The sequence below is a fragment of the Psychrobacter sp. H7-1 genome (assembly GCF_904846585.1).
Lineage (GTDB): Bacteria > Pseudomonadota > Gammaproteobacteria > Pseudomonadales > Moraxellaceae > Psychrobacter > Psychrobacter raelei.
On record NZ_CAJHBH010000002.1, the window covers coordinates 57672 to 115342 of the forward strand.

40 protein-coding genes and 1 pseudogene (1 of these 41 only partly in view) are annotated in these 57671 nt (G+C 45.4%); 21 read left to right on the top strand and 20 right to left on the bottom strand.

What is annotated here, in order from left to right:
- Positions 1-72: 72 nt before the first annotated feature.
- From argC to JMX92_RS01015, 7 genes are all read right to left on the bottom strand, one after another.
- Entirely contained in the window at positions 73-1140 is a 1068-nt protein-coding gene (gene argC, locus JMX92_RS00985; protein WP_201543380.1) for an N-acetyl-gamma-glutamyl-phosphate reductase, read from the bottom strand.
- Between the two features lie 209 nt (positions 1141-1349).
- Positions 1350-2456, bottom strand: coding sequence for a uroporphyrinogen decarboxylase (hemE, locus tag JMX92_RS00990; RefSeq protein WP_011960821.1), 1107 nt, complete (start codon positions 2454-2456; stop codon positions 1350-1352).
- Between the two features lie 143 nt (positions 2457-2599).
- On the bottom strand, positions 2600-3817 hold the full coding sequence (gene proB, locus JMX92_RS00995; RefSeq protein WP_011960822.1) for a glutamate 5-kinase: 1218 nt from the start codon (positions 3815-3817) through the stop codon (positions 2600-2602).
- A gap of 149 nt (positions 3818-3966) precedes the next feature.
- Complete coding sequence (gene obgE, locus JMX92_RS01000) at positions 3967-5175, bottom strand: GTPase ObgE (RefSeq protein WP_011960823.1); 1209 nt, start codon at positions 5173-5175, stop codon at positions 3967-3969.
- A 322-nt stretch (positions 5176-5497) separates the two neighbouring features.
- Complete coding sequence (locus JMX92_RS01005; RefSeq protein ID WP_011960824.1) at positions 5498-6940, bottom strand: glyceraldehyde-3-phosphate dehydrogenase; 1443 nt, start codon at positions 6938-6940, stop codon at positions 5498-5500.
- Positions 6941-7297: 357 nt separating this feature from the next.
- Positions 7298-7924 carry a lipocalin family protein gene (locus JMX92_RS01010; RefSeq protein WP_227675227.1) on the bottom strand — a complete coding sequence of 209 codons (627 nt, stop codon included), beginning with the start codon at positions 7922-7924 and terminating at the stop codon, positions 7298-7300.
- 286 nt (positions 7925-8210) lie between these two features.
- On the bottom strand, positions 8211-9344 hold the full coding sequence (locus tag JMX92_RS01015; protein ID WP_201543382.1) for an NUDIX domain-containing protein: 1134 nt from the start codon (positions 9342-9344) through the stop codon (positions 8211-8213).
- A gap of 217 nt (positions 9345-9561) precedes the next feature.
- Between JMX92_RS01015 and hemP the strand changes: the two genes are divergently transcribed.
- Positions 9562-9726, top strand: coding sequence for a hemin uptake protein HemP (gene hemP / locus JMX92_RS01020; protein ID WP_011960827.1), 165 nt, complete (start codon positions 9562-9564; stop codon positions 9724-9726).
- 128 nt (positions 9727-9854) lie between these two features.
- Here the strand turns inward: hemP and JMX92_RS01025 are convergent, their stop codons facing one another.
- Both JMX92_RS01025 and JMX92_RS01030 read right to left on the bottom strand, forming a co-directional pair.
- Positions 9855-15176, bottom strand: coding sequence for a translocation/assembly module TamB domain-containing protein (locus tag JMX92_RS01025; protein ID WP_201543386.1), 5322 nt, complete (start codon positions 15174-15176; stop codon positions 9855-9857).
- A 311-nt stretch (positions 15177-15487) separates the two neighbouring features.
- Complete coding sequence (locus tag JMX92_RS01030; protein WP_201543390.1) at positions 15488-18829, bottom strand: autotransporter assembly complex protein TamA; 3342 nt, start codon at positions 18827-18829, stop codon at positions 15488-15490.
- Positions 18830-19076: 247 nt separating this feature from the next.
- Between JMX92_RS01030 and JMX92_RS01035 the strand changes: the two genes are divergently transcribed.
- Positions 19077-20396, top strand: coding sequence for an MFS transporter (locus JMX92_RS01035; RefSeq protein WP_011960830.1), 1320 nt, complete (start codon positions 19077-19079; stop codon positions 20394-20396).
- A 134-nt stretch (positions 20397-20530) separates the two neighbouring features.
- Here JMX92_RS01035 and JMX92_RS01040 read toward each other — a convergent pair whose 3' ends face one another.
- A complete protein-coding gene (locus JMX92_RS01040) occupies positions 20531-20722 on the bottom strand; it encodes a hypothetical protein (RefSeq protein WP_201543392.1) in 192 nt (63 codons plus the stop codon).
- Between the two features lie 528 nt (positions 20723-21250).
- Here JMX92_RS01040 and JMX92_RS01045 point away from each other — a divergent pair.
- The 5 genes from JMX92_RS01045 (at position 21251) to JMX92_RS01065 (ending at position 28800) form a co-directional block, all read left to right on the top strand.
- Positions 21251-22891: a DUF389 domain-containing protein gene (locus JMX92_RS01045; protein ID WP_201543394.1), complete on the top strand. Its 1641-nt coding sequence runs from the start codon at positions 21251-21253 to the stop codon at positions 22889-22891.
- A gap of 238 nt (positions 22892-23129) precedes the next feature.
- A complete protein-coding gene (gene alaS, locus JMX92_RS01050) occupies positions 23130-25841 on the top strand; it encodes an alanine--tRNA ligase (protein WP_201543396.1) in 2712 nt (903 codons plus the stop codon).
- Between the two features lie 455 nt (positions 25842-26296).
- Positions 26297-27580 carry an aspartate kinase gene (locus JMX92_RS01055; protein ID WP_011960834.1) on the top strand — a complete coding sequence of 428 codons (1284 nt, stop codon included), beginning with the start codon at positions 26297-26299 and terminating at the stop codon, positions 27578-27580.
- Positions 27581-28050: 470 nt separating this feature from the next.
- Positions 28051-28296 carry a carbon storage regulator CsrA gene (csrA, locus tag JMX92_RS01060; RefSeq protein ID WP_011960835.1) on the top strand — a complete coding sequence of 82 codons (246 nt, stop codon included), beginning with the start codon at positions 28051-28053 and terminating at the stop codon, positions 28294-28296.
- A 129-nt stretch (positions 28297-28425) separates the two neighbouring features.
- Positions 28426-28800, top strand: a complete 375-nt coding sequence (locus JMX92_RS01065; protein ID WP_011960836.1) for a HopJ type III effector protein — start codon at positions 28426-28428, stop codon at positions 28798-28800.
- A gap of 90 nt (positions 28801-28890) precedes the next feature.
- Here JMX92_RS01065 and JMX92_RS01070 read toward each other — a convergent pair whose 3' ends face one another.
- Both JMX92_RS01070 and JMX92_RS01075 read right to left on the bottom strand, forming a co-directional pair.
- Positions 28891-29199, bottom strand: coding sequence for a YeaC family protein (locus JMX92_RS01070; RefSeq protein ID WP_011960837.1), 309 nt, complete (start codon positions 29197-29199; stop codon positions 28891-28893).
- 48 nt (positions 29200-29247) lie between these two features.
- The gene (locus tag JMX92_RS01075; RefSeq protein WP_011960838.1) at positions 29248-30270 is read right to left on the bottom strand and encodes an NAD(+) kinase; all 1023 of its coding nucleotides are present in this window, start codon (positions 30268-30270) and stop codon (positions 29248-29250) included.
- Positions 30271-30808: 538 nt separating this feature from the next.
- On the opposite strand from JMX92_RS01075, the gene JMX92_RS01080 reads away from it, so the two are divergent.
- Positions 30809-31531, top strand: coding sequence for a Bax inhibitor-1/YccA family membrane protein (locus JMX92_RS01080; protein WP_155587028.1), 723 nt, complete (start codon positions 30809-30811; stop codon positions 31529-31531).
- Positions 31532-31656: 125 nt separating this feature from the next.
- On the opposite strand, the gene JMX92_RS01085 is transcribed toward JMX92_RS01080, so the two are convergent.
- Positions 31657-34554 carry a heavy metal translocating P-type ATPase gene (locus tag JMX92_RS01085; RefSeq protein ID WP_201543398.1) on the bottom strand — a complete coding sequence of 966 codons (2898 nt, stop codon included), beginning with the start codon at positions 34552-34554 and terminating at the stop codon, positions 31657-31659.
- Between the two features lie 217 nt (positions 34555-34771).
- Between JMX92_RS01085 and mrcB the strand changes: the two genes are divergently transcribed.
- The 5 genes from mrcB to purH all read left to right on the top strand — a co-directional run bounded on the left by mrcB (position 34772) and on the right by purH (position 41535).
- Complete coding sequence (gene mrcB / locus JMX92_RS01090; RefSeq protein ID WP_201543400.1) at positions 34772-37417, top strand: penicillin-binding protein 1B; 2646 nt, start codon at positions 34772-34774, stop codon at positions 37415-37417.
- Positions 37418-37456: 39 nt separating this feature from the next.
- Positions 37457-38353 (top strand): tetratricopeptide repeat protein, encoded by an 897-nt coding sequence (locus JMX92_RS01095; protein ID WP_201543402.1) that lies wholly within the window; start codon positions 37457-37459, stop codon positions 38351-38353.
- A gap of 70 nt (positions 38354-38423) precedes the next feature.
- A complete protein-coding gene (gene prmA / locus JMX92_RS01100) occupies positions 38424-39347 on the top strand; it encodes a 50S ribosomal protein L11 methyltransferase (protein ID WP_011960843.1) in 924 nt (307 codons plus the stop codon).
- A gap of 102 nt (positions 39348-39449) precedes the next feature.
- Entirely contained in the window at positions 39450-39791 is a 342-nt protein-coding gene (gene fis, locus JMX92_RS13440) for a DNA-binding transcriptional regulator Fis (protein WP_011960844.1), read from the top strand.
- Between the two features lie 169 nt (positions 39792-39960).
- Positions 39961-41535 carry a bifunctional phosphoribosylaminoimidazolecarboxamide formyltransferase/IMP cyclohydrolase gene (gene purH, locus JMX92_RS01110; RefSeq protein ID WP_201543404.1) on the top strand — a complete coding sequence of 525 codons (1575 nt, stop codon included), beginning with the start codon at positions 39961-39963 and terminating at the stop codon, positions 41533-41535.
- A gap of 123 nt (positions 41536-41658) precedes the next feature.
- Here the strand turns inward: purH and JMX92_RS01115 are convergent, their stop codons facing one another.
- Positions 41659-43533, bottom strand: coding sequence for a SurA N-terminal domain-containing protein (locus JMX92_RS01115; RefSeq protein ID WP_201543406.1), 1875 nt, complete (start codon positions 43531-43533; stop codon positions 41659-41661).
- 142 nt (positions 43534-43675) lie between these two features.
- A complete protein-coding gene (locus tag JMX92_RS01120) occupies positions 43676-43948 on the bottom strand; it encodes an HU family DNA-binding protein (protein ID WP_007395246.1) in 273 nt (90 codons plus the stop codon).
- Positions 43949-44519: 571 nt separating this feature from the next.
- On the opposite strand from JMX92_RS01120, the gene JMX92_RS01125 reads away from it, so the two are divergent.
- The 8 genes from JMX92_RS01125 (at position 44520) to fdx (ending at position 51729) form a co-directional block, all read left to right on the top strand.
- Complete coding sequence (locus tag JMX92_RS01125; protein ID WP_011960848.1) at positions 44520-45164, top strand: hypothetical protein; 645 nt, start codon at positions 44520-44522, stop codon at positions 45162-45164.
- Positions 45165-45779: 615 nt separating this feature from the next.
- Positions 45780-46301, top strand: a complete 522-nt coding sequence (locus tag JMX92_RS01130) for an Rrf2 family transcriptional regulator (protein ID WP_201543408.1) — start codon at positions 45780-45782, stop codon at positions 46299-46301.
- Positions 46302-46306: 5 nt separating this feature from the next.
- Positions 46307-47524: an IscS subfamily cysteine desulfurase gene (locus JMX92_RS01135; protein WP_110817356.1), complete on the top strand. Its 1218-nt coding sequence runs from the start codon at positions 46307-46309 to the stop codon at positions 47522-47524.
- Between the two features lie 123 nt (positions 47525-47647).
- Positions 47648-48040: a Fe-S cluster assembly scaffold IscU gene (iscU, locus tag JMX92_RS01140; protein ID WP_011960851.1), complete on the top strand. Its 393-nt coding sequence runs from the start codon at positions 47648-47650 to the stop codon at positions 48038-48040.
- Positions 48041-48179: 139 nt separating this feature from the next.
- Positions 48180-48500 (top strand): iron-sulfur cluster assembly protein IscA, encoded by a 321-nt coding sequence (iscA, locus tag JMX92_RS01145; RefSeq protein WP_011960852.1) that lies wholly within the window; start codon positions 48180-48182, stop codon positions 48498-48500.
- Positions 48501-48698: 198 nt separating this feature from the next.
- Complete coding sequence (gene hscB / locus JMX92_RS01150) at positions 48699-49250, top strand: Fe-S protein assembly co-chaperone HscB (protein ID WP_155587033.1); 552 nt, start codon at positions 48699-48701, stop codon at positions 49248-49250.
- A 104-nt stretch (positions 49251-49354) separates the two neighbouring features.
- Positions 49355-51307: a Fe-S protein assembly chaperone HscA gene (gene hscA, locus JMX92_RS01155; RefSeq protein ID WP_201543410.1), complete on the top strand. Its 1953-nt coding sequence runs from the start codon at positions 49355-49357 to the stop codon at positions 51305-51307.
- A gap of 83 nt (positions 51308-51390) precedes the next feature.
- Positions 51391-51729, top strand: coding sequence for an ISC system 2Fe-2S type ferredoxin (gene fdx, locus JMX92_RS01160; protein WP_011960855.1), 339 nt, complete (start codon positions 51391-51393; stop codon positions 51727-51729).
- A gap of 101 nt (positions 51730-51830) precedes the next feature.
- On the opposite strand, the gene JMX92_RS01165 is transcribed toward fdx, so the two are convergent.
- The 5 genes and pseudogenes from JMX92_RS01165 to rraA all read right to left on the bottom strand — a co-directional run.
- Positions 51831-52265: an HIT domain-containing protein gene (locus tag JMX92_RS01165; protein ID WP_007395256.1), complete on the bottom strand. Its 435-nt coding sequence runs from the start codon at positions 52263-52265 to the stop codon at positions 51831-51833.
- Between the two features lie 433 nt (positions 52266-52698).
- Positions 52699-52839 carry a hypothetical protein gene (locus JMX92_RS01170; RefSeq protein ID WP_201543412.1) on the bottom strand — a complete coding sequence of 47 codons (141 nt, stop codon included), beginning with the start codon at positions 52837-52839 and terminating at the stop codon, positions 52699-52701.
- A gap of 218 nt (positions 52840-53057) precedes the next feature.
- Positions 53058-56783 carry a transcription-repair coupling factor gene (gene mfd, locus JMX92_RS01175; RefSeq protein ID WP_201543414.1) on the bottom strand — a complete coding sequence of 1242 codons (3726 nt, stop codon included), beginning with the start codon at positions 56781-56783 and terminating at the stop codon, positions 53058-53060.
- Between the two features lie 85 nt (positions 56784-56868).
- A pseudogene (locus JMX92_RS13745) lies at positions 56869-57063 on the bottom strand (RNA-guided endonuclease TnpB family protein); the annotation flags it as partial.
- A 132-nt stretch (positions 57064-57195) separates the two neighbouring features.
- Positions 57196-57671, bottom strand: the 3' portion of a protein-coding gene (gene rraA / locus JMX92_RS01180; RefSeq protein WP_041773731.1) for a ribonuclease E activity regulator RraA. It continues 43 nt past the right edge of the window; the window shows 476 of its 519 coding nt (coding positions 44-519); its start codon lies beyond the right edge, outside the window; the stop codon is at positions 57196-57198.

Here is a 57671-nt window from a genome sequence, read left to right on the forward strand (position 1 = left end):
AACAGACCGAATGCTGCAATATCTATTTAAAAAACATACGTTTAAGACAACCCTTATCCTATAAAGTATCACCTAAGGCACGACGGGCACATGATTAAGTCCTAACGACTCCTCGAAGCCAAACATCACGTTCATACACTGAACTGCTTGTCCTGCTGCACCTTTGACCAAGTTATCTTGTACCACTAAAATTGTGGCTTCTTTGTTACTGTTGTTTTGATGTACGGCGATACGTAGACGGTTACTGGCTCTTACGCTACGGGTATCGGGAAATTCACCCGCCGGCAACACATCGATAAAGGGCTCATCTTTATAGGCCTGCTCATAAATTGCTTGCAAATCAAGCTGACAGCCAGCCTCGGTTAATCCCAGATGAATTGTACTAAACATACCACGAATCATAGGCACCAGATGCGGTACAAATCGAATATTTTGAGTGAACTTGCTTTGTAATAACACATGCACGCCCTGCTCAATCTCTGGCAAATGACGATGCCCTGCTACGCCATAGGCACTAAAGTTATCTGTGGTTTCTGCATAATTTAGTGACAGCTTGGCTTGACGGCCAGCCCCTGATACCCCCGATTTGGCATCAATAATAATGCGCGGCTCAATTAAAGCGTTACTCGCTAAGTTTTGGGCCTCGATAACTGGCTTTAGACCCAAAATAGCTGTGGTTGGGTAACAGCCAGGGTTGCCAATCACACTGGCAGACTTGATCGCTTCACGGTTAATTTCAGGCAAACCATAAGCCGCCTGCTTGAGCAAATCTGGGCAAGCATGCTTATGCTTGTACCAGTGCTCGAAGCCTTGTAACGACTGCAACCTAAAGTCAGCTGCCAAGTCAATCACTTTGACCCCAGCCGCTACTAGAGCTTCAGCTTGCTGCATAGCCACACCATGGGGGGTAGCAAAAAACACCACATCACATTGTGTCAGTGCAGATAACGTATCTTCACCCAAATCACTGTAGGTGAGCTCAGAGATGCCTCTTAAGCTTGGAAAAATGCTTGCCACAGGTTTTCCGGCCTCTGATCGTGAAGTTAACCATTTGATGTTCACTTTCGGGTGCGAAGATAACAATCTAATAAGCTCAACGCCGGTATATCCGGTCCCTCCCACTATGGCTATTTGTAACATATCCTATCCTACTGTTTTGAAAGTCAATTAAATAAAATCCATCTTATGCTTAATCAATCTCACTTTGAGATCTATATTTATAAACTAGACGCTGGGCTGTCCCTGTTGGTTTTAGCATAGCCACTGAGTACTGAGTGTAAAATAGGCTTATCTAAGTAAGCCTATTTTTTAGTGTAAATGTTTTAATTTATCACTGTAATGCTGTGATGTTACAGCTTGTACTCATGCACGGCATCCACAAAGACCCCTGCATTTTTTGGGTCTACCCACTGAGTAATGCCATGGCCTAAGTTCGCAATATAGCCTGTCTTCTCACCACCGGCATAAGCATCATCTAGCATGGCATTGACTGACTGTCTGATTAACTCAGGTGAACCGTATAAAGTGGCCGGATCTAGGTTACCTTGGACAGCAATCTTGCGTTTGCCAGTAGCTAAAATAGCACGGGCTTTATCTAGTGGCATACTCCAATCTAAGCCCAAGCAGTCCGCTTCGCTGTCCATCTGAACATCAAGCCATAAGCCGCCGCCCTTGGTGAAGACCACCACAGGCACTTCAGGATGACGCTGTTTTAGCTCGGCCACCACACGCTTATTATACTTATGTGAGAACTCAGCAAATTGACGGTGTGCAAGCGCACCGCCCCAGCTATCGAATAGCTGAACAATTTGGGCACCGGCCACAATTTGGGCGTCTAAATAATCGATAATCGCTGTGGTGATATGGTCTAGAATTTGATGCAAAAACTCAGGTTTGCTGTATAGCAAGCCTTTGGTATAGCGATAATCTTTAGAGCTGCCGCCTTCAATCATGTAAGTGGCCAAGGTCCAAGCACTGCCTGAAAAACCAAACAAAGGCACTTTGCCATTAAGCTCTTTACGAATACTGGTTACCGCATCCATAACATAGCTGAGTGAGTCTGCGGCATTAAAGGCTTCTAACTGATTAAAGTCGGCCTCTGTGCGTAACGTGCGCTTAAACTTCGGTCCCTCACCTGTTTCAAAATATAACCCTAGACCCATAGCATCAGGAATGGTCAAGATATCGCTGAACAAAATGGCGGCATCTAACTCATAACGTCTTAAAGGCTGCATGGTGACTTCTGTGGCACGCGCTGTGTCTTTGCACAAGCTCATGAAGTCGCCGGCTTCCGCTCGCGTGGCTTTATACTCAGGTAAATAACGACCCGCTTGGCGCATCATCCATACTGGCGTGGTGTCGATGGGCTCAAAGCGTAAAGCTTTTAATAAGCGATCGTTTTTTAAAGGAGCAAAATTGTGAGTATTTTCAACAGAATCAGAATTCATTATAGACATTAGTATCTCTTTAAAGTCCTAAATTATAATCAAAATGGCCATGTTAACGGACGTACTGCCTTACAATGGTAGCAGGTTATGCCACCCTCGGCACCTTTTAGGCGCTTTTATTTATTACGCCATGTGTTTTAGCTCATTGGCCACTATTTATTTAATATGGCCATGTCATCGCGATGAATCATAACCACGCGCTCCTCTGAACCCCCTAATATTTTATCAAAGTTATGGGTTCTATTACGCGCCACACGCTGCGCATCCTCTGAGGAGAAATTGACTTGACCCACGGCAATACGCTCTTTGGTCGTCTCATCCACCACAGCCACCACGTCGCCTTCATCAAAGTCGCCTTGGATATCTACCACGCCTACAGGCAATAAGCTCTTGCCTTGTACGGTAATGGCATGTACCGCACCGGCATCGATATACAACGTGCCTGCCATACGCAAATGCGCAGCAAGCCACTGCTTACGGGCAATAATCTTATCAGCCTGATTGGTTTTTAATAAAGTGCCCACCGACTCACCCTCAACCACTCGGGTAATGACTTTATCGATACTGCCATTGGCAATCACAGTCGGGCAACCGCCCATCGCAGCCAATCGACCCGCCCGAATTTTGGTGAGCATACCACCACTACCGAGTTTGCCGCCCTCTCCTGCAATGTCAAACAAGTAATCTGCCATTGCTCGCTCTTGACGAATCATTTTGGCATCGGGATTTTCGCGTGGATTATCGGTAAACACCCCATCTTGATCGGTTAAGATGATGTACAAATCGGCGCTGACCATAGCCGCTGCCATAGCGCCTAGGGTATCATTATCACCAAACTTAATTTCATCGACAGTAATGGTGTCATTTTCGTTAATAACAGGGATCACTCGCCAAGACAGCAGCTTATCTAAAGTATTGGCGGTATTTAGATAACGCTGCCGGTTGGATAAATCATCATGGGTCAATAGAATTTGAGCACTACGCACCCCACTTTGAATCAAGGCTGAAGACCAAGTTTCAATCAGCCCCATTTGACCAATAGCAGCACATGCTTGTAGCGCCTCAAGCTTTTTGGGACGCTCATCAAGACCCATTCTTACCAAACCTTCTGCCACAGCACCCGAGGAAACCAAAATTACCTCTTTGCCTTGATTGTGTAGCTTGGCAATTTGACTGGCCCACTCATAAATGGCGGTGCGGTCAAGTCCTTTACCATTATTGGTAAGCAGTGAAGAGCCAATTTTTACAATAATCCGCTGCAAATCAAATGATCGATCTTCTGTAGCAAACCGGTCGTCATCTAAAGCGGTGGGCTTAGGGATACTTGGCTTTACGGTGTGTAAATTTTTCGGTTTCTTCTTAGCACTCATAATTCTTCCCAAAATTGATGAATAGAATAGTTATATGCTGGTTAACACAGTGATCTATCATTGATTGATGGTCGATACGATATCCTTGGTGTTGGCGATACTAAGCAAGGCTTTATAGGCGCAAGCTTAGCTCACCACTAAAGGATTTATTAAGGCGCGTATACCACTTCCACGCCATCGTCATCATCGTCATCTAGCTCATTATTAAAGGCCGCTTCACGCGCTGCACGACGCGCAGCTCGATAAGCCTCTTTTTGTTCTTCTGTGTTGAGGCGAACTTCCGCTTCTAGACGCTCAAATCTCTCTTTTTGGGCTTGAGCAAACATCGGATCTTCTTCTTCACGCTCTTGCTCACGCTCAATTTCATTCATTAAGTGATATTTGACATCATCGACGCCTGCACCGGTTAAGGTAGAGGTTCTAAATACCGCGCCTGTCCAGCCAAGTTCAGCGACAATATGCAGACACAGCTCATTTAACTCATCTGCGTCCGGCACCTGATCGATCTTATTTAAAATCAAGATTTGCGGTAAGTTAGCAAGCTCAGGTGAGAAGCGCTCAAGCTCATTAAGAATAACTCTACCATTCTCAACCGGGTCACTACCATCAATGGGCTTGATATCTAAAATGTGCAGTAAGCGGCGGGTACGTGCCACATGCTTTAAGAAGCGAATTCCTAAGCCGGCCCCTTCTGAGGCACCCTCAATAAGACCTGGAATGTCCGCCATCACAAATGAGCGGTGCACACCCACATCCACCACCCCTAAGTTCGGTACTAAGGTGGTAAAGGGATAATCGGCTACTTTTGGCTTGGCTGAGGAGACTTGACGGATAAAAGTAGATTTACCAGCGTTGGGTAGGCCGATTAGGCCGACATCTGCCACAACTTTTAGCTCAAACTTTAGCTCTTTTAGCTCACCCTCGAAGCCAGAGGTGGCCTTACGAGGTGCTTGGTTGGTTGAGCTTTTAAAATGGGTGTTACCCAGACCGCCATCACCGCCTTTAGCAATTAGCAGCTCTTGACCGATTTCTGTTAAGTCACCGATCACCTCACCGGTCTCATTATTCACAATGGTAGTACCAATAGGCACCCGCAGATAGATATTATCCGCCCCCTTACCAGAGCAGTTTTTGCTGTGACCATTTTCACCACGGCCTGCATCATAGCGGCGGGTGTAACGATAATCTACTAAGGTATTGGTGTTGTCATCGGCCACAACAAATACGTCGCCGCCTTTACCACCGTCACCGCCATCTGGCCCGCCGCGGGGTACATATTTCTCCCGGCGAAAGCTCACAATGCCGTTACCACCATCCCCTGCTTTGACAGTAACAATTGCTTCATCAATAAATCGCATTGGTCTTGCTCCCTTAACTTCTCTTAAATTGGTGTATCTTAATGGACTAACAACAGGCCGCTTAACTTAGTTTGACGTCGCGTCAAAATATGTCAATGGCCTGCTTAGCAGAATAATAATATCTTATAGAACGGTTTTCTAAAAAATAAAGTTGAAAATCATAACGCCGTATTCTACAGCATTATCAATCAAAACGAATAATAAAAAAGATACCCGATAACCTTAACGATTATCGGGTACCGTTGCAAATCGTGCCAGTCACTAGTTTAGTTGACTTTTATACATCCAATGCTTTACAACAAACTTAACAGATACTAGGCCATTAAGCGCTGATGTTGGTGTAATGCACGCCTGCCATCTGTGCGGCTACTCTTAATACTTGAGTGCTGTAGCCTACTTCGTTGTCATACCAGATATATACTGTGGCATGGTTGTCGGTCACGATAGTGGCTTGCGCATCAACAATACCCACCTGCTTGGTGCCCACAAAATCTGAAGACACGGCTTCAGTTGAGTCGGTATAAGCAATTTGAGACTGCCAAGCATCGCTTTGAGAAACTTGCTTGAAGAAAGCATTTAATGCTTCAGCGCTCTCTGGTGCTTTTTCTAAGTTTAGGTTTAAAATAGCCATACTTACGTTTGGCGTTGGCACACGGATAGCATTACCTGTCAGCTTACCGTTTAACTCAGGTAGTGCTTTACCTACTGCCTTGGCCGCACCTGTACTGGTGATAACCATGTTTAATACCGCACTGCGGCCACGGCGATCGGCTTTGTGGTAGTTATCAATTAGGTTTTGATCGTTAGTAAAGGCGTGGATAGTTTCTACGTGACCATTTACGATACCATACTCATCGTTAAGTACTTTTAGTGATGGGGTAATCGCGTTGGTGGTACAACTGGCGGCACTGACGATAGTGTCATCGCCAATCGTGTTGTTGTTGACACCATAGACGACGTTTTTGATATCGCCTTTTGAAGGGGCCGTTAGCAATACTTTTTTCACGCCTTTGGCCTGAAGATGCTTACCAAGACCTGCTTCATCTTTCCAGATACCGGTGTTGTCAATTACGATAGCGTCGTTGATACCATAGCTGGTGTAATCAATTTCGCTTGGATCATTGGCATAGATAACCTGTACAAAACGGCCATTAACGATAAGGCCTTGGTTGGCTTCATCTACTACCACTGAGCCTGCGAAAGTGCCGTGTACTGAGTCGCGCTCAAGTAATGAGGCACGCTTCGCTAAGTCACCCTCTTTACCAGGACGTACAACGAAAGCTTTTAGCTGTAAGCCTTTATCAGTTGCGGCCTCTTCAAGCAATAAGCGAGTTAGGATACGACCAATACGGCCAAAGCCATATAACACAACGTCAGTAGCTTCACTGGCAGCAGGGGTCGATTTGTCCGCTTTTGCAAAGGCATCGGCCACACTGACTTTATTTTTTACCAATTGACCAGCATCAACTACTGCCGTCGTAATGTCTTGACTGTCTGCCACTTCTTTTACAGTAGTAACGATGTCATCAATACTAAGCGCAGTACCGTCATTGCGGGTAGCGGTCTGTTGAACTTTAGTTAATAAGTCCGCTGTTGATAAACCGTTAAGTGTTTCACCAAATAAATTAACTTTTACATCTTTATTAATATAAAGGTTATGTAATTGTTGGGCCAGCTCATAAGCTTGAGTTTGTTGTTGTTGGTAGGTGGCTAAATGAACTTGGTGTAACTCACGGCGCGTATTAGCATTACTCACAATAGTCATCCTTTGGGTAAATGAAGTGAAGGGGTAAATGAAGTGAAAATGGGTACTTATCGATCTGCGCTGCTCGCCATTTTAAGTTACGACTTAGCCTCAGAGCTTAGTAACCAAATATAAGATTTTGATGGCTTTGTCTGAGTCTTAACGACAAATATCCTTAAAATGAGCAGCAGCTTTATTATTCTGGGTAATTTTAAATCATCTTGCCGATTTTAGCCAGTCAGATACCGTCAATTCATACCGGCTTAGTAAGATTTGCAGGGGCTTTTAGCCACAAGCAGGGTGTTGATGACAACATGAGGAGTAGCCAATAGCTTAGCACAAGGCCATCACTGACAGCAGCAATGGCCAAAAAGAGGACTACTGCGTTACCGTTTGCGCCGCTCCACTGTGTGAGGTAATTTCAAGTTTACTAACATCATAACCTTGGATTTTTGCCGTATTTACATACTTATCATAAGTGCTTTGCGATAAGGTGGGTGTACGTGACAAGATCCACAGATACTTATTATCTGGCGTGCCCACTAACGCACTCTTATAATCTTCATCAAGTGCTAATACCCAATAATCCGCTTTACCCACCGGCAGCCATCTAAGCCAGCTGGGTAAAAAAGTCACCTTGAGCTGACTACCCGATTCATTGGCTGGCTTAGCAATACCCGTAGCGCTCATCATTGAGCCATCTGCTTTTTTACACTGATTAATCACATCCACAGACTCAATCTTGCCAGCGTCTGTTTGATTAAGATTATAAGTGGCGGTCACATCTGAGGCACAGTTACGCTGAAAATACATAGGCAGGCGTGCAATCTCATACCACTGACCTGCGTATTTATTTAAATCGACACTGGGCACAGAGTGCGGGGTGGTCGCGGCCGTCGCTGGCGTGACCATATTGCCTGTTTCGGCATGTGAAAACGTAGAATAGGCCGCTAAGGGAACCAACAATGCCAAAGCTATACCTGTATGCTTGAGTAACGCCTTCATAAAGGCTCTTTCTGAGACGTCATGATGATATTTATTCATAAGGGTATCTGTTATCTATTAATTTGAAAAATGAGGGTTTTTGACTTAAAAATGTCATAATAATCTTCTATTATTTTGGCAAGCCATCCACTGTTTTTACGTTTAACTTGTCTTTTACTTGGCTGATTTATTCATATTTATCTACAGTGCCGCTCTTTGCCATAACAACATTCTAGGGTTGCCCCTTGCGCTTTACTATCCCCAAAATGTAGTAATACGCTACGGTTTGTAAACTGCCTATACTGTTTTAAATCTTTTGGTGTTCTTGCGTTAAAAATTGGCGTATTCCTGCTACTTTATCTCCATTATTGCGCCTTACTGTCGCCAAATCTTGGGGCGCCAGTCCGCCTAGAGCAATCACAGGTACTTCACAGTGCTCAGCCAATATTGCAAACTGCTCCCAGCCCAAACAGGGTTGCTCTGGGTGGGTCTGTGTGGGCTGAACAGGAGATAAATACGCACCTATCACAGGCGCCAGCTTATGATTGAGCTGATATTGCGCCAGTGTATTGACTGCCTGTATCTGATACTGACTGTGACAGCTTACGGTGATGGGTAAGCTTAGCTGTGATATCGAGGTGTTTTTGCCGTGCTGTAGTTGCTGTAGTTGGTGCTCTAGCATGGCTTGTGTTAGGTGCTGGGCGATAACTTGCACAGGCAGCTTATTGGTCTGTGATAGATAATCTGCTAAAGGCTGCTGGATGATTACGTTTAAGTCTGTACGCCTAGCACACAGCTTAAGTAAAACACGTGCCTGCTGCTTTAAGCTGCTGGACGCCAAACGCACATAGACCGTCGCTGACTGCGGTAGGCTTTGATGGTGATACTCAAGCCACTGTACTAGGCTTTGTTCGGTGACTGCATCTAACCCTTGGGTGTCATTAAAGGATAACTGATTGGTAATACAGATCACATCATCTAGGCGTAACCACTGCAAGATACTTTGATTGGCTTCAGGTAACACATACTGATTGTCCAGTAGACGTTGTTTACTGACCCAGTGCAAGCGCTGTCCCTCACAGCCTTGTGTTTTGTCCCTAAAGACAGCGAATTGATCAGGGCTAAGCTGTACTCGAAACACATGCAGGCATACCGTTTTTGAACGATCAGTATCTGATATATCCAGATACTCATGACGCAGTACCCCAAGCGGATTGATACAGCCATCGCTTGTAATATCAAGACCAATCTCTTCATACACCTCACGTATCAGTGCTTGCTTAGGTTGTTCACTGGCTTCTATTTTACCCCCCACAAATTCATAGCGATCCCCTTGGTGCTGATGGCTGCCGCGATAGCCCAGCAAATACTTGTCTTGATAATGGATGACGGCCACGGCCACATCGATATACTTCATGCGCTCTCCGGATGCTGTTGACACATTACTTGTCACTCAATAATTTTAAATAAAAAAGTGCTTGCAATGACGTTTATAATAAATAATAATGAAGTTAATGATAATCATTATCAAATAGACGTTTGATCTATTTTTTTTGATGATGATTTTACACCGTACCTCAAAACTTAATTTAGGTATCATTTTGTTAAGTGTTATTTAAAATGCAATTTTTGTTAACCATAATATAAAGGATGACCCCATGGCTACTATTATCTCTCGTGCACTACGCCTTCGTGACAACCAGCTGCCTATGCTGCAATCAGAGCATCTATTTGCACTCACCAAAGAGGTGCGAATTCAACATGAGGGTGAAGAATACCGTTTACGACTTACCCGCAATAATCGCTTGATTTTAACCAAATAATTTATTCCATTAAGCCCCTGCATAGGGGCTTAGCTCATAATGAGAGTATCGTCTAATATTGGCACAAGACAGGTGAGAAAAAAGAAGGGACAAATCAATTGTCCCTTCTTTTTTTGTCTGTGATTTATTTAAAACCTAAAGCTATACACCACATCCACTGCATTTTCTAATGCGGAGGTCGCCTCTACATAAATACGCCGCGTCAACTGATAACGCAGCGACAAGCTGCTTTGTGCATTAAATACGCCTACCCCATATCGGATATATAAGTCTGGGGTAATATAGCCGGTTACGTTAACGTTGGTGTCGCTATCGGTGCCTGAAGCATCGATGGTCAAGCGCTCAAAGCCAAAGGCATCGCCTATGGTATTGGTCAGGCTACGGGTACCGCTTAAGCCTAAGCTTAACCCGGCGGCGGCTAAGTTATTGGTTACCTCCGACTTAAAGCCCTCTTCACTAATCTGAGTGGCGCCTGAGTTTGAAATACGGCCAGTCACCAGTGCATTCATTGCTTGCTGCTGCGTTAAGCCGGCATCGTTAAATACCACAATGTTTGGATCAGAGACACGTCCCTTGACACGCACACCCACAGTGCTGCTCTCGATATCTTTGGCCGCCTCGATGCTCAAGCGTGGATTGGTCACATCGCCATTAAAGCGTATTTGGGCATAGTTAAGCTCGAGATTTTGACCGAAGGCATCAATGGTACTACGGCGACTCACCTGCACCACACCCAGCGCATTCATCACCCCTTGACCTTGCTGGGTGATATGTACTGCGCCTGCCAGCGGTAGAACGGCGCCAAAGCCGCGGAAGTTAACATTGCTGCCTAAGTCTACCCCTATATCAGCATTAATAGACCACGGCTTAGAGATGGCCAGTACCTCATCGATATTGCCGATAAGCTGACGATCTAACACCACCACATCTTCTGATTTGGTCACCACTTCTTGGTTGGCCTCAGGCGGTCTGATGGTGGCTGTGGGTACTGAGACTGCACCCACAATATTAACGTATTGCTGCTGCGGCTTAATGATGATATTAAAGTCAGGATTAACCTCAGCGAATAATAACGGCGGCTGAGTAAGCACCAACCGCTCACCGGTAACTCGAATTTTAGCTTGTAACTCTTGCTGCCAATCTATGGTACCGCTTAAGTCGCCCTGACCTTCACCACTCATAAAGGTGCCATTTAAAGTGGCGCTTTGGCCGCGTATTTTTGCTTTGGCATTAATATTGGTGAGGTTCACCGGCAAATCAAGCATGGCAACCGTGGCATCTTTTAAGTTGACGTCACCATAAAAGACTGGGCTAGATAAAGTACCACCCAAACCACCTGCCAGCGTTATATTGCCGCCAAGCTTACGCATGCCTGGAAAGAAAGGTTTTAAAATCGCTAAATTAAACTCGTTTAATACCAAGGCACCCGATAATGGCTTGCCCTCTTTATACGGGTCTACCACCACGTCCGCATAACCTTTAGCACCATTACCACTATCGATATCGGTACGTACCTTTAAGCCCTCCTCAAAGGAGCGAACAATTAACGATATGCGCTTATAAGGCAAGGTAATGGGGTCGCTATAGCCATCTTGTATCATGCCTATGTTGCCATTGTCTGAGTACAATGTGGCATTGATGGTGGGCTTAACGCCTTTGCCCCATTCCATCACTGCTTTACCATTTAAAGCGGCGTTCCAACTTAAATCTTTGGGTAAAAAAGGCGCAAATAAAGTGGTGTCAATTTGCTGTATGGCTAAATTGACCTGACCTTGTTCACTAGAGGCCACCAAATTCTCCCGCAGACACACCTTACCTGACTCATCGGTAGCAGCCCAGCAGTGCGCTGCCAGTTGTATCTTAGGAGTACTACCGCCAAATGAGGCAATCAGCTGTGCCGGCTGGCTTTGTGCCAAGGTCACGTATTCGGTTGAAACCTCACCGTTACCGACCACACCGCGCCAGCCCATATTTTTACGATCAAAGGCACCTTTTATTGTGGCAGCAATGCTTACCTCATTATTGGCACGACTGGTCTGTGCTTTAAGCGTCAAGGTATGATCAAGCTCGGTACCATTAAATACCGCATAGATATTTTCAAACTGACTGCCGGAGGCTTGAAGACCATCGGCAAGGATCACCAGATTACTGGGACTCTTAGCGAAATCGACAATCTTGCCTTTAATAACGCCTTTTTGTAACAATATCCCCGGTAAAGCCAGCTTCTCCCCACTCAAATCCACATAAATGGTGGGCAGTGCCTGACCTGCAGACTGCACAAGGGTTAATCCACCAATCACACTACCGGCGAAGTCTCTGCTGATTTGACTTAAGTTGCGAATATTGACTTTGGCATCTAAGTTTTGTGCATCGCCATTAGCAACAACTTGGTTATCCCCCCACTGCACCATGAGATTATCAGCGTTGAGCGTCTCAATCACACTTTTGACTTTTTGGAGCTGGGTATTGCTATCGGCAGCTTTGAGCACTTGCAAATATTGAGCCATATCTTTGGGCAAATGCAAGGTGCTATTTAAGCTGCCTTGCGCCAATAACGGTTCACCATTAATTTGGCCACGTAGCGCCATCTGGCTGATATTGATACGCTGTACGGTATCTTTCCAAAGCCCAGTGCTAGAGATGCGTCCGGTAATATTGCTGGGCACATCTTTAACAAAGTAGCCTAAATTGAAGTCCTCCATTGCCGCATTGATATTCCAAGCGACACCATTTTTGACATCCACGCTACCTTTAGCAATCAAGCTACCTGCTTCGCCCACATGGCTTAGGTTTTTAATATTAATGACCTGAGCATTACCATTGGCATCAAGCTGTAAGCGCCCTTTGGGCAACTGCGGCGTATCGATAAAGCCACCGAATTTAACATCAAAAGCACGCAGGTCGCCAAGCTTAGTCTGGTTATCACGCCATTGACCGGAGGTGACCAAATCGCCTGAGACAATCCCTTCGGTTTGCGGCGCAAAAAAGCCAACATTGAAGTTCTCGGTATGCGCTTTGATATCCCATTTAATGCCATCGCTTAGGCCTACATTACCTGTCGCATTGATACTGCCTGCTTCACCCACATGGCTTAGGTTTCTGATGGTAATGGCCTTAGCATTACCAAAAGCATCCAGCTTAAGCCGACCTTTGGGCAATTGCGGCGTATCAATAGAGCCATCAAACTTGACATCTAACGCGCGTAAATCCCCGAATTTAGTGTTGTTATCTCGCCACTGACCGGAGGTGACCAGACTGCCTGAGACGACGCCCTCGGTTTGTGGTGTGAATGAGCCAAAATTAAAGTTCTGAGTGTTGGCTTTTACATCCCACTTAATACCATCTGCTAAGTTGACATTTCCGGCAGCACTGATGCTGCCCGCCTCACCCTTGTGACTAAAAGATTTAATATTGATATTAGTGGGTGTGCCATTGGCATCAACGATAAGGTTGCCTTGAGGCAGCCCTTGGGTGGTGAGTTGGCCGTTAAAGCGCGCATCAAACTGCTGCAAATCGCCTGCAATCAGCTCTACTGACCCATCGCCCTTGCCTTGGATGGCCACATGGCGATTTTCAGTAATGGTTTTTTGAGTTGCAGGATCAGTGCGGGTAACTTGTGCGGTTAATAGTGAGTCTAAGTCACTAGAATTGATAGTAAAGACATGGCGCTGACCGGTCACCAGCTTGCCATTGACACGGCGACGTATGTCGATCATTTTTCCTGACGCATTGATGCTACCCACAAGATTGCTGACCGGTAAGCTGTCATTAAACACTTTCGGTTTAAGCTGCTGGGTTTTGGCATTAATCGCCCAGGTTAACGGATTGTTTTGGTTGGCCAGTACAATACTGCCATTACCCACCAAATCACCCATCACCCCATCATAATCAAAGGCATTGATATTAATGCGATCGCCCAGTTTATCGAGCTTGACTTTGTAATCGCCCGCAGGTGCGGCATTTAATTTATTAATCTGGGCATCGGCATCAACCCACAGATGCTCATCACGCAGCTGCACATTGGCCTTACCAATAGGACTGTCAATATCGCCCACTTGAGGCACATTACGGCGGCGTAAATGTTGCCAATTGGCATCCACATACCAAGGCGCAGCGAATCTTGGGTTCTTAGGTGTGGCGCCTTGTACGACTTTGGCTTTTATAATCTCGCCGTCACGTTGACGCAGGCTGGCATTAATTTGCATTAAGCCGTCTTTATTTTTTAGATTATATACCACAGCCAATCGGCCATCTAAGCGCTCAGGTGCGTAAGGTGCTGCCGCTTTGGGTAATAAAGCACGTACTTTATAATTACTACTGTAAATTAAAGCTTGGGTGGTGAAACTGTCTTCCCAGTCAAGCACGCCTTTGGCCAATAAGTCACCTTCTGGCGTCTTAGCGGTAAGCTGATGGACATGCATCTGTTTGGTGTCTATGATATTGGCACGCGCTTGATAGCGACCACTTGGGATGTCCTTAGCTGACAATTGGCTGTTAATACGCAGCTCAATATCTGATAACACCCCTGAAGCGATGGCCAAACCTGCCTGTAATTTAATATTTTGGCCTTCAGCATAAGGCAAGGTAATCTCATCCCAAGTCAGCTTAGCATCGAAGGGGGCATTGTCATCTAAACCTTGAACCGTAAAGTTACCTTTGACATTGCTGTCATTATATTTACTGCGTAAGGTGCCATAAGTACGCTTTAAGCTGCCTGTGGCATCAACATAAATCGGATCCACATAAATTTTTTGTAAACTATTCACCGTCACTTGAGCGGACAGATCTAGCGGATAGTTGCCCGTTAGATCCACAAAGCCATTTAAATTGGCAATGTGCACCACATCACTGTACTGCAAAGCGGCTTTGTCCACGGCAAGATGCGTGTCTACCCACTTTAAGTCGGAGGCACTAATATCAGTCACTTGAATAGGATCTTTGCCAGCTTGATTGTAAATGATGCTCTTGATGTGCGCTTTATCAAAGCGTAAGTCGACAGGCAGCTCAAAGGTTCTATAGTCAAAAGGCTCACCGGTGGCCGGCTTGCGGTTTTCTATCACAATAGATTCGATATCGGCATCACGCAGGTGCACTTCTCTGGCAAACATGGCGCGCCAGCCAATTTTGACATAGGTATTTACGAAGTGAACATCAACATCTTCAGACGCTTTCATGCTGATGTCTTTGACCAACATGCCATCGCGCAAGTTGCCCTCAGCATACTGCAGCTTTACGCCAGTTTCTGAGACAATCTTCTCTAATATAAACTTAGTGCCTCGCTCAGTACCCGCCATGACATACAAAATGATGCACATCATTAAGAACAGCACCAACAACAGCGCCAATAGCTTTAATAAAAAAGACAGCGGATAGTGGTATTTGAGCCGCGCAGCATCACGCTGGGCAGGATCTTGCTCTTGATTAGGTGGCGGGGTTTGCGAAGTGGTCATGAGTTAAGTAATTTTGTTAGAAATAACACAAGCTTTGGTGCCCCAAGGCGGCGAATAATCGCCTTTGACAGCCATCACGCTTGTGCCATTTACGGTTAAAATGGCCTGTTTTCACAAGATAATCAAAATGCTGTCATAGTAAATGATATTCACTATCACAGCAACCTTCATAGCAGGCTAATGAAAGCCTTAACGAAAACCTTATAGCAGGCACCGAGTGCTTGGTAATGACACTGCAGTGACGTTGATCATTTCGATCACAGCTAAGCGCCATAACGGCTGCCTGGTAACTGCTTTATATTCAATAGCCACTACTGCAAAGGCGACCCAATAAAGAAGTGCAATCGAATAGGCACACTGTGCTCTAACACGCCTGCTGCTAAGTCTAAGCGTACCATGCCCACAGGTGAAGCCCAGCGGACACCAAAGCCAACCCCAAGCTTGGTTTCAGTCTCAAAATTGGTGTCATAAGCATTACCAAAGTCGGCAAATACCGCGCCACGCAGACCCGGTTTAAATTCATAGTTGTACTCTGTACTACCCACTGCCAAGACTTGCCCGCCCACCAGATAGCCTTTTTCTAGTGTCGATAAGCTGTTGTAGTCATAACCTCGAATACTGCGGTCACCCCCAGCAAAAAATCTGAGCTTATAAGGCACGTTTTCAAATTCATCCGCCCAGATGTACCCCCCATCTAAGCTGGCCACGACCTGATGCTTATTCATCTCACCAAAACTATAGACACCACTTACCCCCGCCCGCGCAATGGCCATATTGGTATCGGTCAATGCACTATCTGACCCAGCTTCTATAGAATAGTATTGACGCCAGCCCTTACTTGGATTGGTGACACTGTCGGTTTTGGTTTTATCCAGTTGATAACCCAGCAGCAGCGCCTCTTGGTCAAATTGAGCGCCTTCGCGGTTAAAGGGCACCGGTAAGTTCTCACGATCAGTGCCAGTCACCCCACTTTCTAGCTCATCCAAGCGATATCTTAAAGAGTACGTACGATTCCAGCCCTCATCACGACGAATGTTACGCGCGATACCAGCTTTAATGGTATTGGTCTCTAGATCTAAGTTACCATCACCTTGGTTGATGTTTTCTTGCTCATAGCTGATATTGGCGCTTAGAGTATCATTTAAAGGGTGCTTCCACGGGCGGCTTGCGTGCAGATTAATGGACTTGTTAATTTTTGAGGCGCCCACACTGATGCCCGCCTGATAGCCATCTCGGTTGATGAGGTTATTCTCAAGACGTGCCACTGCGCGCACGCCGGTATCGGTACCATATCCAATACCTAAATCCACATCTTTTGGTTTATCCGCCGTCACAAACACATACAAAGGTACCGACTTGGTTTCAGCCACTTGCTGCGGCGTTTTGCGATTCGCCAAGAAGGTTTTACCCAAGTCACTGGGTAATGAGTCGGTATCGGCCAAAGGGTCTTCCTCATCGGGAAATATCTTTTTGACTGTGCCACTAATGGCATTGGAGATTTTACCCAATAAGCTTTTGGCCTGCTCTTCGGTTTCATCTAGCACTCGGTCATCAGGTAGTCTGGATAATCGCTGTGCTTTGGCGGTGATTTCTTGTAGCTTCTCAGTGGTTTCTTGATCCACAGAATATTCAAGGGGCTTAAAGGCATCATTGGCACCGTTTTCGGCCGTTTTATCTGAGTTATTATCAGCCAGTAGATTGCCTTGCTCATCATATAAGACATCCGTATTGTTCTCGGCCGTATCTTGCTCTTGAGCAGCTCGCTCAGATGAATTATCAAAACCTAAAGTGCCCGTGCTGCGGCTAGGACGTATGGTCTCAACGTTGACTGAGTTGAAGTAACGGGTGGCAGACAAGTCATTGGTAAACTTAGTCACTTCCGGCGCATAAAAATTATCTCCGGCTCTAAATTCATGTAACTGATGCAGCAATTCAGGCTTAACAGGCAGCTTATCTGGATCTGTGGTAAGCTCACCTGTGTCTTTGTCAATGGTAAAGAAAATCACCTCATCAAAATGATAGCGCTGACCTGTGTCATAGATTAAATCTACATCTGCGGTATTATCAGGCAAAATCACATCCACGGATTTGTTCAGCCACTGCCCATCAAAAAAGCCAAATTGCTCTTTGGTGGTCTCAATCTGACTTTTGGCAGTTTTATACACCCCATGGTTAAAGATATCGCCCTCTAAGGGTGCTGTTTTTTCAGCAATTTGTTGAAACTCTGGCAACTGTGATCCCTCACCGCGAATATCAACAATGCGGCTGCTCACTTTTACAGGCTCACCAAGATGCTCAATAATCACCGCAATCTCATCTGAGGCAACCCGCTTAAAGCTCAGCTTAATATCGTAATAACCTACCGCTTGCGCCGCATCGATGGCCTCTTGATGCAGCCTAGGCGTCACGGCCACGAAGTCTGAAATGGACTCGACGGTGATGTTCTCCATAGCCGCTTTGATGTTGGCAGCCGGCTGGGTGTCTTTGTCTGCCTTAACAAGCTGAGGCGGGGCATTTTTTTTGCCTGAGGCTGCAGGCTGCTGCAAATATATCTTGGCACTAATACGCGGTAAGCCTGCATAGCCATCATTAAAAAAGCGGTTATATAACCCCTTAATAAAGCCAGGCTTTGCTTTGCTGCTATCTTCATCAGCCGTTTCAGTCACAACAGAGCCTACTGGCGCTTTAGTGGGGCCGCCTTCATACTGCGGCAAATAATCATCTGGATTAATGCCAACCTCGGCAGCATTTTGCTGCGAGTTATCTACAACATCATCCGTAATCTCACCTGATTGCTGCTTAATCTGAGCATCTACTTTACCAATACTGGTGTTTTTTACCGCTTGCTCCGCCGACTTTTCGGCCGCTTTGGCTTTTGTGCTGTCAGGATTGACCACCACATCTGTGGCTTGATATACAGGTTCGGTGGCAGCATTTGGCTCTGAGTCATCGACTATACCAAGCGTCTGCTGGTTGCTGGGATTGATTTGGGCACTTTGATCTAAGCTATTGTCAAAGCCTAGCGGCGGCGAAGTGGCATCTAGACGGGCGATAGGCTGGGTAAAATCAGAGGGTACTTGACTACCAATCTTTGCCAGCACCTGCTCTATTTGCTGCGGGGTCTGCATGACGGCCGCATTGGCTAAATCTGTGCCTGCTTGAGGCTTAGTCGTTAAGCTGTTGTCAGCAAATACACGATCAAAGGTGGCTATGGGGTCAGAATTTGGGTCGGCGCCGTTATTATTGGCCGTTTTTGTCGCACTGCTCACAGTACTGGCTGTATTTGAATTGGATGGCTGCGTTCCAGCAGAGCTGAGCGTTTCGCGCTGATAGTCTTCTAATACACTCGGGTCAATCAGCCCCTGCTCAACTGCTTGCTTGAGCTTTAGTGCAATCAGTGCTTCTTCAAGCTGTGAATCAGTAGCACGACTTGGTTGATCTACTTTGGCACCTGTACCACTAGCAGCGGCATACGCTGATATAGGGGTATAAGCTTGCAGCAATAGGCACGCAGATAGAGCACACGCCATTTTAGAATAGCGAAAGGGCAGCAGCGCTTTAAATCGACTGTGCGCTGTAGGGCTCATAGTAGAGCTAAAAAGGCTATCGGCTCGTTGGTTTACCACGAACAGGGGCTGGTGTGTATTACGCATTACCAATCTCTTATCTAGAATAACTTTCTATAGTAAATTCCTACCGCAAAGACTACCGCCTGAACCAAGTCTATGCAAATCGGATTTTTATAAATCGAAAAACAAATTTAATTTAGTTGTGATAAATTGTCGCTATGATACCTTGACTGAACATAATTATCAGTGAAAAATTATCGCTCAAATCTTGATGAATACTATGAGCTATTTGAGATAGCCACTATTTTGTACTTATATTAGGAAGCCGCATATGGCATCACAATTTACCCTGTTTCGCAGTCGCCGCTTTACGCCGATGTTTTTTACCCAGTTTTTGGGTGCTTTTAATGATAACTTTTTTAAACAAGCGCTGCTTTTGGTTCTAACCTATAGTGCAGCGGCCAAGTTAGGTGCCTCAGTTAGTTTACTGAACAATTTGGCCGCCATGTTGTTTATTTTGCCTTTTTTCTTATTTTCTGCCCTAGCAGGACAATTGGCCGATAAATATGAAAAGTCACGCCTAACTTGGTATATCAAAGTGTTAGAAGTGGTCATTATGCTACTGGCCGCTTTTGGGCTGATTTTTGAAATTTATTGGCTGCTATTTTTGGCGCTATTTTTATTAGGTGCCCAGTCCACTTTCTTTGGCCCCATTAAATACGCTTATTTGCCTCAAGCGATGCAAAAAGATGAGCTGGTCGGTGCCAATGGCCTGTTTCAAACCGGCACGTCCCTGTCGATCCTAACCGGTATGATGTTTGCCGGCTTATTTACCCAAATGGAAAACCATTTGTATTGGGTCAGTGCCATGGCGTTACTGATTGCCGCTTTGGGCTTGTTGGCCGCCAAATTTATTCCAAGAATGCCTGCAGTACAGCCTGACTTAAAAGTGAACTGGAATATCTTTAGCACCAGTATGGACACCATTAAGTATCTGTATTCGCTGCCATTGTTGTTTTTTATCATCTTAGGTAACAGCTGGTTTTGGTTCTATGGCGCTACCTTTTTGACCCAGACTCCTGAGTTTAGTAAGGTTATTTTACAAGGCAATGAGTCTGTGGTTATCTTTTTACTCACCTTATTCTCAGTGGGGGTCGCTTCAGGGTCTTTGTTATGCAAAACATTGACCAAAAATCAGGTGAGCTTTAAGTTACTTCCCTTTGGTATCGCAGGGCTCAGCCTATTTGCCATAGATTTATATTTTTCGTTATCTGCACTTACTATCAGTACTGGCAGCTTATTAGGTATTGCAGAGTTGTCTGAGGTGAGCGGTAGCTTTCGGGTATTTGCAGATCTATTTTTCTTAGGCTTTAGTGGCGGTATTTATATTGTGCCTTTGTATGCGGCAATGCAGGCTTACTCACCTATTAGTCACAGAGCGCGAGTCATTGGCGCCAACAATATCTTTAATGCCATTTTTATGGTCAGCTCCGCCATCTTTTCTATCGTGATTTTAAATCTATTAAAAATGCCTTTGCCGCAGCTGTTCTTAGTGACGGGTATCTTAAATATCTTATTTGGGATAATGCTATATTTTAAATTAAAAAAATATCAAGGCACCCTGAGTATTCAAGAAGACGCGCTTATCTAAACGCACAAAGCGTTCACAACCACACCCATTAGAGATTTAAGCGAGCCGCTGCTTTGACGTGGTAAAGCCATAAAAAAGCCAACCTTTAACAATAAAGGTTGGCTTTTTTATTTCGGTCTTATTTTATACCGTCATTATGACTCAATACGGTTGATTTTTTTGGTCACTATCAAAGCAATAGGAATGGCCACTAAAGCCCCCCCCACAGCGGTACTAATAATATGTGGAATGTCATCGAAGCCAGTTACCAAAGCGGCCACCATAAATACGCCAATAATAACTGTCGCTGCCATTCCCCAGATCATACTTAATAATTGCCAGTTCATAATCTCACCTTTAATTAATAACCTTAGTTTATGATTTATTGTCTATAGGTATAGTTATACACCATATCCTTATTTTTTTTAAGGTTTTTTACGATTATTTTCATAACCGGCTGGGTCTCTTATTTTTAAAGACCTAAGCCCAACTAAATGCTATAATAAAATCCACGACCGCTCATAAAAACACATAGATTTAAGTTCGACAATTCACCCAATCAAAAAACAATAGTTATCAGTAAAACCACTGCATCAGTAAGGCTTTGTTTTATCAATAATTTTTAAACTCTCCCTTCATGTCAGCTGTTTTTCACAGCCCACCTCTTTTGATATTTATGGCCCAGTTCTACGTTATCACGACACTTATTGACCTAAATAAGCATTGCGTGTGTGTTATTTTTGCAAACACCGATAGATTTTGAAGCCAATTGACTTTAAATTAACGGTTCTGAGTCAAAGCGGCATTATTTTTATTTAAAATAGCTTAGCGTGCTTTGATATAACCCACCTAACTTGATAATCACAGGCGCTGATATGAGCTCACCCTTGTCTTCTACCCCAAAAAAAGACAGCGACAACCTAGGCATGATTACAGTACCGTATTTTCAATTTGTGCCCAATGCGGCAAGCTATGCTTTTGACAAGGTAAGCTATAAAGCGGTGCCCAATAAAAAAATTCATTGCCACTGCCCCCTTATTATCATTGAGGCAAATTGGATAAATGAGCCTATGATGGATGTGGCGGTGGCAAGCTTGGAGGAAGAAGAGGCAGCAGCAGAGCAGCAAATAGCGGCCAAAGAAAAAGAGCGCTTGGACTATCTGTCAAGCCAAAAAGCCGATCCGAGTAATAAGACTCAGCAAGCCGTGTTGGCAGCTAAGCAACTGATCACTGAAGCTGAAGATGTTGAGGAAGCAGGGTTAAGCGCCCCAGATTCTGATAGCGATGTTCTGGATACTCAAAATCCAGAGACTCAACATCTTGATACTCAGAGCATGGCGGCCGTTGAAGCTGATGAGCCTGAGTTACCTGAAGAGGATAAGCCGTCAGAAGAGATCAGTGAAGAGGATCAATTAAAAAAGGATAAAGAAGCCAAGCTTGAGTCTTATAAGCAGTTCGTTGCTGAGCAGCAAAGTCAGGTAGATATCGACTATCAAGGCATACGGGTCAATATCGAGGCCAATGCTCTCCCCAGTCGCATGTATTTTATTATGAATGCTTTGTCTGCCATTATTGCCAGCTACGGCTTGGTGATTAACTCAGCAGCAGTGGTCATTGGCGCTATGTTGGTGGCCATGATGCTAGGCCCGATAAGTGGTGTGGCCTTGGCGATTATTGATTACCGTATGCCTTTTTTACGAAAATCACTTTTGACGGTACTTGCTGGTGGCGCTATGGTGGTAGTCATCGGCTTTGTGGTGGGTTTTATACACCAAGATACCCCTTTAACCAATGAGATTTTGTCGCGTACTCAGCCCACGTCAATGGACTTAATGATTGCCTTGGCTGGCGGGACTGCAGGCGCATACGCCATGATCTCTCCGCACCTATCTGTGGCTGTGGTCGGTGTCGCTGTGGCAACCGCTTTGGTACCGCCGTTAGCCGCCAGTGGTATATTGTTTGCGCATGGAGAAGGTACGCTTGGCTTAGGTGCCCTGTTATTGGCCCTGACCAACATCATTGCCATTCAATTTACCAATGCCTTGGTATTGTGGTTTACTGGATTTCGTAGGCTGATGGAAGACGATTACAAAAGCAATCCAACTTTGGCCTTCTTACGTCGTAATGCGGTGCCTTTATTACTGTTGACCAGTATCGGTGTGTATTTGACCTATAACTTTAATGCCATTACCAAAAAGCAAAACTTTGAAACTCAGGTCAAAGAAAGCATCAATGATTATTTTATCGACCAAGGCAACTCGCTAACAGCTACCCAGTTTGTTAATCGAGATGGCTATCAAATGGTACGTGCTGTGGTACGCGGTGAGACTCGCCCCTCGCCTAGAGATGCTCAGCAATTAGAGCGCCAGATTAATGACAACCTCATGCCAGCTTATCCCAAGCAGTCTCCTGTGCGTATCCAGCTGCGTTATATGCCAGTGGTGGTCATTGACTCTAGCCCCGGCCACGGTGAGGAGCTAGATAAGACCGATGCGGCTATTTTGGCCAATGAATAACCGATACAGACACTTGAGTCATATGCCTTAATAGCAATTTATGCCAATAGTCATGTTTTGGCGTTAAATATGCTAAACTTTGTCGCTATTATTTATAGCTGCCCGGTCAACGGCTCTGGTCGCCAATTTTTAGACCTTATTTGCACGTCAATACCGGCAGCGATAACCACTTTTGAATGAGTTTTTATATTAATCTCACTAAACCTTTAGCCTACTAGCCATTCTTTAAGGAGTTCATGTGACTCACTCTGCGCCCTCAAACCCTACTCAACTACCTTCTGATAAATTCTTACGCACAGCCGATGTTCGTCAAGCGTTTATAGACTTCTTCGTTAGCAAGCAGCATACCCATGTGCCCTCCTCAAGCCTTGTGCCGTACAACGACCCCACTTTATTATTTACCAATGCGGGTATGAACCAGTTCAAAGACTGCTTTTTGGGCATCGATAAACGTGACTACACTCGAGCGGTCACCTCACAAAAATGTGTGCGTGCTGGCGGTAAACACAATGACTTAGATAACGTCGGTTATACAGCACGTCACCACACCTTCTTTGAAATGTTGGGTAACTTCTCATTTGGTGATTATTTCAAAAAATCAGCCATCGCTTATGCTTGGGAATTTTTGACCTCAAAACAGTGGTTGGGCCTAGACGCTGATAAACTTTACGTGACCATTTATGAAAGCGATGATGAAGCCTTTGATATCTGGCACCAAGACATTGGCTTAGCTGCCGAGCGCATCATTCGTATTGGGGATAACAAGGGCGCCCCATATGCCTCAGACAACTTCTGGGCCATGGGTGATACTGGCCCTTGTGGTCCTTGCTCTGAAGTATTCTATGACCACGGCGAGCATGTAGAAGGCGGCCTACCTGGCACACCTGAAGAAGATGGCGACCGCTATATTGAGGTTTGGAACTGTGTATTTATGCAGTTCAACCGTCAGCCAGATGGCACCATGGAGCCACTGCCTGCACCTAGTGTCGATACTGGTATGGGTCTTGAGCGTATCAGCGCTATCTTGCAAGGCGTGCACAGCAACTACGAAATCGACTTATTTGTTAACTTAATCAACAGCGCTGCAGACATCATTGGTATCAAAAATGAAAACCAAGCGTCTTTAAAAGTGGTGGCCGATCACATCCGTGCGGTCAGCTTCTTAATTGCTGATGGCGTATTGCCAAGTAATGAAGGCCGTGGTTATGTATTGCGCCGTATTATCCGCCGCGCTGTGCGTCATGGCAACAAACTGGGCGCAGAAGACAGCTTCTTCTACAAAATGGTAGCGCCTTTAGTTAAAGAGATGGGCGACGCTTATCCACAGCTGGTTGAAAAGCAAGCCTTTATCGAAAAAGCAATCGAAAAAGAAGAAGTGCAATTTGCCAAAACCTTAGCTCAAGGTCTGCGCTTATTAGACAGTGAACTTGAAAGCTTAAAGTCAGGTGATGTGCTCTCAGGCGAGGCGGCTTTTAAACTGTATGACACTTATGGCTTCCCTGTTGATTTGACCGCAGACATCACCCGTGAGCGCGGCATTGGTATCGATGAGGCCGGCTTTGATGAGCAAATGAACATTCAGCGTCAGCGTGCGCGTGATGCAGGCAAATTCGATGTGGATTACTCAGCGGCCATTAAAGTTGAGACCCCTACTGAATTTGTAGGCTACGAGCAGCTTGATGAAAAAGAGGTAAACATCATCGGTCTGTATCAAGACGGCAAAGAGGTTGAGGTATTAAACGAAGGTGACGAAGGCGTTATTGTCTTAGACCGCACTCCATTCTACGCAGAAGGGGGTGGTCAAGTGGGTGAAATGGGCGAGATTCGCACGTCATCAGGGGTGTTCAATGTTGAGGACACCAAAAAATCTGGCCAAGCCTTTATCCATCACGGTGTGGTGAATATGGGATCGCTACAAAAGAGCCAAACTGCTGACGCTCAAGTTGTCTCAGCAATTCGCTCAGCCAGTGCCCGTAACCATTCAGCCACTCACTTGTTGCACGCAGCACTGCGTAAAGTATTGGGAGATAGCGTATCGCAAAAAGGCTCACTGGTATCAAGCGAAATGTTACGCTTTGACTTCTCATACGACAATGCGGTCTCTCAAAAAGATCTGGCCACCATTGAGCGCTTGGTCAACGAGCAAATCCAAGCCAACGTTGAGACCCATATTGAGCTGATGAATATTGATGATGCGATGGCCAAAGGGGCTGCTGCTTTATTCGGTGAAAAATACGGTGAGACAGTACGCGTATTGACCATGGGTACCACTGAGATTGAAGATGGCATACAAAAGCCCTTCTCTATTGAGCTTTGTGGTGGTCTGCATGTGAAGCGTACCGGCGATATTGGCCTGTTTAAAATCACCTCAGAGTCTGGTATCGCTGCCGGTATCCGCCGTATCGAAGCCTTAACGGGTATGGGCGCTCTGCGTCATATACAGCAAGCAGACAGCCAGTTGACAGCCCTTGCTAATCAATTAAAAGCCAAACGCCCTGAAGTGGCTGACCGTGTACAGACCATGGCAGACAAACAGCGTGAACTTGAAAAACAGATTGAGCGTTTGAATCAAAAAATCGCCAGTGCGCAAGCAGCAACCTTGGTGGATAATGTACAGACCATCGCTGATAAAAAAGTGCTTATTGCACAAGTGGCTGGTATCGATGGCAAAGCAATGCGCGGGCTTATTGATGATATCAAATCCAAGCTACAAGATACCATTATCATCTTAGTCGGTGAAAAAGATGGCCAATTGGCACTTGCAGCCTCCGTGAGCAAGTCTTTAACTGGCGACATCAAAGCCGGTGATATTATCCGTCATTTAGCTGGTGAGCTTGAGGGTAAAGGCGGTGGTAAACCAGACTATGCTCAAGGCGGCGCGCCAAGTAGCGATAAACTGACCGGTGTGATGCAAGCGCTGCCAAACTGGGTGGCAAGTCAACTGAGCTAACTATTGACCCAACATAAATCCTGTATATAAATGGGTCATATAACGGATTTATATAAAAATTGCAGCGCTGTGGCTTAAGTTAGGTCAGTCCTTAGCGCTGCTTTAAGCCATCGGTTATTAACTATTGCGATAAGTTTAGTGATTAATAACTATTTACCATCATTAAAGTCTGTTGCATGCTTTGATGGCACTGTGCGGTTGTGTTATAAAGTACGTTTGTCTAAGGCGAATGCTGGGATAAGTGACTATCAGTGATCAGCCACTTAAGCCAACACAGCACCGTCAAAGGCAGGTTTCCATAAACTAGGCAATGACCGTTTTTTATTATTACTCTCTAAAATAACTTATGTACTCAAGGCATGCGGTACACTTTGGCCAGATAGAGTCGATATAAGTTGGCGCGATAGTAGTAGAGATAATGGGCAAAACCAAACTTTCAATTCAAAGGGTTTCACATGGCATTGATTGTACAAAAATATGGTGGTACGTCGATGGGCAGTATCGACCGTATCAAGAATGTTGCAAAGCGGGTTAAACGCTGGCATGACCATGGGCATCAAGTAATTGTTGTCGTATCAGCCATGAGCGGTGAGACGAACCGTTTAATCGACCTGGCCACTCAAATTAGTAAGTACCCTGATCCGCGTGAGTATGACCAAATGGTCTCAACGGGCGAGCAGGTATCCATCTCCTTATTGTCTATGGCAATCAAAGAGCTGGGTATCGGTGCACGCTCCTTTACCGGCGGTCAAGTGGCGATTAAAACTGATAATAAGCACAATAAAGCACGCATTGAATCCATTGATGCCGAAAAAATTCAAGCACAGCTCGATGACGGCAATGTGGTCGTGGTAGCAGGATTTCAGGGCATAGATGCCGAAGGCAATATCACCACCTTAGGTCGTGGCGGCTCAGACACCACAGGTGTTGCCCTAGCGGCAGCGTTAGGCGCTGATGAATGCCAGATTTATACGGATGTAGATGGGGTGTATACCACCGATCCTCGCGTCACCTCAAAAGCACGTAAGCTTGATAAGATTACGTTTGAAGAAATGCTAGAGATGGCGAGCCTGGGCTCAAAAGTTCTGCAAATTCGTGCCGTTGAGTTTGCTGGTAAATACCAAGTACCTTTAAGAGTACTGTCGAGCTTCGATGAAGGTCAAGACGGTAGCTTTGATGAAGAATTCCGCCAAAACGTTGGCACACTGATTACAGTAGACGAAGGAGACGACATGGAACAGCCGGTCATTTCAGGCATCGCATTTAACAGAGATGAAGCAAAAATTGTGGTGCGCGGTGTGCCAGATCATCCAGGCATTGCCTCTGGTATCTTAACCCCCATTAGTAATGCCAATATCGAAATCGATATGATTTTGCAGAACCTATCCGATCAAGGCTTAACTGACTTTAGTTTTACTGTCAATCGTCCTGACTTTGATAAGGCCATTACTATCTTAGAGAGCATCAAAGGGGACATCGAGGCCAAAGAAATCCATGGCAATACCGATGTGGTCAAAGTCTCACTTGTGGGTGTTGGCATGCGCTCTCATGCCGGTGTGGCCAGTAAGATGTTCCAAGTATTGGCCGAAAACAACATCAATATCCAGATGATCTCTACCAGTGAAATCAAGATCTCTGTATTGATTAAAGAGCAGCATCTAGAAAAAGCGGTTAAATCATTACACACCGCCTTTGGCCTAGATCGTGCAGATGGCGAAAGCAAAGTTGCGGGTCTGTAATTGCTAATATGTCATGACTAGCTTGTCATTGCTGACTATCTAGTGATCCTGCTGTTTTTTATACACCAAAGCCGGCTTTAACTTAACAGTTAAAGCCGGCTTTGTATCTGATGTCATTTATATTTTGAATATATGTGACTTAAGTTCAACAGGAAATAACTGGCATATCGTGCCTAATCTGCGGTAGATTAGAGCTGTCAGACTAAATATCTTGCCCCTGTTAGCCGATAAAACGCTAAAAAGGGGGATTGCTAATGACATATAGCCCATAAAGCCTTATAATACTCTGTTCGAATACGGCCTATGTGAGATTATTTAAGATAACAGCGTACCACGCTTTAGCTTAGGGCAAATATCTCAGTCAAACACAGGTCGCCTCTATTGAGGGCAAACTGAATGGGCAACATTATGACTATTTCATCATTTGGCATTTGCCAATTTTTTTTACTGCGACATAAGGAGTGTGACGCATGTTAATTTTAACTCGCCGTGTGGGTGAAACTTTAATGGTTGGTGACGAGGTAAGTGTCACTGTATTGGGCGTTAAGGGCAATCAAGTTCGTATTGGGGTTAATGCACCCAAAGATATCGCGGTGCACCGTGAAGAGATTTATCAGCGCATTCAACATGAGCGTGCTATGCAGTCTCAAATGCAGCATTTAGAACAAGGTAACTTCCCTACCTCATTCGATGATGACGATTTTTTTAATAGATAGCCTATAGCTTTTAGCGTATTATCTTTGTCAGCTATTTTTTTAGCTGACAAAGCGCCCAAGCTTACGGTTTTTATTGCGTATAACACTGCGCTTTTAACAGATCGTTTTTTAATTGATAATGAGGCCATTATGAGTATCCGACATTCTGACGTGTCTGCACTGCTAAACGGACTAAACAAAAAAGCCATTGGCTTTAATGATGTGCTTAACTTTATTGATGACTTTTATCGCTATACCCCAGTCAAATTTAGCAATGGTGACTTGGTCAATGCTGTGGGTCAAAACGAAGGTAGCGCAAAGGTATTTGGCTTTGCCAAGCACCATGGTTTAAATCAATTAGATACCCTAAAGCTGTTTGCAGAGCATTATGATGCTGTTGTTGCAGCGCCTAAAGGCACAGACCACCCGAATATCCGTAACTTTATTCATTGGGGCTGGCAGGGTTTTTTGATGGAACACAATCCATTAACTGCCCGACCGAGCGTCGATGTAAAAAACATCTAAAGCTTAGATAAATGATAAAAATCAGATAAGTGATAAAAAAGACCAACTTCAAGTTGGTCTTTTTTTATGAGTAGCGATCAGTATTAGGGCTTATGAGCGGAATTTAACAGGCTGAATAGCACCTTTAGGATTGGGCAAGTTAGGATAGTGATGTTCATGCTCAACATCACACTCCTCACCCACGACAGTGCCATCTTTTTTTACTGGCTTGTGGATATAGCCCACACGCTCTTGTGGCGGTAAATGTTCATGTTCCCACACCATAACCGCTTGCATGCACGTCTCGCGCTGCTCTGGGCTCAGCTTTCTGCCATCAGGCCATTTACCAAGCTCAATGGCTTGGCGAAAAGAGGCGACCAACTCAGGGGTCATGACCGCTAAAATTTCTTCTTTATTCATTATCCTACCTCATTGAATACAAACAAATAGTTAATTGATGACCTCTCTTTATAACTCGTCATCTTCGCCATCTAGAGCAAATTCTTCAGCATGAACATTCCAATTAAGCTTGGTGCGACAGGCTTCATAAAAATCAAATCCAGGTGGGTGTAATAAGGTTAGCTTATCGGGGTGCTTGCGAATATATAGCCGCTGGTGCTGATCTAATGCCACACTTGGCTTGCCATCGGCACTGACCATGGGCTGAGTACGATTGTCTTTGTGAATACGGATGATAATCTCGCTTTTGTCACTGACCACAATAGGGCGACTAGACAGGGTATGCGGATGCATGGGCACCAGACAAATAGCATCTAAGCTTGGGTGAATAATAGGACCACCCCCAGATAAGGCATAGGCGGTGGAGCCTGTCGGAGTGGCCACAATCAATCCATCACTGTGCTGACGATACACATCTAGCTCATCGATGGTAAGCTGAAAGTCTATCATATGCACCGACTTACCGGCATGCAAAACCACATCATTGAGCGCCATGTCCTGATGCACAATTTTGCGCCCTTCTCGGATTTCCATGGTCAATAAAAAGCGCTGATCAAGCTGATAGTCGCCCATTAATACTTGGCGCAGCTTCTCACCCACCTCATCAGGATTAACATCGGTCAAAAAGCCAAGGCGACCTCGGTTAACGCCCAATACTGGGACACGATATCGAGCCAGCGCCTGCGCGGCATGTAAGATGGAGCCATCGCCACCCACCACAATGACTAAGTCACAAATCTCGCCCAGTAGGCTACGTTTTACAATTTGCAGTTTATTTAATTTTTCAAGCTCAAGATCAGGCAAGGTGGCGGTCTCAGAGTCCACATAAAGACTCAATCCCATCTCATTAATTCTTTGCCCAATCTCATGAATGGTGGTAATGACCCCACGTTTGCGGGCACGACCCATCAAGCCAATGCGCCTAAACGCTGGGTTTTTGATAGAATGAAAAAGAGAAGAGTCGGATAAGTTCGGCAGCTTATCGGACTGCTCAGAGCGTTCCATAGGCTTCAGCTTCAATAAATAGGTCATTAAGATTAAATTAAAGAGCCCTAAGCAGCAGCTCTCACATCATTTAAGGGACTTTATCGTTCAAGATTATAACAAGCGTAAGCGTACCACATTATCGATTTTACTGCATTAGTCGCCCGGTGAGTTTTGTGCTGATTGTCATCTCTTGTCGCTCACATAGCCATCTTGCAACCGCCGCGATTTACCCCCATATACAGTATACATACCGCTTTTATCGTCTCTACTAGCTGCCACAATTATTCACAGTCGTTAACCGCCCTTATCCGCTATTATGTTATGTCATTTAGCAGGCTATCCAATCTGAGTTATCCATCTAACAATCATAATAGATAATCATCATTTGACTCAGTTGGCCTTTTGATTTCTCCATAGGCTCATTGTGCCTTCACACTACAGCGGTCAGTTTTTGCCACCCTTACCGAAATAAGCTATTATGGTCGATAACTGGCTGTAAAAAACAGCTAAGACTGACTAAAATTTACAGCATCTTATTAAATAAATTATTAATCAACCTCATTAATTAAAGGATTCAATGATTATGGCAAACCCTATTGTCAGCCGTACCGAACTTGCGGTGGGTGGTAAAACCATGACCGTCCAAGGCGTGGTACAAAAAACCAGCTTTTTATTGGGACTGAGCGCTATTGCCGCTTTGGGCTTTTTCTTCTTTATTATCCGTGGCGGTATTAGCGGTGGCATGGCACAAATGATTACCTTTGGCAGTATGTTTGCCGCCTTTGGTCTAGCCTTGTTTATTACATTTAGACCCCAAAAAGCCAAAGCTTTGGCCGCCCCTTACGCCATTTTAGAAGGTCTATTTTTGGGCGGTGTCTCTATCATGTTCATGGGTATTGATCCAAGTATTCCTGCTAACGCATTGGCCGCTACCTTTGTCACAGCTGCTGTTATGCTGGGCTTGTACCGCTCAGGCATGATTAAGGTCAATGAAAAATTTCGCTCAATCATGATGTCGGCTATTTTTGCCATCATGCTGATCTACATCGTTCAGTGGGGCTTTGTATTATTTGGCTCAACCCTGCCTTTCTTGTTCCAAACTGGCGGTCTTGTGGCTATCGGCTTTAGCTTATTTGTGGTGGTGGTGGCCTCATTTAGCTTGCTGCTGGATTTTGATAACATTGAGCGCGGTGTGGCAGCGGGTGTATCAGAAGAGTACGAATGGATTTTTGGTATCGGTATATTAGCCACCCTAGTATGGATGTACTTTGAATTTATGCGTCTGTTAAGCCACTTCCAAGATTAAGCGGTAAACAAAGTAGCCTGCTTACGCGATTTTTTAATCAATAAAATCAAAAAGGTCGCCTCACTTGAGGCGACCTTTTTTTATGCAGGCCATTTTACGCTTAGCGGTATAAGCGATAAGCACATTTAGGCTCGTTTCAAACGCAGTGCATTAAGCACCACCACCAAGGAGCTTAGTGACATACCAATGGCTGCCAGCCAAGGAGGAACATAGCCAAAGGCGGCCGGTAGTAGAACCACAGAGTTATAAGTTAAGGCCCAGCGCAGGTTCTGTTTAATAATATTTTGCGCCTTATCAGCGATGCGCTTGGCATCGGATACAGCTGCCACTTTACCATTTAAAATCACACTATCGCTTGAGACTTGAGCTAAGTCAGCCGCCCCAGCAATAGCGGTAGAAATATTGGCTGCCGCCAAAACTGGAGCATCATTAATACCATCACCGACCATCATGACCACATGACCGGCATCTTGCAGCTGCTTAATGTGCGCCACCTTATCTGAAGGTGATAAGCCAAAATAGACCTTATCTACGCCAAGCTCTTCAGCCACAGTCTGCGCATGTGAGCTTGGATCTCCCGTTAATATTACAGTTTCAATGTTTTGAGCTTGCAGCTGATGGATCATCTGCGCCACACCATCTCGCACACTGTCATTGAAGTAATACAGCGCCAGTGGTTGCCAGATATCTGGTGAGCCCCCAGCAGCATCAGCTTGACGCTCACAGCGGGTCAACATGACCACCGTGCTGGCACGATGGCGCTGCAAGTCAATTTCATAAGGCACATTGCTGCCTGCCTTACTGTCATCACGATTTAAAGCAAAGTCCACATGACCGAGCCGATAAGTATGGCCGCCGCCGATATCACCTACCTGTGCCTCCACCCCGCCTGCAGTGTGATGCACCAATTGATTGACCACCGGTAAATGTAGCTGATACGCGGCATCCAACAAAGCGGTGGCTATCGGATGACGACTGCCCACCTCTAGCGCTGCTGCGATGGCCAATAAGTCATCTTTATCTTGAATGGCATCAGTCTGTAGACCAGCATCTAATTGAGGCTCATGGCTCAAAGGCTCGATATACAGCAAGTTAGGCTTACCATAAGTGAGTGTCCCAGTCTTATCGAAGGCCACATGAGTAATTTCAGCTAAGGTCTGAATGGTATGACCACGAGTGGTTAAGAACCCATAGCTTGCCAGTCTATTGGTCGATACCGTTAATGCAATAGGCGTGGCCAATGACAACGCACAAGGACAAGTGGCAACCAAGACGGCCACGGTGGCCCACAGCGCTTCAGAGGGGTCGACCAAGTACCAGCCGATGAATACAAACACAGACAACACTAAAATCCGTGCCACAAACCAGCGCGCCCACTTATCTGCTTGCTCTGCCACTTTAGGCTTTTCACTCAGGGCTCGGTTCATTAAACGGTCAATTAAGGCAATTTGACTGTTCTCAGGCAAGGCGGTGACCAGCATAATAAAAGGCTGGCTATCGTTTTGTGAGCCGCCGATGACCTTTTCACCTCGATGTTTGACAATCAATAAACTCTCACCAGTAAGCAGACTTTGGGAGACGGTCGCCGTCTCACTACACAGCAGACCATCTGCCACTACTTCACTGCCCGCTTCAATCAAGATAACATCACCGATTTTAAGTGAGTGGGCGGTCACAGTATCGCTATGAGCAGCGTCACTCAGGTAGCGCCCCTCGTCAATCTCAGTGTCTGCTGACATGGCGTCAACAACAGGGTGTTGGCCATTTGAGAGCGTATCTGCAGCAAGTGCCGGCTTATTGCGCTGAGCCAAATGGATGAGGTTACCAAGCTGCTGTAATTGTTTATTTTGTTCAATGGTCAAATCAATTGGCGCATTGGCTTCATCCAGCTTGGTTTGTATGCCTTGTTTTTCAGCCTCCATACTCAGCATGATGGCATCGACCAGCTGCGGCTCATGACCGATTTTTTGTACTAAGGTGGTTTCAACCACCACCAAGTCATTGGCCATGTTTGCCGCTTTAAGACGTGCATTGTGCTCGATATAACGCCCAGCGAGTAAAAAGAACACAAACATGCTCACTGAGTCATAATAGGTCTCACCATGTCCTGAAATGGTGGCGTACAAGCTGGCAAAAAAGGTAACGGTTAAGGCGATACTTACCGGCACATCCATATTCACCTGACGCACTTTTATGGCCGACCACGCAGAGGCAAAAAATGGCACGGCACAATAAAAGAACACAGGAATGCTAACAAACAGCGATACCCAGCGCAAAAAATCACGCTGTTCTATGAGCATACCGCTATAACTGGTGTAATTGCCAAAGTACATACCCACCGCGAACATCATGGCCTGCATAGCACCTAATGCCGCAATGCCCAGTCTTATCATCATCTGCTTATTATTGCGCGCCAGCATCGCCTCATGGGTGTCTTGTCGATAAGGCTTGGCATCATAACCAATCTGATTGATGGTGACCAAAATATCACTGATAGGCAGCTTGGTTTCATCCCAAATCACCCGCATGCGCTGATTGGTTAGGTTCACCTGACACTTATCTACGCCTTCAAGCTCATATAACCGCGTTTCAATCAGCCAAGTACAGGCAGCGCAGCGCAAATTACTCACCGACAACTCTGCCACCGATTTGCCCTCTGCGGCATACACAAATTGCGCTTGAACCTCTTCATGATCATAAGCTCGCAGACGCTCAAGCTCAGTGGGCAAGCTTGCGGTACGGTTAATCTCAGAGCGATCCAAATAATACTGCTCAAGCCCCGCCTCTACGATACTTTCAGCCGCCAATTGACAGCCCATACAGCACATAAGGCGTGATTCGCCCAGCACTACCGCAGTAAAGGGGGGTGTTGGTACCGGCTCAGCACAATGAAAACAGCAGCCTTCAGGCGGTAAAATCAGCTCATTGATGTCCTCAGACAAATAGCCGTACTCAGAGGAGGCAGCTTCAGGCGCTGCTAAAGGGGAGGAAGAAGGGTTTGAACGCTCATTAAGATGGGTCATAGCTGTCGTCACTACACATTGTCGCACAAAAAGATGCGCCTATTGTATCAGGTCTGCATGCCTTACATCGTCACAAACGTGATTAAGGGTCGCCGTCAGCAATAGCGCTTTAACCATTATGAGGGCGAAGTGTATTTTTGAAAGTTTACGCTTGATTAAATCAGGCGCTTATGCAGGATGCCCTAACTCGTGAAAAAGCGATGAAAAGCTACTTTTAATGGGCATATATCGGCTATTAGATGGCAATTACATTGAAAAAAAGGCGGTTTTCAGTCATTATAATCGGGTCTTTTTTTATGTTGGTAAAACTATCGTGCATCACAAACCCTCTCGCGCTTCTTCTCATTTTGACCAATCATCTGCACAATTCTCCAAGTCCTCGTTTAGCGAAGGCAAACTTCCCAACCCGCAGCAGCAACGCGGCTCAGTGATTGGCTTTTTTTTACTGATTATCATCATTGTCGGTATGTTGATGCTGGCCATGTATTTGATCAAGCAAGACCGCGTTATTACTGCCAAATTTGAGGGCAAACGCTGGAACTTGCCAGCCAAGGTGTACTCGCAGCCTTTAGAGCTGTATCAAGGGGCAGCCCTCACCAACAAGAACTTAGATGCTTGGCTTGAGATGCTCAATTACAAATCCAGCTCTAATTACAACAATACTGGCACCTATAACAAGTCCTCCGGCCAGTATGTCATTCATACCCGTGGCTTTCAGTACAGCGCCAATGATGTTGACCCTGAGCAAGTGATTAAGATTAAAATCCAAGACTCTAAAGTCACCAGCATTCAAAGTACCGAACCCAATGATACTGGTATCGTGCGTATTGAGCCGGTTACCATCGGTGGTATTTATCCAGATAACAATGAAGACCGCATCGTGTTGCCTATTGATGAGATTCCGCAGCCGTTGATTGATGCGCTTATCGCCACCGAAGACCGCGGCTTTTATGAGCACAAAGGCGTGTCGCTCAAGGGTATCGGCCGAGCACTGTATAACAACTTAAAAGGCGGCTCGATGCAAGGTGGCTCGACCATCACTCAGCAGCTGATTAAAAACTTTTATCTAAGCTCAGATCGCACCTTTAAGCGTAAAGCCAATGAGGCGGTGATGGCCTTGCTACTCGAGATGCACTACAGCAAAGACCAAATTTTACAAACTTATTTAAATGAGATTAACCTAGGTCAAAATGGCAACCGTTCTATTAACGGCTTTGGATTGGCTGCGCAGTTTTATTTTAATAAACCATTAAAAGAGCTGCGTATTGATCAGCAAGCCATGCTGGTGGGCTTAGCCAAAGGCACAAGCTATTACAATCCACGCCGCAATCCAGAGCGTGCCCTCAATCGCCGCAATACAGTGCTAGCCAATATGCTTGAAACGGGCAAAATTGATCAAGCCACTTATGATGACGCCATTGCTCAAAAGCTTGATGTGGTGCCTAAACCAAGCGTAGGCAAAAGCCGATTCCCCGACTTTTTGGACATCGTAAAGCGTGAGCTGCATGATAATTATCATCCCGATGATCTAAAAAATGAAGGCCTACGCGTCTTTAGTACCTTAGACCCTATCGCTCAGATGTCGGCTGATGCGGCGGTACAAAAGCAATTATCAGGCTTACGAAAAAGCAGCAGCAAAACCAAGGGGCTACAAGCGGCCTTGGTCAGTGCCAATCCAGCTTCAGGTGAGCTGATTGCTGCTGTGGGTAGTGGTAGCGAATTTACAGGCTTCAACCGAGCGATAGATGCCAAACGTCAAGTGGGCTCACTGTTAAAACCCTTTATTTATATGACGGCGCTACAAAGTGGCAAGTACAATCTGGCCAGCCCTGTGAGCGACAACCCAGTTACGCTAACGTTACCAGACAACACCACTTGGACCCCAAAAAACTACGATGGCCGAGACCATGGTTACGTGCCCTTAACCACAGCGCTGGCCAAATCTTATAACCAAGCTGCGGTAAATACGGGTATAGAATTTGGTGTGGGCACGTTCGTCGATCAGCTTCACCGCTTAGGTATTAAGGAGAAGATACCAACCTATCCTTCGTTGTTCTTAGGCTCAGTTGAGCTTAGTCCTATGGATATGCTTGGTATGTATCAGGTCATGGCCGCAGGTGGGTTTCGCACGCCCATTATCAGTATCCGCTCTGTGGTTGATGACCGAGGTCAAATTCTGCAGCGCTCAGGGCTAGATACCAAGCGCAGCGTGCCACCTGATGTCAACTATCTAACCAACTATGCGCTACAAGAAGTGGTGCGCAGTGGAACGGCAAGCTCGCTAAAATCCTTAGGCAGTGATCTAAATCTGGCCGGGAAAACAGGCACCACCAACGACTACCGCGACTCTTGGTTTGCCGGCTATAGTGGCAACTATGTCAGCGTAGTATGGGTGGGCCGTGATGACAATAAGCCCATTGGTTTAAGTGGTGGCAGCGGTGCATTACCTGTGTGGAAGGACTTTATGGGTCGTCTGCGCTTGACCCCTGTCGAGCTGGTGCAGCCTGACAGTGTAGAGTGGTTATGGCTAGAAAATGGTACCGGAAAACTGTCGCATGAAAGCTGTGACAATGCCCGCTACTTGCCCGTACTTAGCAGATATTTGCCTGAAGAGGCCAGTGACTGCGCCCTTGCCATCTATGAGCAAGAGCAGGCACGCCAAAGACAGCAGTGGTTCAATGATCAGCGCAAGGCTTTACTGGATCAAAGCCGTCAGCTCGATAGTGTTCAAGAAGGTATGCCCGCCAATACTGATTCAAGCGCTAATGATGATGCCGCTGCAGGCAGTGCTCCTGAGCAAGAAGGCTCAGAGCCTACCAATAATGGTGATACTTGGTATGATAAAGCGTTACAATGGTTTTAATTGGCCTAAAAATTTTATCTCATAATTTGGATGTGCTTTATGCTTATGCCCGCTCCTACCCCAACCGTTTGCGCTAAGCGTCACAGCTTTTTTATGGCAGCTGTTATGGGGCTTGGTCTGGCAGCAGGTGGCCTAAGTGGCTGTCAGACGCCGCCTTCAATGACAGATAGTGCTCAAGGTGTACCACCTAGTACCTCAACTATTCGTACATCGACTATTAACCATCCAGCAAATAAATATCCGGCCTCATCTAGCGCTCAACAAGCAGAAGATTATGAGGTGATAGATGCGGTGATAGACGAACAAGACTTTGAGCCAGAGGACAGCGCAGACTATCCTGATGGCTCTAACAACTTTGATCATCAGCGCATAGCTGAAGACACCACTCCGTCATCTTCTGTACAAAGCACTGCTGAAACCCAGGAGGTGCAGACAACTGCGCCTGTATTGGAGGCGCCCATCGAGCCGACTCCGGCACCACGCACACCGGTACAAGTGCGAGAGCCGGTCGTGATTGTTCGTCCGCCTGAGACACGAACCACGCAGCAAATATTACTAGATCAGGCCCGCCAAAACTCACAAAATACAGCGCGCAGTAACACCTCTACTCAAGATGGCAGTACCATTCCTGCATTTAAAAGGCTGATGGATACCGGTGTGGCCCAATTGCGACAAGGCCAAGTGTCTGCTGCCCAAAGCACCTTTACCCGTGCTCAGCGCTTAGCCCCTCAATCTTCTGCAGTTTATTTTTATTTAGGCCAAGTTGCTCTTAAGCAAAACCAACCGCTAAAGGCAGAAGCGATGGCACGCCGAGGTCTGGTCGTGGCAAAAACGGCTTCTCAAAAGCAGGCTTTGTGGCAAGTGGTGTTACGCGCCGGCCAAGCCCAAGGCAATACTCGGGTTATAAACGAGGCAAAAGCGGCTCTTTCAAGATAACCCCTATCAACACAGACGCTATCAAGCTAAAATAGAGCGTTTTATTAAACCGATTTATCTAAGGACACTTATGGATTGGCAACAACTGCACCTACAATGTGCAAAACAAGACGTTGACTTGGCAGAGAGCTTATTATTAGAAGAAGGTGCGCTTTCAATTAGCCTAGAAGATGCTGGTGACCAGCCGTTATTTGAGCCACTTCCAGGTCAGTCGCCTTTGTGGGATGAAGTTATTTTGACCGGCCTATTTACCGCTGACACGGCACAAGACATTGAGTCTATGGCACAGACTTTGGCCGCTCAAGTCAACGCTCGACGTGTTTGGACCACGGCACTGGCAGACACAGACTGGGAGCGTGAATGGATGTCGCATTACGTGCCTATTGAGTGCACCAACAACTTGTGGATTGTGCCCAAGTGGATGACCCCGCCCAATCCAGATGCGGTAAATATCATGATGGATCCAGGCTTAGCTTTTGGTACTGGCTATCACGCCACCACACGTCTTTGCTTAGATTGGCTCACTGATCAAGACTTAAGCGATAAAGTCATTATCGACTATGGCTGCGGCTCAGGTATCTTAGGCATTGCCGCCTTATTACTGGGCGCCAAGCAAGTGTACAGCGTAGACATCGATCCACAAGCGGTACTGGCTACTAAGCAGAACGCTGAGCGTAATGATGTCACCCATGCTCTTGAGGTGTATCTGCCAGAGGATTTTGCTAAAGCCTTTGCTGCCGGTGATATCCCAAAAGCGGATATTATTACCGCCAATATCTTAGCCAAGCCTTTAATGGAATTGGCACCCTATTTAGCCACTTTAATTAAGCCGAAAGGGGGTATCGTGCTGGCCGGACTTATCTCAGAGCAGCTTGAGGATATGGTCCGCGCGTATGAGCCTTGGTTCAATCTAGATACCCGCCACTCTTATGAAAAAAGTGATGATCATGATGACTCGCACTGGCACCGTTTATCAGGCACCTTTACAGGCTAAAAACACAGCCCAGTAGCTATCAAAAGCACAGCTGCAAAAGTAAGCAGCTGTGCAAATTTAACCACTCTCACGCTTTTTAACCTTCATTGTACAGACTTAACTATGAGTAACTCATCCCCCGCTTTTGGTAGTGGTGCTGCCCATGCTGCCAAGTATTACAATCAGAGCTCGATAGCACCTGAGCCACAAGGCGTTGACTCTCACGCCCCCCAAGACCGTGCTCCTCTACGTCATCATGTTCAGCAAGCCGTTGAGCAGTATTTTGTGGAATTAGAGGGCGAGTCTACGACAAACTTGTACCAAACCATTTTGCAAGAAGTAGAAAAACCTTTACTGCAAGTGGTCCTCAAACAAACCCAAGGCAATCAGTCAAAAACAGCAAAAATCTTGGGGCTCAATCGAGGCACATTAAGAAAAAAAATGCAGCAGTATGATTTGATGTGATAAAAACCTATCAAACGTTGTCTTTTAAGGCCAAATTTTTTGTCATACTGAATAAATTGCTCTAATATACTTCCTCGCTTAATTTGCAAAGATTAAGTGTTTTACTAAACCCTGACGATAATCTCAGAATATCATCACCCTTTTTACTGTCCACACTATGGGAAAAACTATGTCTGATAAGCCGTACGCTCTTATTTCTGTTTCTGATAAATCACAAATTGAAAGCTTTGCAAAAGGCCTCATCGAAGCAGGATACGATCTATTATCTACCGGTGGTACGTATCGCCTACTGTCTGACAACGGCATTGCTGTGACTGAAGTGGCCGACTATACCGGCTTCGCCGAAATGATGGATGGCCGCGTCAAAACCTTACACCCAAAAATTCATGGTGGTATTCTTGGTCGCCGTGGTCAAGACGATGCGGTTATGAGCGAACATGGTATTCGCCCTATCGACTTAGTCGTGGTCAACCTTTATCCTTTTGCGCAAACTGTGGCAAAGCCTGATGTGACCAAAGCTGATGCGATTGAAAACATCGATATCGGTGGCCCAACCATGGTGCGCTCAGCGGCCAAAAACCACCAACATGTAGCCATCGTAACCAATCCTGCAGACTATGATGTGGTGCTACAAGAGCTAAAAGACACGGGCAGCATCTCTCAAAAAACCCGTTTTGATTTGGCAGTAAAAGCGTTTGAGCATACCGCTCATTATGATGGCATGATTGCCAACTTCTTAGGCAGTCGCCTAGAGTCATTTGAAGCGCCAGATAGCTTCGCTCGCACGTTCAACGTACAACTACAAAAAGCTCAAGATTTGCGCTATGGTGAAAACCCACATCAAAAAGCGGCATTTTATGTAGAAGCCAATGGCTCAGGTGAAGGCAGCATCTCTACCGCTCAGCAGCATCAAGGCAAAGAGCTGTCATACAACAACATCGCTGATACTGATGCCGCTTTAGAGTGTGTCAAATCATTTAGCGAGTCGGCCTGTGTGATTGTGAAGCACGCGAACCCTTGCGGTGTGGCGATCAATGCTGACCAGACTCAAGCATACAAAACAGCGTTTAGCACAGATCCTGAGTCATCTTTTGGCGGTATCATTGCCTTTAACCGTCCCCTAACTAAGCAAACGGCGCAAGCGATTGTAGATACGCAGTTCGCTGAAGTGATCATTGCCCCAAGCCTTGAGCAAGGTGTGCTTGATATTACTGCCGCCAAAAAGAACGTACGCGTCTTAACCTGTGGTGAGCTACCAAGCCCTGATCAACGTACCGCGCAATTTGACTATAAACGTGTCACAGGCGGTCTATTAATCCAAAACCAAGACTTGGGTCTCATCACTGCCGATGACCTACAAGTGGTGACTGATCTAAAACCTACTGCTGAGCAGTTAAATGACTTATTGTTCACTTGGACTGTGGCCAAGTATGTTAAGTCAAATGCCATTGTTTATGGTAAAGATCAGCGCACCATCGGTATTGGTGCCGGCCAAATGAGCCGTGTGAACTCAGCACGTATCGCAGCCATCAAAGCTGAGCATGCCAACCTAGCAACGCAAGGCGCGGTTATGGCCTCAGATGCCTTCTTCCCATTCCGTGATGGTATCGATAACGCTGCTGAAGTAGGCATTAAAGCCATTATTCAGCCCGGTGGTTCTATTCGTGATGACGAAACCATTGCTGCGGCGAACGAGCATGGTATCGCTATGGTCTTCACCGGTATGCGTCATTTCCGCCACTAAGCAACAAGCTTTGTGTATCTGATAGATGCCCATAAAAAAAGACCGCCTCAGTGAGGCGGTCTTTTTTATGCGTCGTTTAAGATTGGGTATAAGCTGAGCAGTGATGTGATAGCAGATAAGACGTTAAATTCCACCAATCTCTTTAATCACTGCCTCATTTTTCTCAATCTTAGTGGCGCCGCGTAAGTACTCTAAGTAATCACTAAAGTGTTCTTGACCACGGATACTTCTCATATCGAACATTGCCTGCGACAGCTCAGCAGCAGGTACGTCCTTGATAGAGGCTTTACTGATTGGCCCCATCACCAGTACAGTTGCCCCACTGCTAGTTTTTTCAGCAACAGCCACTTGTTTGCCAGCAGGCGTGTTTTTACTAAAGGCAATGGCTTTTTCATCCATACTTAGCTGTGGGTTTTGGCGGTTTATAGTGCCTAAGGCTTTAAAGGGCACTTTTGCCGCTGACATACCACTGTTATTCACCGTTTCGCTCAGACGCTTGGCCTGTGCCATCGCTTGCTGAGCTGCCTTTTGTTTTACCAAAGTATCTTTAATCTGAGCACTCGCTTGAGCCAAAGTTAACGGCTTAATAGGACGGTAATTGGTAGGCTGTACCCACACTGTGCCAGTATTAACTTTAATACCTGGGCTGACCGACTCTTCTTGTAAAGCAAAGTCATCAAAGGCCGCTTCAATAACCACAGGCTGGTTAAGCTCAGTATTGTTATTAAGCTTGGTGTAGTTTTTGATTTTGTGGACAGTCAAGCCCTCTTGCTGGGCGATATCTTCAATACCCACACCATCTGTGGCCATGTCATTAATACTGGTGATTTTATCAGCAATCAATTGCTCGCGCTTTTGACGTTGAGCTTGTTCGGTCAGCTCGTCACGCATACTCTCTAAACTCGGTACGCTATCACCGCTTTTATCGGTCACTTTAAACAGCTGATAACCGAAGCTGGTTTTTACTGGAGCCGATACCTCACCTTTTTCTAGACCTGATAAAGCTTGAGCTACTTTTTGACCATCTGCACCGAAGGCGTCTGCATTAAAGGTACCAATATCACCCCCTTTGGCAGCACTCACCGGATCCTCTGACAGCTCTTTGGCAATAGCTGCAAAGCTTTCGCCTTTTTTCAGACGTTGCTCAATTTGCTGCATGGTCGCCTCAGCCTTACTGCCAGTCACTAGAATCTGGCTTACCTTTTGCTTGGAGTTACCCACAAAACGTGCTTTATAATCATCATATTGAGCTTGTAGCTCAGCTTGAGTGACTTTTTCGACAGGCAGCTTGCTCGGATCTAGGCTCACATAAGCCAACTCTACCATAGCTCGGCTATTTAGCTTGCTCTTATTCTCATTATAATAATCAGAGATTTCTTTGTCAGATACGCTCACCTTATCTTTGAACTGCTCCCAAGGTAGGCGATACACCCACACATCGCGCGTCTCAAGTTGCAGCGCCAGTAGATCATGGATTTGCGACTCAGGATACACAGCCGTCTGAGCGACACTGGCATAAAGCTGCATTAGGTTTAACTGCTGACGGTACTGGGCAAACAGCTGATCTTTGGTGATGCCCTGTTGCTGCAATGCAAAAGCAAAGCGGTCGTTTGAGAACTGGCCATTTTCATCTAAATACTGCGGATCTTGTAATAACAGATTATTAATCGCAGCATCGGATACGTGCATCCCCAAATGATCGGTTTGGTTTCTTAACAGCGCACGGTTAATCAAGCCTTTGAGCACTTCGCTATTTAAGGCTTGGGTATTAATAGCACTGGCCTCTACCCCGCCTTGCAATAGCTCATTTCTACGCCCATTTAGGCCATCTTGGTATTCTGCACGGCTAATGGTTTGATCGCCCACTTTAGCCACTTCATTGACACTCGATGCCCCACTAAAGTAGCTCTCTAGCCCCAATATCACCAATGGTGATAAACACAGCATTAAGAAGATTCTTCCGGGCCAACTTTGGAGAAAATTACGTATCGATTCCATAGTACATATCAGTCATAGGTTAATAAAAGTTTAACGCAATATCATACGTGAAAATAACAGCTGACACAAAAAAAACGCACCCTAAGGTGCGTTATTGTCTACAAAGAGACATCGTGCTCGCTTAACTTAGCGCTCATTCGGCTTAGTTTAAACGATCTTTAAGGCCTTTACCTGCTTTAAAGTGTGGTACACGGCTTGCTGGAATTTGTAGCTCATCACCTGTCTTAGGATTGCGGCCAGTGCGTGCTTTGCGGTCTTTCACACTGAATGTACCAAAACCAACCAATGAAATAGTGTCATTGTTTTCTAGCGCTTCACCAACACTTTCCATCATAGCATTTAGAGCGTCAGCAGCTTGAGTTTTGTTAAGACCGCTTTTCTCAGCAATGCTATCTACTAATTCTGATTTATTCATAGAGAATTCCTTTAAAATAGATTTAAATTCGGGGGTAAATTCTATCGCTTAAAAACTAAATAAGCAATAACCAAGCCCTTAAATACTACACCATAGCGCAAAAAAATGCACCGTTTTTACTGCTAGTATTTTTTGACGTGGTGGTTGTTAAATGCAGTTATAACAAGGGGTTTAAAAATGTGCAAGTAAATTTACATATAATTGGCCAATAACCCACTTAATACACCTTGTGACACCACTTTCTAGTGACTTTATACCTGCAAACTACTGTGTTTTCAAGTGCTATCGTATATTTTAGCCCCGTTTGCGCCTCTATTTTACACAAATAAACCAAGAGCGCTAATATCACCACTTTGCTTTTGCAAAAACCACACAGCAGTTACAGATTTAAATGACATAAATAAGGGATGCCTATGGCGCATTGGCCGCATTATGCTATTATTTACTTCATTTAACCCTTTTAGTCATTAAAATTCCAAGTATTTTAATAGCGAGGGCCCTCCATAATAAGTACACTAGGGTTAACAGCTTAGATAAAGCGCTTACTTTTTAACACTTAAATAGGTTTAGTATGAGTCAAAATTCAATATCAAACTCTTTACTTAATGTCGTACTGGTACTGGCAGAGTCCGCCATTACTCTGGTATTAAGATTCGACCCGAACCTACGCAAAGCTGTTTATCCTTTGGCTCAAAAAAACACTGTGGTGTGTGTGCGCAGCTATTTACCCCACACCCAATTCTATGCCACCTTTACTACCAAAGGCGTTTTGTTAGATAGCAACCTACCCGCCTCTGTCTCAGAGCCAGATGTGGTTATTAATGCCTACTCTCACCAACTGATCAATTCATTCATTAGCAATGATGCCACTCAAATCAATAAGCTGACTATGCGCGGCGGTACTGAGACAGTGACCGAAGTACGTCACTTCCTATTACAACTGGGTGTGGCCAGCTTATTCCAAGGCATTATTAAAACGGTGAAAGGCAAAGACAAGGGCCGCGGCAAAAAAGACGATGCGGACAATGCTAATAAGCCTGATTATAAAGCGCGCATTGAAGAGCAGCAGCAGCAGCTAAATATATTAAGCATGCGCAACCGCGAACTTGAAGTCAGCTTAAAAGAGGCTCATAGCAAACAAAAAACCACATTAATTGCGTTAATTGTGGCGTCATTAATTGCAGTTGCTTCAGTCATTGGCTGGCTGACTCAATAGTTGACTCATACCCAAGTCACCGTATTATCACTTATTGGTATATAAAAACCTTTAAATGTCTTCATTTAAGGGTTTTTTTGGTGTATTTATAACCGATATGTTTAGAGCCTACGCCGCCACCTCCCTAAGTTTATAGCCTCTGTCATCATCTGCTTTATACCTGTATTTTATTAGCCGTTTCATGGCCTATCTTTGCTATACTATGCACGCATTTTTTATGACGGTTTTGCCCGCTTTTATTAAAGCTATGGCCTTGTTTTTATAAGCTTTGCCCCTAGTATCTAATAAGGCTTTGCCATGTCGGTATGTGAAGCCACTACGCTGTATGTTGTTATCATGACTTTTTGTTTGCGCTGATCGCTTGTTGCTATCAAGGCGCTTTGTGACAGTGGGCTATAACCCATGCCCTATCGGTCAATGCTTTGTGGTAATGCTTGGCTTCGACCTTCATAAGGCTTGGCTTTGAGGATGCTATTTTATGGTGGATGTGGCTCTCAGTGTATAAGGCTGAGAGTTTGCCTTACAAATTACTCACCGATTAATCTTGACTAGTTTACTCGGGATTAACTATAATAGGCATCATATCAACTTATAGCAACATCGTGGAGGCATTGAATGCGTTTAACAACTCGAGGTAGATACGCCGTTACCGCGCTACTAGATCTGGCTATTCAAGATGGCGACTCAACAAATGCTGTCTCTTTATCAGACATAGCAAAGCGCCAATCTATATCCATTTCTTATTTGGAGCAGTTATTCTCTAAGTTAAGAAAAGCAGGATTAGTGACCAGTACTCGAGGCGCCTCTGGAGGCTATCATCTAGCAAAGCCATTGGCCGATATCGACGTAATGACCATCATTACCGCGGTAGATGAGTCTGTGAATGCCATGCAGTGTGGTGGCCAAGGCAACTGTCAGGGCGGCTCTATGTGTCTCACCCATGATTTATGGTGTGCCTTATCTAAGCATATTGAACAGTATCTAAAAAACATCTCATTAGAACAATTACTACAGATGGAAAATGTAAAAGACGTCTCAGACCGTCAACAACTTATTTATGATGTGGCGACAGAAAGCACCACATCTCATTCAAATCCTAATATGATATTCTCAGCCAGTGAGGTTAATCCAGCATGAGTAACTTGAACCGCCCTATCTATCTTGACTATGCAGCAACTACCCCTGTAGATCCGCAAGTGGCCAAAAAAATGACCGAGTATATGACCTTTGATGGCATGTTCGGTAACCCCGCTTCTCGATCACATGGTTATGGTTGGCAAGCAGAGGAAGCTGTAGAAAATGCGCGTCAGCAAATCGCTGATCTGGTTAATGCTGATCCTCGTGAAATCGTATTCACCTCAGGGGCTACTGAATCAGACAACTTGGCCATTAAAGGCGCCGCTCATTTCTATGAAGGCCGCGGTAAACACATCATTACCAGTAAAATTGAGCACAAAGCGGTATTAGATACGTGCCGTCAGCTTGAGCAAGAAGGCTATGAAATTACTTATATCGAGCCTCAGCCTAGCACTGGTCTTATTTTGCCTGAGCAGGTAAAAGATGCGCTTCGTGAAGATACTATTTTGGTATCTCTTATGATGGTGAATAATGAGCTTGGCACGGTCACTGATGTCAAGGCCATCGGTGAGATCACTCGTGAAGCAGGCGTAGTATTCCACGTGGATGCGGCACAAGCTGCAGGTAAAGTTGAAATTGATCTTGAAGCGCTAAAAATTGATCTAATGAGCTTCTCAGGTCACAAAATTTATGGCCCTAAAGGTATCGGCGCTTTATATGTTCGTCGTAAGCCACGCATTCGTTTACGTGCTGAGCAGCATGGCGGTGGCCATGAGCGTGGTATGCGTTCAGGTACGTTGGCGACGCATCAAATCGTTGGTATGGGTGAAGCCTTTGCTATTGCCGCTGAGCGCTTAGAGCAAGATCGCGCACATGCACAAAAGCTGCGTGATAAATTATGGGCAGGCGTCCAAGACATCGAAGAGATTTATTTAAACGGTGACTCTGATAACAGCGTACCAAACATTGTCAATATCAGCTTTAACTTCGTTGAAGGTGAGTCATTAATGATGTCCCTAAAAGATATGGCTGTCTCTTCAGGCTCTGCTTGTACATCAGCGACGTTAGAACCCTCTTATGTACTACGAGCTATCGGTCGTCCTGATGAGTTGGCACACAGCTCAATTCGCTTTAGCTTCGGCCGCTACACCACCGAAGAAGACATCGATATCATCCTAGCTCAGATTCATGAAGCCGTAGATAAGCTAAGAGATTTATCACCCTTATGGGATATGTATAAAGACGGTGTGGATCTAACCTCTGTAGAGTGGACTGAACACTAAGCATAACCGCCATTTTACTGAGCCCGCTTTAGAACAGTAAATGTGCTATGTACGACCCTTTTAGACAGTATTGATTGAATACTGTTCCCTTATTTATCTAGGTTAAACCCCAGGAGAAACACCATGGCTTATAGTAATCAAGTAATTGACCATTATGAAAATCCGCGTAACGTTGGTAATTTGGACAAAGACGCTAAGAACGTGGGTACTGGTATGGTTGGTGCCCCAGCTTGTGGTGACGTTATGCGTCTACAAATCCAAGTTGGTGATGACGGTATCATTGAAGATGCTCGCTTTAAAACTTATGGTTGCGGCTCAGCAATTGCCTCAAGCTCATTGGTCACTGAGTGGCTCAAAGGTAAAACGTTAGACCAAGCCTCTGAGATCAAAAACAAGCACATCGCAGAAGAGCTTGCCCTACCCCCAGTAAAAGTTCACTGCTCAGTACTGGCAGAAGACGCTATTAAAGCGGCGATTGAAGATTATCGCGCCAAAAGCGGCACAGTGGAAGCTTAAGTTAGCGATCACTTAAAGCGTATCATTCATCACCTTGTCAGGCACAATGCTGTGACAAGGTGATGGCTTGAAGCTTGATGGATTATCCCCATTAACATTGAGAACCAATAATAAAATTTTTAACATTAGGAAAGTCTTAATGATTGAACTGACCGAACGTGCTGCCAAACACGTAAAAGATTATCTAGATAACCGTGGTCATGGTGAAGGCATTCGTGTGGCTATTCGCACCGCTGGATGCTCAGGACTGGCCTACGTGTTAGAATTTGTTGATGATCCCGATTCAAGCGATGAGAAGTTTGAAAGCAACGGAGTTAATATCTTTGTTGATCCAAAGAGCATGGTATATCTAGATGGACTATTAATGGATTATGTGACTGAAGGTCTAAACGAGGGCTTTAAATTCACCAACCCTAATCAAAAAGGCGAATGTGGCTGTGGTGAGTCCTTTACCGTTTAGTATGAATACCTTTAAGTCTTCATGCTTATATTGATTGTTGATTGATTACTTTATACTGATTAATCACTGTCTTATAGTACCAGCACTTATCTTATAGTTAGTGACTGAGTTTGAGCCCTTGCTGACGACCTTGCTCGTCAGCTTTGAGCTTTTAAACCAGTATAATTCGCCTCAACCCACAGTAAGCATCCTAATCCTATGTCTGATACTGCCCCTACTTTTGCCAACTTCTTCGCTTTATTTGAGCTGCCTGTTGCTTTTGACATCGATACTAACAAGCTTAGTGAACGCTTAAGGCAACTACAAAGCCAGTTCCATCCTGACAAGCTTAGCGCTTTAGATAAAGCCTCATCAGAGCAAAACTCTGCGGTTATCAACCATGCTTATGACATCCTGCTACACCCTGATAGCCGAGCCAATTATCTATTAGAGCTGTCCGGTCAAGAGCTTAATACCGATCATTCTATTGCTGATTTGGATTTTTTAGATGACGCGATGGACATGCGTATGGCCTTAGATGATGCCGAAGCTAACACAGATTTGCTACGTATTGAGCAGCTCAAAGTTACCGCAGATGATCGCATTGCTACCCAATCTCAGCGTTTTATCCAAGCTTATGACCATCATGACTGGCCAATGGCGATGGATGCGACTCAAAAGCTTAAATTTTTGGTCAAGCTAAAAAAAGATATGGACACAGCGGTAGATAACAGCCAGCGTCAGCCAGATGATGATGACTTATATCTGTAACATCATCTACGTATTTACTGAGCGTCTTATTTTTTGATCATGATCGTACCGACTGTGTTATTTTAAATTCTTTTATCATTTGCTATAAATAAATTGAGTGTGTTATGTCCTTATTACAAATTGCTGAACCCAACCAAAGCGCAAAGCCGCATGAACATAAATATGCTCTAGGTATCGACTTAGGCACAACGCGTTCTATGGTCGCTGTGGTACGCTCAGGTAAGGCAGCACTTCTTGAAACCGCTGATGCTAAGACCAAAGACAACTTACTGCCTTCGGTGGTTTATTACGGTACTGCTAATGATACTAACGCCCCTATCGTCGGTAGCGAGGCGCTGTCTTATTTTGAGACCGATCCCGTTAACACCATCATCTCAGCCAAGCGCTTTATGGGCCGTAGTGTTAAAGACATTAAGTTCTCACATCCGTATCAGCTCAAATCAAGCGAGACTAGCGCAGATGCTATGCCCTCGTTTGTGACTGGGCAGGGCAATGTGTCCCCTGTTGAAGTTTCGGCCGACATCCTTCGCACCCTAAAAGATCGGGCTCAGCGTGCTCTACCAGACGATAGTATTCAAGGTGCAGTGATTACCGTGCCTGCCTACTTCGATGAAGCTCAGCGCCAAGCGACAAAAGATGCTGCTCAATTGGCCGGTCTGAAGGTGCTTAGATTATTAAATGAGCCTACCGCTGCTGCCGTAGCTTACGGCTTAGACCGTGCTGCCGGCTCAAGCGATGAGGCTCAACAAGAGCGACTGTTTTTGATTTATGATCTTGGCGGTGGCACGTTTGATGTGTCTTTGCTTAAGATGAATGAGGGCGTGTTTGAGGTGCTGGCCACAGGCGGTAACAGTGCCTTGGGCGGCGATGATATGGATCGCCAAATTATGGGCTGGCTGTTAAAACAGGCCAATCTAAATCCAAAAGACTTAACCGCTCAGCAGCGCACCCATATTGCACGTCAGGCAGAAGGCTTTAAACAAGCACTTACGCATCGTGATCGTGTTGATGTGAGTATTGATATCGCTGACATCGAGTGGTCAGGCACATTAACCGCTGCAGACTTGATCCAAATCGTCGAGCCCATCACTCGCCGTACGTTGGCCACTTGTGAGCAAGTTATGCGTGATGCCGGCGTAAGCATTGAGCAACTAGATGAGATTATCTTGGTCGGTGGCTCGACGCGTATGCCAGTAGTACAGCAAGCGGTTGAGCAATTTTTTAACAAAACCCCTTTATCTCATCTCAACCCTGATGAAGTAGTGGCATTGGGTGCGGCGCAAGTGGCCGATCAGCTGATTAAAAAAGACAAGTCAAACAACGTATTATTGCTTGATGTCACCCCACTGTCTTTAGGCCTTGAGACCATGGGCGGCTTGGTAGAGGTGGTTATTCCACGTAATACCCCCATTCCCGTGGCCAAAAAACAGACCTTCACTACCTATCAAGATGGCCAAACTGGCATGGTAGTACATGTGGTACAAGGCGAGCGTGATACGGTTGAGCACTGCCGCTCATTGGGCCGCTTTGAATTATATGGTATACCGCCCATGAAAGCAGGGCTTGCCCGCATTGAAGTCACCTTTGACATCGATGCCAACGGACAACTATCAGTCAGCGCTTTTGAAGCGACCTCTGGGGTTAAGAGCGATATCAAAATCACCCCATCGTATGGTTTAAGCGATGAGCAGCAAGAACAACTGCTGCGTGCAGGCTTTGAAAATGCCGCTCAAGATAAGTTATCTCGCAGTCTTATTGAAGCCAAAGTAGAAGCTGAGCGTGAAGTGTTGGCGTTACAGTCTGCTCTACAAGAGTTTGGGGCTTTATTGTCTGACACTGAGGTGACTGACTTACAACAAGCCATGAGCGCACTAAGTGACTCTCTAAATCAGGTGTCCTCTAGCTTGAATGCTGAGCCAGAACAGCTGCAGCGACTTAAGACTGATGTGGAGGCAAAACAGGCCGTGTTAAAGCCTTTAAGTGATACCTTTGCCGCCCGAATTATGGATCAAAGTGTTAAGCAATCACTTGCTGGCACCAGCACAGAATCTTGGTAACAGCTGCTAGACCCTAGGCCCAGTGATTCATATTCTAATCGATACAAATCTGACTTTATTAAAAATACCTATTGGAAAATCTTATGCCAAAAATTACCTTACTGCCGCATCACGAAATCTGCCCTGAGGGTGCGGAAGTTGAATTAGAAAGCGGTGTGAACCTTTGTAAGGGTCTTCTTGAAAAAGGCTTCAAAATTGAGCATGCGTGTGAGATGTCTAAGGCATGTACCACTTGCCACGTTATTGTACGCAAAGGCTTTAACAGCTTAGAGGAGATGGATGATATCGAAGCTGACTTGCTAGATAGAGCTTGGGGCTTAGAGCCTGACTCTCGCTTGTCTTGTCAGGTACAGGTTGATGATACCGACCTGGTAGTGGAAATTCCAAAATACACGCTAAACCACGCAAAAGAGAACCATTAAGCCATCCATTACAGCGAACTGTTTCATCTAAAACTATCGCCATAAAAAAAGACACCGCATTAATGTGGTGTCTTTTTTTATCACGATAAATTTATAAAAGCTTACTGCATTTGCCAATCAAATGGCATCTGATTGTGGCCTCTGAGCGCCATCATAAGTGTCTGCTGCATGGCCAAATACACCTCTTGGGTATAAGGTACTGCTGGCGTCCCCCAAACTGGGTTTGGCCAAGCCAAATCATTTTGATAACGTACAATGTGATGAAAGTGCAGCTGTGGGACTTGGTTGCCTAAAGCAGCCACATTCATTTTGTCCGCATTAAAGGTTTTGGCCATTTGACTAGATAACCAGCTGGACTCACGCAAAAATTGTGCTTGGTCGGCTGGAGATAATTCATAAATCTCTTGTACGCCCGCCACTCTAGGTACCAAAATCAACCAAGGAAACTGGCAGTCATTAATTAGACGACAAGTTGATAGCGGGAAATCTCCAACTAAAAACGAATCTTTAGCAAGCGTTGGATGAAGTTGAAACATATTGGCTCTCTTATTTATTTTAATGATTCTGCAGTTCGATATTTTATCAGGTATTGCCCCGATATTATAGATGCAACACCATGTTTAATATTTTTGCCAACTTTGCTTAGATTTCATTAGCCAATGTCGGTGCATCATGACTTGATGATTCACTTGATGCTTAGCATAACCATTAATCTTTAACCAAAAAAAAAGTCTTGAGAGCTCAAGACTGTTTTATGCATCAAGATGGGGTCACCTACTGTTTACCAGCTGACTGACTCAAGCCAGCAAAACCAACCAACCCATCGACCTTGAGCGAGATACACAAGTCGCTACTTGCTGTTATTTTTATAATCAGCATCCTGCTAAAAAAGCATTCATCCCTAAAATCTTATTATTGTTATTGTGCCGTTGTTATTATCGTAAGCTTACTATGCCGCGCTACAGCCGATTACATCTCCATAGCATCTTCAACGTCATCATCGAACCAGTCGGGTACCTGAAGCTCTTCTAAATCTGCTGCTAAGCACACGGTTGCAGCGTTTGGCAGATTGTTTGATGCATTGTTTGATAAAACATTAAATAGGGTCATTCTCGTCCTCCTAAGCTTGGGTGGTTTGTCATTTAGTTTGTTGTTATCTGTTCAATAACTACAAGATACCCGCCCTAGATGACAAACTCATTAAGCAATGATGACGATTTTATGACCCCGCTATTTTGTCACCCATTGTATAAGCACAACCAGTGATAACGGCTACTGTTTACCAGCGCACACTTAAACACAATTAAGCGCACTTAGCAAAATAGCGACTACTGAGCCGCTTTGTCCTTAACATGACGAGTAAAGTGGTTGAGCAGCTCACGCACTACCTCTACCCGCTTGGCTGGCGTGTCAAGCTTGTCCGGATTGGTATAGCGGATACCTGAGGCACCATTCATACGGTAGCGATTGCCATCAGACTGAATAAGCTGAATAATCGCTAGTGCTTCAACTGGTGTGTCTGGGGCAAACTCTAGGATAACGCTGTTGCTGGTCGCATCAATCTTATAAATCGCCAAAGGCTCAGCCAATACCCGCAGCTGATGAATCGCAAACAGCTGCTTGGTCTGATCAGGCAGCGCACCAAAGCGATCAATCATTTCGGTACGAATGTCAGTAAGCACCTCTTTGTCTTCAGCATTGCTAATACGTTTATAAAACAACAAACGCTGCGGCACATCATTGACGTAATCTTCAGGTATCAGCGCGGAGCTGTGAAGATTAATATCACTGGTCAACGACAGCGGCGTGTTTAAATCCGGCTCTTTGCCCGCTTTAATGGCTTTGGTTGCCCGCTCTAGCATGTCCATGTACAGACTAAAACCAATGGCCTGCATGTTACCGCTTTGCTGTTTACCCAGTATCTCGCCAGCGCCGCGAATCTCCAAGTCCTCACTGGCCAGCATAAAGCCTGCGCCCAAGGTATTGGCACGCTCAATGGCAGTTAAGCGTTTTTTGGCATCGCCTTTTAGGCCTTTTACCGAAGGCACTAGAAGATAACAGTAAGCCTGATGGTGACTACGCCCTACTCGGCCACGTAGCTGATGCAGCTGCGCCAAACCAAATTTATCGGCGCGCTCGATGATAATGGTATTGGCATTGGGCACGTCAATACCAGTCTCAATAATGGTGGTGCAGACCAACACGTTGAATTTTTTGTGATAAAACTGCTGCATCACCTGCTCAAGACCACGCTCATTCATCTGACCATGCGCAACACCGACCCGAGCCTCTGGTACAAGCTCCCGGATATTTTCTGCCATACGCTCGATGCTAGCGACATCATTATGCAGCAGGTAGACCTGACCGCCACGCAGCAGTTCACGCAAAATAGCCTCTTTCATGAGCTGATTTGTCTTTTGCATCACGAAGGTCTTAATCGACAAGCGGCGCGCCGGCGGAGTGGCAATAATTGACATGTCACGCATACTGGTCAATGCCATATTGAGCGTACGCGGAATGGGCGTGGCAGTCATAGACAAGCTATCAACATCGCTTTGAATGGCTTTAATTCGCTCCTTGTGGCGTACCCCAAAGCGGTGCTCTTCATCGACAATCATTAAGCCTAAATTGGCAAATTTCACGTCTTTTTGCAGCAGCTTATGGGTGCCAATAACAATATCTACTTTGCCTGCTGCTAGATCCTCTAGCACTTGATCTTGGTATTTTTTGCCACCAAAGCGAGAAAGCGTCTCCACTCGAATGGGCCAATCAGCAAAGCGGTCTTTAAAGTTGTCTTCATGCTGTCCTGCCAGCAAGGTAGTCGGCACCAGTACCGCCACTTGATAGCCACTATTTACCGCAATAAAGGCCGCGCGCATGGCCACCTCTGTTTTACCAAAGCCCACATCACCGCAAATCAGGCGATCCATCGGCTTGTTCTGCTTCATATCATGCATCACCGCATCGATGGCATTGGCCTGATCGGGGGTCTCTTCAAAGGCAAACTGGCTGGCGAACAGCTCATACTGAGCCGTTTCCACCTTGAAGTGGATACCCTCTTTGGCCTGACGGCGCGCCTGCATATTAAGCAGCTCAGCCGCCACATCGTGGATTTGCTCCAGTGCTTTTTGTTTGGCCTTATCCCATTTACCGCTACCAATCTTATGCAAAGGCGCAAGTGCTGGATCACCGCCACTATAACGACTAATCAGCTGTAGATTGGCCACGGGCACATAGATACTGGCATCATCGGCATATTTTAGATGAATAAATTCTTGCTCACCTTCACCGATGTCTAGAGTGATTAGACCATGATAACGACCAATACCTTGGTCAATGTGCACCACCGGACTGCCTTCCGTTAATTCGGTGACACTTTTTACTAAGAACTCTTCGGACACATCGCTTTGGCGGCGACGACGGGTTTGTAGCACTTGACGACCAAACAGTTGAGTTTCACTGATAATGGATAAATGCTGATCGATGACTGCGCCGCGCTCAATGGGCGCAATGGTCAGACCCACCGTTGGCTTAGTGTTGCTAGCGGATGCGGTGTTTTTAATCAATGATTGTTGATACAACTCACTGCCTAAAAACTGCTGTAAGCTATCAAAGGTCTGCACATTAAGCTTGCCGTGAAATAGCTCAAGTAAAATCTCACGTCGGCCAGCAGTCTCGGCCACCACTAGGATTGGGCGCGCTAAAGCCGCCTCAGTGGTGTTGTCATCCCACCCGGCACTGGCATAATTTAAAAGCTCTAATAAAGGCTCAGCTTTTTGATGACTGACCGGCAGCTCAGGCGGCATCAGTGCCGGCAGTTTTACCTTACCGCTTTGGGTATTATCGGCAGCTGCTAAGTCACTTTGGCTTAAGATAACGCGCGGATACGCATTGAGCATCTCATTTAAGCTATTGCTTGGTAAATAAAGCAATGTAGGCTCTACAATTGGCTTATCGATATCATGACGGCGCTCTTCATAACGGCGCTGAATCTGTGACCAATAGTCAGCCTGCGCCTCAGCCGTATTTTCATCGATAATAAACAGGGTATCTTTGGGAAAATAGGAGAATAAATGGCCATTTTGTGACCAATCCTCTATTTCAAAAAACAATGGCTGGTAGTATTCCAGACCACTACTGGCAATGCCTGCCATTACGTCTTTGTGTAGCTCAAACCTGCGGCTACTGACATTGGGGAACATGGCTGCAAAGTTATTACGGAAGGTCTCTTTGCCCTCATCTAGCGGAAACTCTTTGGCCGGCAAGATCTGAAACTGAGTGATTGGCTTAGACACATCAGGCAGCTTATGCAGTAGAGATAAGGATTCAACCGTTAAATCATGCTGATTGGCACTATTGGCATCGGCACGGCCTGCAACCAGATCCATCAAGGTCTGAGTAGACAGTGTGCGCTGAGTCTGTGGGTTAAAAAATCGAATGGTCTCAATTTCATTATCAAACAAATCCAAGCGTAGCGGAAACGGCTGACCCATGGCGAAGATATCAATCACACTACCGCGCACCGCAAATTCACCGGGTTCAAACACATTATCCACCGCCCGATAGCCGGCTGCGGCGAGCATCTCTCGTTGTTGATTGATGTCAAAAATATCACCAACGCTTAAATCAAAATGCTGACCAATCAGCCAGCTTGGCGGCGCCATACGCTGCATCAGCGTCTGAATACTAATCAGTAAAATGCCCTGCTTTGGCATATCGGTTAATAGATTGATACGCTCACTGACAATATCTTGATGCGGTGACAGCTCATCATAGGTCAGTGTCTCCCAATCAGGAAACACATAAGCATCGACACCGCAAAACGCCAATTCTGTCTCGATCTGGTTGAGCTGGTTTTGATCTTTGGTGACGACCACCTTGAGTCTATTGGCGACATTGGCCACAGGACAATCACTTAAACTGGCCAGCCATAAGCTGCCTGCTGCTGCATAAGCCGGATAAAGCCAGCGCTTTTGCGCCTTATCGATAGGAAATAACTGCTCGTTGGTGGGGGTAAAAATATCGGTTAAAGGGTGCTCAATAAATTTAGGCATAACGGTGTAGTATGTATCCTTATCAAAGGCCAGTGTGCTAAAACTAAGTAGGAAGGCCGTTATTATACGAACAAAAATGGTAACAACCAATTTTTGATACCCAATCCATATAGTCTTTAACAGTGATACAGGCGTACCACCGGTTACGATTGTCTTGCACTATCTAAAGCGTATTGATTTGATATGGCGATAGGTTATCAACGACATCTGTGACAAGCTTCTAAGCTTTAGATAGTGACAGTTGAATGGTCAATTTCAGCGATCATTTACCGGTCTGTCTTATATCCGGTCTGTCTTATATCCGGTCTGTCTTATATCCGGTCTGTCTTATATGTAGATACTTGATAGCTGACATCTTAAACGGTGCTCAGACCGCTGATAATAAAAATAAAACAATGAGCGGCTAGGCACACTAGGCAATCAGTGGTTTATCACTGGCAATAATGCCGTTATTATCAGCGTAGATAATCATGCCTGAATTTAAGGTCAAATCACCAAAACGAATTTCGATATCCGTCTGACCTTCGCCGCGGCGGTTGGACTTACGAGGAATACAGCCAAGCGCCATGACACCGATATCCATTTGTGCCATGTCATCCACATCACGCACGCAGCCATAAACAACCACGCCAGCCCAGCCATTATCAATGGCTGATTGGGCAATCATATCACCAAGTAGTGCACAGCGCATTGAGCCACCGCCATCAACCACCAATACTTTGCCCTCACCCTTGGCATCTCGGCCATCCGTATTTAGCAGCTCTTTAACACGGCTGTTGTCCTCAAAGCATTTAACCGTAACAATCTCACCACAAAATCTGTCCTTACCCCCAAAACTATAAAAAGACTTGCCTTCAATATTAGGCAAGCACACCTGGCTTTCAGGAT

Coding starts and splice junctions, on each gene's coding strand:
- argC (WP_201543380.1), bottom strand. CDS start 1,140: ATGTTACAAATAGCCATAGTGGGAGGGACCGGATATACCGGCGTTGAG.
- hemE (WP_011960821.1), bottom strand. CDS start 2,456: ATGTCTATAATGAATTCTGATTCTGTTGAAAATACTCACAATTTTGCT.
- proB (WP_011960822.1), bottom strand. CDS start 3,817: ATGAGTGCTAAGAAGAAACCGAAAAATTTACACACCGTAAAGCCAAGT.
- obgE (WP_011960823.1), bottom strand. CDS start 5,175: ATGCGATTTATTGATGAAGCAATTGTTACTGTCAAAGCAGGGGATGGT.
- JMX92_RS01005 (WP_011960824.1), bottom strand. CDS start 6,940: ATGACTATTGTGAGTAATGCTAATACGCGCCGTGAGTTACACCAAGTT.
- JMX92_RS01010 (WP_227675227.1), bottom strand. CDS start 7,924: ATGAAGGCGTTACTCAAGCATACAGGTATAGCTTTGGCATTGTTGGTT.
- hemP (WP_011960827.1), top strand. CDS start 9,562: ATGGCTACTATTATCTCTCGTGCACTACGCCTTCGTGACAACCAGCTG.
- JMX92_RS01025 (WP_201543386.1), bottom strand. CDS start 15,176: ATGACCACTTCGCAAACCCCGCCACCTAATCAAGAGCAAGATCCTGCC.
- JMX92_RS01030 (WP_201543390.1), bottom strand. CDS start 18,829: ATGCGTAATACACACCAGCCCCTGTTCGTGGTAAACCAACGAGCCGAT.
- JMX92_RS01035 (WP_011960830.1), top strand. CDS start 19,077: ATGGCATCACAATTTACCCTGTTTCGCAGTCGCCGCTTTACGCCGATG.
- JMX92_RS01040 (WP_201543392.1), bottom strand. CDS start 20,722: ATGAACTGGCAATTATTAAGTATGATCTGGGGAATGGCAGCGACAGTT.
- JMX92_RS01045 (WP_201543394.1), top strand. CDS start 21,251: ATGAGCTCACCCTTGTCTTCTACCCCAAAAAAAGACAGCGACAACCTA.
- JMX92_RS01055 (WP_011960834.1), top strand. CDS start 26,297: ATGGCATTGATTGTACAAAAATATGGTGGTACGTCGATGGGCAGTATC.
- csrA (WP_011960835.1), top strand. CDS start 28,051: ATGTTAATTTTAACTCGCCGTGTGGGTGAAACTTTAATGGTTGGTGAC.
- JMX92_RS01065 (WP_011960836.1), top strand. CDS start 28,426: ATGAGTATCCGACATTCTGACGTGTCTGCACTGCTAAACGGACTAAAC.
- JMX92_RS01070 (WP_011960837.1), bottom strand. CDS start 29,199: ATGAATAAAGAAGAAATTTTAGCGGTCATGACCCCTGAGTTGGTCGCC.
- JMX92_RS01075 (WP_011960838.1), bottom strand. CDS start 30,270: ATGACCTATTTATTGAAGCTGAAGCCTATGGAACGCTCTGAGCAGTCC.
- JMX92_RS01080 (WP_155587028.1), top strand. CDS start 30,809: ATGGCAAACCCTATTGTCAGCCGTACCGAACTTGCGGTGGGTGGTAAA.
- JMX92_RS01085 (WP_201543398.1), bottom strand. CDS start 34,554: ATGACCCATCTTAATGAGCGTTCAAACCCTTCTTCCTCCCCTTTAGCA.
- mrcB (WP_201543400.1), top strand. CDS start 34,772: ATGGGCATATATCGGCTATTAGATGGCAATTACATTGAAAAAAAGGCG.
- JMX92_RS01095 (WP_201543402.1), top strand. CDS start 37,457: ATGCTTATGCCCGCTCCTACCCCAACCGTTTGCGCTAAGCGTCACAGC.
- prmA (WP_011960843.1), top strand. CDS start 38,424: ATGGATTGGCAACAACTGCACCTACAATGTGCAAAACAAGACGTTGAC.
- fis (WP_011960844.1), top strand. CDS start 39,450: ATGAGTAACTCATCCCCCGCTTTTGGTAGTGGTGCTGCCCATGCTGCC.
- purH (WP_201543404.1), top strand. CDS start 39,961: ATGTCTGATAAGCCGTACGCTCTTATTTCTGTTTCTGATAAATCACAA.
- JMX92_RS01115 (WP_201543406.1), bottom strand. CDS start 43,533: ATGGAATCGATACGTAATTTTCTCCAAAGTTGGCCCGGAAGAATCTTC.
- JMX92_RS01120 (WP_007395246.1), bottom strand. CDS start 43,948: ATGAATAAATCAGAATTAGTAGATAGCATTGCTGAGAAAAGCGGTCTT.
- JMX92_RS01125 (WP_011960848.1), top strand. CDS start 44,520: ATGAGTCAAAATTCAATATCAAACTCTTTACTTAATGTCGTACTGGTA.
- JMX92_RS01130 (WP_201543408.1), top strand. CDS start 45,780: ATGCGTTTAACAACTCGAGGTAGATACGCCGTTACCGCGCTACTAGAT.
- iscU (WP_011960851.1), top strand. CDS start 47,648: ATGGCTTATAGTAATCAAGTAATTGACCATTATGAAAATCCGCGTAAC.
- iscA (WP_011960852.1), top strand. CDS start 48,180: ATGATTGAACTGACCGAACGTGCTGCCAAACACGTAAAAGATTATCTA.
- hscB (WP_155587033.1), top strand. CDS start 48,699: ATGTCTGATACTGCCCCTACTTTTGCCAACTTCTTCGCTTTATTTGAG.
- hscA (WP_201543410.1), top strand. CDS start 49,355: ATGTCCTTATTACAAATTGCTGAACCCAACCAAAGCGCAAAGCCGCAT.
- fdx (WP_011960855.1), top strand. CDS start 51,391: ATGCCAAAAATTACCTTACTGCCGCATCACGAAATCTGCCCTGAGGGT.
- JMX92_RS01165 (WP_007395256.1), bottom strand. CDS start 52,265: ATGTTTCAACTTCATCCAACGCTTGCTAAAGATTCGTTTTTAGTTGGA.
- JMX92_RS01170 (WP_201543412.1), bottom strand. CDS start 52,839: ATGACCCTATTTAATGTTTTATCAAACAATGCATCAAACAATCTGCCA.
- mfd (WP_201543414.1), bottom strand. CDS start 56,783: ATGCCTAAATTTATTGAGCACCCTTTAACCGATATTTTTACCCCCACC.